The organism is Ruminococcus sp. RTP21198st1_G1_RTP21198_201120 (genome assembly GCF_040924265.1).
Lineage (GTDB): Bacteria > Bacillota > Clostridia > Oscillospirales > Ruminococcaceae > Hominimerdicola > Hominimerdicola aceti.
Window position 1 is genome coordinate 1 of sequence record NZ_JBCOMH010000014.1, and the last position, 57,671, is coordinate 57,671.

Below are 57,671 nucleotides of genomic sequence, written 5' to 3' on the forward strand. Positions count from 1 at the left end.
GCGGATTTAGCTCATCTGGTAGAGCGCCACCTTGCCAAGGTGGAGGTAGCGAGTTCGAGCCTCGTAATCCGCTCCAAAAAAGTCCTTACGATGAGTAAGGACTTCATATTTTTTGCGGGTTTATTTCAATTACCAGAATACTTTTCTTCCTGAAAGGAGATGGAGGTGCGATCCCTCTGACCCGCTCCAACAACGCCTTGCTTTTTAGCAGGGCGATTTTTTATGCCTGCGTGTTGGCGGAAGTGCTGCAAAGTGCGTAAATAGGCGGCTTGACTGACAGTCCAGCTCGATTTTGTTGACTTTTTCAAAGCCGTGGGCTATAATGTTGACCATAGAGAGTGCACTCCGAACAAATTGAAAGGTGATATGCTATGGAAGATAAAATTACTCTTGGAAAATTCATTCAATCAAAAAGAAAAGAACTGGGGCTTTCTCAAAAAGACCTTGCTAAGGAGCTTTATGTTACTGAGTCGGCAGTGAGCAAGTGGGAGAGAGGGGTATCATATCCTGATATAACGATGATATCGGGACTTTGCAGGGTGCTGGGCATTTCTGAGCACGAGCTTTGCACGGCGAGCGAGGACAATCAGCAGAGAGAGGCTGAGTTTATGGCGCGAAGTTATAAAAGCTTTGTTCGGGGGTACACTATCATAACTGGGATAGGCTATCTTGCAGCGATAATACCGAGCTTTATTTATAATGTGGCTCATGGCGGTATAGGTTGGTTCATGGTGCTTATCACGTCGCTGATGCTGACGTTTTCTTTCATCAATGTGCCTGTGCTTGTGAAGAAAAACAGGGCGTTATGGACATTAGGTTCTGCGACGGTTTCGCTTATGCTCCTTTATGCCACAGGGTGCATTTATTCTCACGGGGATTGGTTTGTTATGGCGGTACTTGGAACGCTCCTTGGGGAGGCTATCGTATTTTTGCCTTTTGTGCTGAGAAGTGAACAGCTTGAAAAGTATGTGAGAAACAGCAAGGGTCTTGTGTGCATGGCGGCGGATTCGGTACTGACTTTTGCCTGCGTTGTTTTTGGTACGCTGAAATACGGTGACGTGGTAGACCTTCGTGACGGTATGCTTGCAACGGTGGCTTGTGTGACATTGGTGTGGGCTGTGTTCCTTATTATAAGGTATCTAAAGGCGAACGGCTTTTTCAAGGGTGCACTTTGCTTTGCGGCATCTGTGGTATGGGTAGCGGCAATGACTGTGCTGAGCAATGCGTGGAACGGCATGAAACTGTCTGAGATATTTTCGGTGAAAGGTGCTGACAACAGCCGCTATGATGTTATAGTCTGCCTTTGTCTGGCAGGAGTTGCGGCGGTGCTTGGTATCGCAGGAGTTGTGTATAAGTTTGCGAGAAAGAGGTCGCAGGATAGATAAGTATGATAGAATAAGAGATATACAAAACGGATAAGGATAATTGGAACTATACAAGGACATCGGGGCATCGAGGGCGCCGTCCCCTACATAAATGTGATCGGAAATAGGAAATACCGCACTTAGGTGAAAACTTTGGTGCGGTATTTTTATTTTGCTGTGAATATTTTACCCGTATATGTCAAAAATAATGCCAGAGGACTTATGCCGCCGATAGCATAAGACTGCCGTGGGCGCAACAGTGGCTGCGGAAATCATATCGGAGAAAGGTTTTGTGTGTATGAAAAAATTCAGTATCAGAAATTCACACGCAGGCAAGGCTCTGGGAGCGAAGGGTGTTTACATTACACTTGCGGCGTGTCTGCTGGCTCTTGGCGGTGCGGGTATAGCTGCATATAACAAGGCTATGGAGGATATCACCGACAATCTGACTATTTCGAGCGTTGACAGCACTGCGCCAAAGCAGGCTGATAACAAGAAAACGGACGTTAAAAAGGACGAAAGCTCCAAACCGGATGTGGACATTCAGACGCAGCCAAATGTTATGCCTGTGAACGGTGAGATATTAGAGCCGTTTTCTAATGGCGAGCTGGTGAAGTCGGAAACTCTCGGCTACTGGAAAACCCATGATGGCGTTGATATCAAAGCTGACCTTGGCGAGCCTGTCAAGGCGATGAACAAGGGCACTGTTACAAAGATATGGGACGACCCGCTGTGGGGCAACTGCATGACTATCGACCATGGAAACGGCATTGTAGGGCATTACTACAATCTGTCAAAGGAAATGTCCGTCAAGGAGGGCGACGAGGTGAATGCAGGGGAGGTCATAGGTGCTGTGGGCGACACTGCTCAGGCGGAAGCGGCAGAGCTTTCTCATCTGCACTTTGGCTTGAAAAAGAACGGTCAGTGGATAGATCCTATCGAGTTTATTGACCCTGCTGACAAATAAGCTTTCTTCATTTTGGCGCTTTGTAATACAAAGTGCTGATGTTATAATCCCCCATATAACGCCGCATCTGAAAATTTTCGGGTGCGGCGATACATATGTATTGCAGAATAGAGAGAATTGTGCTATAATTATACTTTAAGGCAATGTTGCTGATGTTTTTACACAGAACATGGAGTGGTGGGACGCCGAGGGCGTCGTCCCCTACGGTCTGTTTTATATTGTGTGGATAATGTATAAATTATTGTGAGGTATAATAATGAAAAGCAAAAGAATCTATCCTGCGTTCACTATATCGAAAAAAGGGGAAATGTCCCTGAAAAACGGTCACCCATGGGTGTATTGTGACGAACTGAGAAACGAGCCTGAGGGCTTGAAAAACGGCGAGCTTTGCGATGTTTTCTCTGAAAAAGGCTCTTATCTTGGAACTGGTTTTCTCAGCCTTAACAGCAAGATAAGGATAAGGATCTTATCTGACAACGCAAATGAAAATTTCTCGGAAAACTTTTTCCGCAGACGTATCCGCTATGCTATAGATTACAGAAAAACTGTTATGGGGGGCGACTTTTCGGCTTGCAGGCTTATTTTTGGTGAGGCTGACGGCATGCCGGGGCTTACTATCGACAAGTATGGAGATATACTTGTTTCGCAGGTGCTTTCCTACGGCATGGATATGATAAAGGATATGATATTCAGGCTTCTTGTTGAAGAGCTTGAAAAGGACGGAGTTAAAGTTTCGGGCATAATGGAGCGTAACGATGTCTCTATCAGAAAGCTGGAGGGCCTGGAGCAGTACAAAGGCTGGTATAGGGCTGAATTTCTCCCTGAGCCACCGTCAAATATCACTGAGATAACGGAGAATGGCATACGCTATGAGGTCGATGTTGAGAACGGTCAGAAAACTGGATTTTTCCTTGACCAGAAATATAACCGCCTTGCGGTGTCGAAGATAGCAAATGGCAAGAAGGTCCTTGACTGCTTTACGCACACTGGTTCGTTTGCTCTTAATGCGGCAATGGGCGGTGCAAGGCACGTTACGGCAGTGGACGTTTCACAGTTCGCTGTTGATACGGCCAGGGAGAATGCTGAGAGAAACGGTCTGACTGACAGAATGGATTTTCTTTGCGCAGACGTTTTCGACCTGCTCCCGAAGCTTCTTGAAGAAAAGGCTGATTATGACATGATAATCCTCGACCCGCCCGCTTTCACAAAGAGCAGAAAGACAGTTGGAAGCGCTGAGAGGGGATACAAGGAGATAAACTACAGGGCAATGAGGCTTCTGCCAAGGGGCGGATATCTTGCCACCTGCTCATGTTCGCATTTTATGGAGAACAGGCTGTTTGTGAAAATGGTAATGAGTGCTGCAAAGGACGCAGGCGTTCAGCTCAAGCTTATTGAAGCAAGACAGCAAGCTCCTGACCACCCGATACTTCTCAATGTGCCTGAAACGGATTATCTGAAATTTTATCTTTTCCAGGTGGTATAGGGTTGACAAATAAGCCGTAATGTGATATAATATAGCTGTCGAAGGACCTGATATATCACAGTTTGTCTGCTGAGTTCGGACATAAGTCACAGGTATCTTGGGTATCTTGGCTTCCAGCCGACGAAATAGACTTTTCAGCCCTGTTGTTTTTCAGCAGGGCTTTTTATTTGTATTTTGCTATTGACAAATGCTTGCGGATATGGTATGATATAGGTGGCTTAGAGATAAGCGTGGCGCACCCCGTTCAGCGCATTATAAATGTACGGCATATCATAAATTGCCGTTTGTCTGCGGTATCGGACATAAGTAGGTATTTTCTGCAGAGGCAGCTGCTTCCACCGACAAAATAGACATTTCAGCCCTGTTGATTTCAGCAGGGCTTTTTTATGTGTTGATATTTAAAAACTGTCATATTGCACATAAAAAGTGAGCAAATATTGTATAAGATTTTATGTATAAAAGTGAGAAAAACCTATGGTAATTTGGCTTTAAATCTGTTATAATATATATGTAACCGTGGGCGACGGGATAATTGTGTCCGCACGCTTCGGAATTCAAAAAATTTTTGGAGGTAAAAAACCAATGGCAAAGAAGTATTGTTATCTTTTCTCTGAGGGTAATGCCAACATGAGAGAGCTTCTCGGCGGTAAGGGTGCTAACCTTGCTGAGATGACAAATATCGGTCTCCCTGTTCCTCAGGGCTTTACGATCACAACGGAAGCTTGTACTCAGTATTATGAGGACAACCGTGAGATCAATCCTGAGATCATGGCAGAGATCAACGAGTACATTGTAAAGATGGAAGAGATCACAGGCAAGAAGTTCGGTGACAAGGAGAACCCACTCCTCGTTTCTGTACGTTCAGGTGCTAGAGCATCAATGCCTGGTATGATGGATACAATCCTTAACCTCGGTCTTAACGAAGAAGTTGTTGAGACTATCGCTGCTCAGTCTGGTAACCCAAGATGGGCTTGGGACTGCTACAGAAGATTCATTCAGATGTATTCTGACGTAGTTATGGAAGTTGGTAAGAAGTATTTTGAAGAGCTTATCGACGAAATGAAGGCTAAGAAGGGCGTTAAGCAGGACGTTGAGCTGAACGCTGAGGATCTTAAGGAACTGGCTAACCAGTTCAAGGCAGAATACAAGTCTAAGATCGGTTCTGACTTCCCAACTGATCCTAAGGAGCAGCTCATGGGCGCTATCAAGGCTGTATTCCGTTCATGGGATAACCCAAGAGCTAACGTATACAGAAGAGATAACGATATCCCTTATTCATGGGGTACAGCAGTAAACGTTCAGTCCATGGCATTCGGTAACATGGGTGACGACTGCGGTACAGGTGTTGCATTCACAAGAGACCCAGCTACAGGTGCTAAGGGTCTGTTCGGTGAGTTCCTTACAAACGCACAGGGCGAGGACGTTGTTGCTGGTGTTCGTACACCAATGCACATCTCTGAAATGGAGCAGAAGTTCCCAGAGGCATTCGCTGAGTTCAACAAGGTTTGTAAGACACTTGAAGATCACTACAGAGATATGCAGGATATGGAGTTCACTGTTGAGCACGGTAAGCTTTATATGCTGCAGACAAGAAATGGTAAGAGAACTGCACAGGCTGCTCTTAAGATCGCTTGTGACCTCGTTGATGAGGGCATGAGAACTGAGGAAGAGGCTGTTGCAATGATCGACCCAAGAAACCTCGATACACTTCTTCACCCACAGTTCGACGCAAAGGCACTCAAGGCTGCTACTCCTATGGGCAAGGGTCTTGGCGCTTCTCCAGGAGCTGCTTGTGGTAAGATCGTATTCACAGCTGATGACGCTGAGGCTTGGAACGAGAGAGGCGAGAAGGTCGTTCTCGTAAGACTTGAGACATCACCTGAGGACATCACAGGTATGAAGGCTTCACAGGGTATCCTTACAGTTAGAGGCGGTATGACATCACACGCTGCCGTTGTTGCTCGTGGTATGGGTACATGCTGCGTATCTGGCTGCTCAGATATCGTTATGGACGAGGCTAACAAGAAGTTCACACTCGCAGGCAAGGAGTTCCACGAGGGTGACTATATTTCAATCGACGGTTCAACAGGTAACATTTATGATGGTATCATTCCAACTGTTGACGCTACAATCGCTGGCGAGTTCGGCAGGATTATGGGCTGGGCTGACAAGTTCAGAACAATGAAGGTTAGAACAAACGCAGATACTCCTGCTGACGCTAAGAAGGCAAGAGAGCTGGGTGCTGAGGGTATCGGTCTTTGCCGTACAGAGCACATGTTCTTTGATCCTGAGAGAATCGCTGCATTCAGAGAGATGATCTGCTCAGACACAGTTGAAGAGAGAGAGGCTGCTCTTGCTAAGATCGAGCCAATGCAGCAGGCTGACTTCGAGGCTCTTTATGAGGCACTTGAGGGTAACCCTGTTACTATCAGATTCCTTGACCCACCACTTCACGAGTTCGTACCAACAGAAGAGGCTGATATTGAGGCTCTTGCTAAGGCACAGAACAAGCCTGTTGAGACTATCAAGGCTATCATCGCTTCACTCCACGAGTTCAACCCAATGATGGGTCACCGTGGCTGCCGTCTTGCAGTAACATATCCTGAGATCGCTAAGATGCAGACAAAGGCTGTTATCAAGGCTGCAATCAACGTTAAGAAGAATCACCCAGACTGGACAGTTAAGCCTGAGATCATGATCCCACTGGTAAATGATATCAAGGAGCTTAAGTATGTTAAGAAGTTCGTTGTTGAGACTGCTGACGCTGAGATCAAGGCTGCTGGTTCTGACCTTGAGTACGAGGTTGGTACAATGATCGAGATCCCAAGAGCTGCTCTTACAGCTGACGAGATCGCTAAGGAAGCTGACTTCTTCTGCTTCGGTACAAACGACCTTACACAGATGACATTCGGTTTCTCAAGAGATGACGCTGGTAAGTTCCTCAATGCTTACTATGATGCAAAGATCTATGAGAACGATCCATTTGCTAAGCTCGACCAGAACGGCGTAGGCAAGCTTATGGAAATGGCCCTTGAACTTGGTAAGCCAGTTAATCCAAAGCTCCACTGCGGTATCTGCGGTGAGCACGGCGGCGACCCAACATCTGTTGAGTTCTGCAACAAGATCGGTCTTGACTATGTATCTTGCTCACCATTCAGAGTTCCAATTGCAAGACTTGCTGCTGCTCAGGCTGCTATTGCACAGAAGAAGTAATTTTTGCAAAGTTTAGGATATCTGAATAGATAACAAAAATTTCACCCCGTGTCTTATGATACGGGGTGTTTTTGTGTGCAAATAAAAAATAATAGAGGTCTGACGTTTGAGCCAGACCTCTATTTTGCTATGGATAATCACTTTTTCTTTATTTTTTTGTAGTCACGCTCTTTGAAACCGACCATGCACCGTAATATTTTGTGCCGTTCACTGCCGTGTAGGAACGGACACGAACGTAATATTTCTTGTTGCCTCTAAGTTTGGAAATTGTGGTCTTGTCGGTCTTGTTGTTTTTTATGGTGACTTTCTTTGCGTTTGTAAACTTGGAGTTAGTTGCATACTGTATCTCATAGCCCGTTGCAGAGCCTTTCTGCGCCCAATCCACGAAAAATGCTTTGGATTTAGACGTAAGCTTTTGTATCTCCTGCTTGGCAGGGTTTATGGTAAAGGTCTTTGTGATAATGCCACCGTATTTGCCTTTGCCTGTTATCTTGACAATTGCCTTGCCGATTTTTTTGTTGTTTGAGTAGGAAATTGTGTAATCAGTTCCGTTTTTCAGGGCAGTGCCGTTGTATTTCACAGTAATGTTCTGCGTGATAGCCTTGCCTGTGTATGCCTTGGTGGAAATGCCAGAAACGGAAGCTTTTGTGATATCATATTTTGCGGTCTTTATGTTTTTTATGTCAGACCATGGACCATAATAAGTCTTGCTTCCAACGTTTGTGTAGGAACGCACACGAACGTAGTAGGTCTTATCGGCTGTCAGACCACTTATTGTCAGGTTATCTGGCTTGTTGGCAGTGAGGTGTTTGGAAGCCGCACCGCTCATGTTTGCACTGGTGGAATACTGAATGTCATAGCCTGTGGCAGAGCCTTTCTGCGCCCAATCCACAAAGAAGCCTTTGTATCTTGTTTCAAGCTTTTGTATGGTCTGCTTGGCAGGGATAATGTCAAAGTCTGCGGTATAACTGCCGTAGTAGTTGCCCATGCCTGAGATAGTGATGTTAGCGTGACCAATTTTAACATTGTTCGTGACTATCACACGATAGTCGATGTTCTGACGGAGAACTTTGCTTCCGTCCTTAACAGTGACTGTCGGAATAATTGCACTGCCTGTGTACTGTGCAGTGCTTGCATAGGAACAGCCTGATGTTGGAAGCTTTTTTGTGGTGACCTTTACAGTGCATACGGCAGACCTTCCGTTAGGCAGGGAGGCTGTTATCTTTGCTGTGCCTTTGCCCGTGGCGGTCACAACACCGTCTTTTACTGTGGCAACGGCTGTGTTGGAGCTTTTCCATGTTACTGTCTGAGGAGTGTCTGAGGTCACGCTGGCTTTTAGGGTAATGCTGTCGCCGTATGTGATTTCTTTTGACGTGGAGTCAAGAGTTATTTGTGTATTGTCACTGCTGATAGGATAGCTTTTCAGGTCGGGCAGACTTGAAAGTGTCACGGCATAGTCGCTGTTATAGACCTTTTGCCACATACTTTTCTCGGTATATTTCTCAGAGCTTGATATGCAAAACTCACCGCTCCATGTGCCGAAATATGACCATGCGGTGTTTGCATCAAAGGCTTTGTCAAGGTCGAAAAGACAGCCGTTTTCTGTAAGGGCAACTATTTTTCCGTTTGGTGAATAGTCTGTGGCTTCAAGATATTTTGAGCTTTGGGCTGAATAATCTCTTGTGCCTGGGTAGATATCCTCTCCGATTATGTCAACATATTCGTCGCCAGGATACCAATTTGCCGCCTGACCATTCCATACCCATATGATATTGTCAAGCTTGTATTCATTCGTGAGCTTGTCATATATTGCCTGCCAAAGCTTTTTGTAGGCTTCCGAGCCATCTGCACCCCACCAGAACCAACCACCGCTTGCCTCGTGGAGCGGTCTGAACAGTACCGGAACGTCTGCGTCAGAAAGACGTTTGAGTTGTTTGGCAATCTCGTCAACGTCGCTCATAAGAGTGTTGTAGCCCTTAGGGTCTGAGCCGTTCATTATTTTGGTAAGCGAGAACTTTGAGCGGTCAACGTTTTTGGTGTAAAAACCACCCCACCAACGTGGATTTCCGCCGTCTGTACCTGAGAGAAGATATTTGTCAGGGACGTTCCAATGCCAGCAGAATGTTACTATTCCACCTGCCCGTGAGAACTCGATAGCCTTTTCGACAGCGTCGGAGGTGTCACCATTCTGGACACGGCATGGAGTATAGCGCATAAAGTCAAGACCCAACATAGCAGGGGTCTGACCAGTGGCGGACTTTATAGCTTTGAACTCAGTGCCGTTAAGACCACCGTCGCAATACTGTCCTGTTATGACCTTTTTGCCGTAAACGTCTTTCATATAGCTGTAAAGGCGCTGTGTGCTTTGTGAAGCGTATGGGTCAACGAGATTTTCAGCGGCAGTGTAGGCATTTGAAGAGCTCATTTTTTCAATGGTTATGTAGTCGAGAGTAAAATATCCCCACGACATTGTTATTTTGACAGTGTTCTGACCCTTTTTGAGATAAATACCATTCACTGTGGACTCTTTATAGGCAGAGCCGTTTGCACTGCTGAAAGTGCCTGCATTTGAGCCGTTTACAGAAAGGTTGTTTATCTTATTCGAGCCTTCCCCGCGGCTGTAAAGCTTTATTTTGTAGTATCCGCTTTCGCTGACTGTAACAGTCTGTGACCATGTGCAGCTTGAGTCTGAAAAACTAACTGACCTAGAGCCTGATGCGGAGCTGTCTGTTTGGATATAGGCAGAACCGCCCAAAGTGCCGTTTTCGGCTTCGTATTTAAGCGTCTGCTGTGCAAAAACAGAAAGCTGAGCCGAGCCTGTGGTGAGCATTGCCACACTTAAAAATGCGGCTGCGACCTTTTTGATATTGAACTTCATAGATGTTTTTTCCTTGTTATATTATTTACTGATAAAGCTAAGAGCTTAAAAGCATACATTTATTTTAGCATAATTTTTGTGAATTGTAAACAATATATCAAGGCTAATTATAAGATGATTTGTAAACTTTAATTTTGCTTATTTCATCAGCCAAATTTCGCAGACGTATTCGGAAGAGGATGAATAATCACCGTTAGGTTTTAGCTGGCTACGACACATATCATATATTGCGCAGCCGAGATATTTGTAATCCAGCCTTTGGGAATAAACTGTAAGGTCGCCTTCATCATCAGTGAAAAGCTCGTTTGAAAAATTTACTTTTTTGGCATACTCAAATACTTCATCATAGCTTTTACAGCAGTTCATTACATAGCTTACCCTTATAAATTCACTGTCTGAGGGAAGTCCAACGTCGCTGAGGTTGCTTTTTAGCTTATCTAATGTTATTTCATTCCAAGTATCGATCTCGCCCTCGCTTTGTACATTAGTCATTGTTTCGAGGCTTAATGCTAACAGGCTGTCAAGCTGTCCGCAGACCCTCAGAGGTGCATAGCCTCTGCCTTCACGTTTTTTATTTATTTTGTCTGCAAATATTCTGCTTAGCTCATTTGCTCCGTCCTCGGAAAAATATGACGGCTCAGGCTCGGCTGGAGCTGTATTTTCCTCCTGCTGTGCTTCATTTGGCTGATAGTCATTTTGCTCTTCGGGCTGTACTTGAATAACTTCTTGTTCTACGGGTAAAGCGGCTGCTGTGGTCGTGGTGCCTGCTGTGCCTGTGGAAGCCTGCCTAAGACCGCCTGAAATTTTGTCTATCTCATCTGCTGTGGGTGCAGGTGCGGTGGTGGTAGTAGGTACAGTTGTTGTGGCGGCAGTCGTTGTCTGCGGTATGGTCGTTACAGTGGCAGAAGTTGTCACAGCTTTTGCAGGCTCAGGTGTTTTAGTTTCTACGGCATTGTTTTTCTTGCTGACAACGGCAAGCACTGACGATGCGGCTATGATAGCGACTGCAACACAAACCATAGGTATGGCTCTTTTGCGTGACGTATTTACCTTTATAAGTATTTCTTTACGCTCGTTGACGATGGACATACAGGCAAAGCAGAAAGTAGAATCATCGTGAAGCTCGCTGCCACAGTGAGGACAAATTCTCATTTTTTACGCTCCCTTGATTTGGTTATTTTAATTCTATCACATTTTTTGTAAATTGTAAATATGTTTGAGACGTTTTGCATGATTTTTAAGAATGCTCACTGTCTATGCAGGCTTTTATTTGACATTTCGTCATTCATGTGATATAATCGTAGTGTGAGCGAGCTATGCGATAGCGTAAACGTTCTAGGTTTATGAGGAAAGTCCGAGCATCATAGAGCAGGATAGCTGATAACGTCAGCCGAGGGTGACCTTAGAGCCAGTGCAACAGAAATATACCGCCAACTTTTGTTGGTAAGGGTGGAAAGGTGGGGTAAAAGCCCACCAGAATGGCGGAGACGTCATTGCTATGTAAACCTTATCCGATGCAACACCAATGGTAGCTTGCAAGTCAATGGCTGCTCGTCAGACTTGGGGCTATAGGTGGCTAGAGCTGTGCGGCGACGTACAGTCCAGATAGATTATCGCACTCGACAAAACTCGGCTTATCGGTTCGGTCACATTTGCTCCGTCAGTTAAACTTTTTTTAAGCTTAACTACGGGGCTTGTTTTTTAATAATATATAAATTTGGTTATTTGTTTTGTGCATTATAAATAAATTTCTATAATTCCCCTTGTGATTTTACGGAAAATATGTTATAATGATGCTAGACGTATTTATATAAGCAGAGGAGGGCTGTTTGTATGGAAATACCGGCTAAGACCTATAACGAAAAGTTCGAGAGCTTTTTGAAAATACTTGAAAGCGATGACAGATTTGATAATGTGTGCAAGAATTTTCTCGAAAGTATTTGCTCTGCACTTTATGTCAATGCGGCTACGGTAACAGTTTCAGGCTATGAAAACTCAGAACCTTTGAGTTATGAATTGATCGCTGATACACATAAATATACTGTATTTGCTTTTGATAAAGAATTTAATAGAAATAGATACAATGCAATGAAAAAAGCACTTATGCAAACTGGTATCCACGTTGCGGATAAGGCTCATCCGAATGGCGATGTGGAGGAAATATCCCTGCGTGGTGTGGTGTATCCTTGTTCACTCACTTGTGCTGTCAAGGACACCAATAAGTATGTTGCATATTTCAATCTTTTGTCCTCTGATCCTGAGAGAGTATGGTCCCCTGAGGAGATACAGCTAGCCTCACGTCTGACATACATACTTTCTGGCATGCTCCATACTAGGAGAGCGGCTGAACATGCTGAAAGCACTACTCGCACGCTTACTGATGTTATGGATAATATGAATTCCTATGTGCTTGCAGTGGCACAGGACAGTGGTGAGATAGTTTTTGCCAGCAAGAGCTTTGAACAGTATTTGGGGAAACTGGTCGGCAAAAAGGAAAGTGACGTTTTCAGCAAGACTTGGTGTGAGCTTCCTGCTCATAAAGAAGGACTGCTTTTTGGAGGAGATTATTATTCCGAGATCATGAACAAATGGTTCAATGTGTCGGAAAAACTCATAAAATGGCATGACGGCAGAACTATCAGACTTTGTACACTTAATGATATCTCAGAAAAGATAAATTATGAGAGGGTCATCGAAAAGCAGGTCTTTTACGATAATCTCACAGGTATTCCTAACAGATTAAGTCTTGATAAGAGTATACAGGGCATTATTGAAAGCGATGAGAACAGCACTGTTATGCTCATTGACCTTGATAATTTCAAAAACATAAATGACAGCTATGGTCACAATAATGGTGACCGACTTCTTAAAGAGATAGGTAAATTCTTTGAGGATTTTGCCCAGAAGAATAAAAAGCTGAGCGTTTTTAGATTTGGCAGCGATGAGTTCGTTGTGCTTCTGAGAGATCAGGATCAGACCGAGATCGACGAGATATGCAAGATCATACATGATAAGTTCAACACAGAGTGGCAGATAGCTAACAGCACTTGCTATTGCACTTGTTCAATGGGCGTTGCGAAGTTCCCAAAGCTTGACGATACTGTAAACACAGTTCTTAAAAGGATCGACCTTGCCATTTCATATGCGAAAAAGCAGGGCAAGAATTGCACTATAAATTATAACGAAACTATCGGCAGGATACTTTCAAGGCAGATCGAACTTGAAAGGCTCATGCACAAGGATATCACAAATGGCTTTGCACATTTCACGGCGTATTATCAGCCTATATTCAGCAGCTCTGAAAAGAAGCTTGTGGGCTGTGAAGCGCTTATGAGGTGGAATCCACCTGAGTTCGGTCAGGTTTCCCCTGCCGAATTTATCCCTATGGCGGAAAGACTTGGCTATATCAATCTCTTGGGCGAGAACATAATAAGGATCGCAGGCAGACAGTGCAAAAAGTGGGCTGACGCAGGGCTTGATTTGAGAATGAACATCAATCTGTCTGTAGGTCAGATAATTGAGCCTGATTTCCTTGACAAGATAGACACACTTTTTGACGAAACAGGCGCACCCCCTGATAAGATATGTTTTGAGGTCACAGAAAGTCTTGCTATCCATGATATGGAAAAGATGAAGGAGCTTTTGAAGCATATAACAGACAAGGGCGTGAAGATAGCACTGGACGATTTCGGAACGGGATATTCTTCGCTTAACTGCATAAAGGAAATGCCGCTGAATACCATTAAAATAGACAAGTCGTTTATTGATGATATTGCAAAAAATCCTGACACTGCGGTGTTTGTTAAAATGATAGTTAATCTTTCTCACGACCTGCATATAGCAGTTTGCGCAGAGGGCGTTGAGGAACAGGTGCAGTTCGATATCCTGAGAGATCTGGAAACTGACGTTATACAAGGCTATTATTTCGGCAGACCTATGCCGTCAGACAAGTTTGAGGAGAAGTTCCTTAGCGAGAAACTCCAGTCAGTAAAATAAGTCGCCAAAAAAAGAAAGTTCGACCGTCGGGCGTAATACTCGGCGGTCTTATAAATATGTAAAAATCAAAAATAAAGGGGAAAGCTTATGAGTGATGAGAAAAAAGACGTAAACAGCCTGCAGGAGAATGTGGGCAAAAAGGGCATAAACAAAAAGCTTATCATCGCTTTTGCAGGCATGGGCGCTGTTATAGTGGGGCTTGTTATTGCACTGATACTGGTGGCAACATCAGGCAAAAAAGACGTGGACAGCTCGGCTTCAAAGGCGGAGAGCGGTTCTGCGGTGGCTTCAGAAACCGATGACACCAGTGAGGAGGACTCTGTGGCTGATGAAAGCGAGGACGAGCCTGATGATGAGGAAGAAAGCTCTCAGGAAAGCAAGGACGATAAAAAGGAAAAGGGCTTTATCATCTCCTATTCAGGGGACAACAGTTGGCAGGACGGCGACAAGGTCATGACGGGCATGGAGATAGGCATTGAGAACAACTCCGATGAAGCCCTCAAGGAGTGGACGCTGGAGCTTGAAATAGACCAGCTCAAAAGCTGTGACGGCTGGAACGGCAACTTTAAGGTCAAGGGCAACAAACTCACGGTCACGAATGTTGATTACAATGGCGAGATCGCAAAGGGCGGTTCGACCTCTATCGGCTGTAATATCGGAACTGGAACAAAGCTCAATGTTAAGTCTGCAAAGCTAAACGGTGTGGAGTGTACTGTTAAAAAGGGCAAGGTATCACAGAATAATAACAATAACAACAATAATCAGAATAATGATAAAAAGGTCACGGAAAAGGACGTTAAAAAGCTTCTAAAGCGTACCTCAAAGGCTAAACAGGGTGATGATTGGCTTCACACAGACGGAAGCAAGATACTTGATAAGGACGGCAAAGAGGTTTGGCTCACGGGCGTGAACTGGTTTGGCTACAACACAGGCACTAACACCTTTGACGGACTTTGGAACAGCGAGCTTGTGACATCGGTGGAGGCTATTGCAGACCACGGTTTCAATCTTATAAGAGTGCCTATGTCAGCGGAGCTTATCAACCAGTGGTCGGAGGGTGAATATCCAAAGGCGAACTACAATAACGCATACAATGAAGAGCTGAACTCTATGAACAGCCTTGAGATATTTGATTATTTTCTCAAGCTTGCGGAGGAAAACGGTCTTAAAGTAATGCCTGATATCCATTCAGCGGAAACCAATGCCAGCGGTCATACTGTAAATCTGTGGTATACCGACAAGGTCACTGTAAAGGACTATTACCATGCTTTGGAGTGGCTTGCCGACAGATATAAGGACAATGACACTATCGTTGCATTTGACCTGAAAAACGAGCCTCATGGCAAGCCTAACGAGGGTGACGCTGCGGCAATATGGAATGATTCAAAGGACGCAAACAACTGGAAGTATGTGGCTGAAACGGCAGCGAGCAAGGTGCTTGCGAAAAATCCTAATGTGCTTATAATGGTCGAGGGTATCGAAATATATCCTAAGAACATCAAGAAAAACGGGGATTATTCCTCCACCAACAGTGATGATTACTATTTCAACTGGTGGGGCGGAAATCTCAGGGGCGTAAAGGACTATCCTATCGACCTTGGCAAATATCAGGATAAGCTTGTTTACTCGCCGCACGATTATGGTCCGACAGTTTATCAGCAGCCTTGGTTCGAGGGGGATTACACATACAAGAGCCTTATGAAAGATTGCTGGAAAGACAACTGGTTCTACATTCAGAAGCAGGATATCGCACCGCTTCTTATAGGCGAGTGGGGTGGCTTTATGACAGAGCCTAACCTAACTTGGATGACCTACATGAGAAAGCTAATAAAGGACAATCATGTAAATCACACTTTCTGGTGCTTCAATGCAAACTCAGGTGACACGGGCGGACTTGTAAAGGACGATTTTGTTACATGGGACGAGGAAAAGTATGATTTTGTCAAGGAAGTTCTTTGGCAGGAGGGAGGCAAGTTCGTTGGACTTGACCACGCTATCCCGCTTGGAGATAATGGTATAACTTTGAAAAAGGCAAAGGGTCTTTGATATCGCATATAAAAATAGCGGACGAAGTTTTCGGGCTTCGTCCGCTTTTGTATTGTATTTTTATCGCTGGTCGCCCATAAAGAACAGAGCGAGAGTTCCAGGTCCTGAGTGTGAGCCTATAACAGCACCTGTGTAGCAGATATGCACAGTGGTCTTCTTGCCAAGCTTTTTTCGCATAAGGTCGGCTGCATATTCTGCGTCTGAAAGGCAGTCGCCATGGCAGACGGCTACTGTGGAATTATCCCAATTTCCCATGCGTTCGCACATCATATCCACAAGCTTTTCAATGGATTGCTTTCTGCCTCGTATCTTTCCAACTGGGATAAGATGTCCCTCGTTGTCAACGTGGAGAAGCGGTTTAATGCCAAGAATAGAGCCTGCTATGGCGGCAGTCTTTGATACTCTGCCTCCTCGGTGGAGATATTTCAGGTCATCAACTGTGAAAACATGGCATAGGTGAAGCCTGTTGTCAGTGATCCACTGGGCAAGCTCGTCAATGGAAAGACCCTGCTTTTTCTTTTCGTCAGCCTTTATGAGCAAAAGACCTTCGCCTGTTGAAGCACAGAGGGAGTCTATGCAGATTACCTTGCCTTCTGGGTATTTTTCCATTACGTTATCTCTTGCAATGCAGGAAGTGTTGAAGCTGCCGCTAAGACCTGACGAAAATCCAAGATAAAGCACGTCATAGCCTGCGGCAAGTTCCTTTTCAAAAGCCTGTTCATAGTCGGAGATACCTATTTGCGATGTTTTCGTTACTGCTCCGTTTCGCATTTGGGAATAAAATTCAGGCAACGTCATGTCATTCTTGCTCTTTACAACACCGTTTACCTCAAAAGATAAGTCCAGAAGCGTCACGTCCATATTTTTTAATATATCCTCCGACAGATCGCAGGTGGAGTCGGAATATAGCTTGTATTTTCTGTCAGACATTTTTATCCTCCTTTTGCCGCTTGGGCAACAATATAAAAATATTATAACATATGGGCGGGCTTTTGTAAAATATCCCTCAACTATACTTTGTAAAATTTCTATGAACACAGTTGTCTGCGGTGCTGTGCGACAGTTAAGGTATTTTCAGATACGCCAACAGAAAAGTCACGGCAGGCGGAGGAGATAAGCATATCGCTTATGCGATTTTCTATGAGGGCGGTAATTATGTGGCGTATCTCTCGTGCAGAGCCGCTTTTTGAAAGTGCCTGCTTTGCGATAAAATGGTAGACCTCTGGCTGACAGGCGAGTGTACAGCCAAGTTCAGAGAGCCTTTTTTCAAGAGCGGATATTTCAAGGCGTGTAATGTTTTCCATATCGGAAAGGGTAAGGTCGTTAAAAACAATCACCTCATCTATCCTGCCTAAAAGCTCGGGAGACATAAAGCTTTTAAGCTCTGAGAGCATGGCTTTTTTCTTGGCTTCGCCATTTGACTTGCTGTTTGAAAAGCCCACGGCCTTGGTTTCGGCAAGCTTTTTCACGCCGATATTCGAGGTCATTATTATAAGGACATTGGAGAAAGAAACTGTCCTGCCAGCGGAGTCGGTAAGACAGCCGTCCTCTAGTATCTGCAAAAGCAGGTTGTAGATGTCAGGGTGAGCCTTTTCTATTTCGTCAAGAAGAAGCACACAGTAGGGCTTGCGGCGAATTTGTTCGGTGAGCCTGCCACCCTCGTCAAAGCCAACATATCCAGGGGGCGAGCCTATGAGCTTTGAAACGCTGTGGCGTTCCATGTATTCTGACATATCAAGCTTTACAATGGCATTATCTCTGCCAAAAAGCGTTTTGGCAAGATCTTTTGCAAGCTGGCTCTTGCCCACTCCCGTTGACCCTAAGAAAATAAAGCTTCCCATGGGGCGGTCGCTGCCCTTTAGTCCTGCACGACAGCGGCGGACGGCAGAGCAGAGTGACTTTATAGCCGTCTGCTGTCCCACAATGCTTTCGCTTAGCTTATCTTCAAGCCCTGTGAGCCTTGCGGCTTCGTCCTGTCCGATATCGGCGCAGTTTATGCCTGTGAGCGATGAAATAACGCTGTCAATGTGCCTTTTTTCAAGTGGTATGCGTTTTGGGCGGCACTCTGTTATGGCGGTGAGATATTCGTCACGGGTGAGCTTGCCTTTCACATAATCGTTGAAAGCGTCTGATATTTTCTCACCAGAATTATTTTCGCTTTGCTCTATGACCGCACAGGCACAGGCTTCGTCAAGGATATCAATTGCTTTGTCAGGAAAAAATCTGTCGGTGACATACCTTGCGGCAAGCTTAACTGCATATGGTATAAGGTCAGGGGAGATGTCAACGCTGTGGTGCTGTTCATATTTGTCTATAAGACCGCTGAGGATACGGCAGGTCTGGCTTTGATCAGGCTCATCTATCTTCACTTTCTGAAAGCGTCGCTCCATAGCTGAGTCTTTTTCAATATTTTTGCGGTATTCCTCAAAAGTCGTTGCGCCTATGAGCTGTAGACCGCCCCTTGCAAGCTGTGGTTTCAGGATATTTGCAGCGTCTATTGCACCCTCTGCCGCTCCTGCACCCATTATGTTGTGAAGCTCATCAATGAAAAGTATCACATTTCCAGCCTTTGCGGCTTCGTCCATACAGCTTTTCAATCGCTCCTCAAAGTCCCCACGATATTTTGCTCCTGCAAGGAGGGCAGTTATATCAAGGGAGAAGATCCGCTTTGAGGACAACGCAGACGGCACTTCTCCAAGCATGATCTTTCTCGCAAGCCCCTCCACAACAGCGGTCTTTCCCACACCTGCCTCACCTACAAGGCAGGGATTGTTCTTTGTGCGGCGGCAGAGTATCTCCATGATACGTTCTGTTTCAGCTTCTCTGCCTATGCAGGGGTCGAATTTTTCGCACTCGCTTTTGCGTGTAAGCTCTCTGCCGTAGCGTTCAAGGGTCTTTAGCTTTGGATAATTTCTGTCTGAAAAAATATTAGGCTCGTTGCCTGACAATGAGCAATCGTTGTACATCTTGTTGCAGTTCACCCCTAACTGCTGCAATATCTCAAAGGCACAGCAATCACTGCGGCGGAGTATCATAGCAAGAATGTATTCCGTTCCTGCGATACCGCCACCCATGCTCTCGCACAGCCTTTTTGCGCCTTTTAAAACAGCGGCAGCGTTAGGAGTGATGTCATTTTTCGTAAGACGGCATGGTGTGCCTCTGCCTATGATGTATTCTATCTGCTCCTCTATCCTTTGAGCCGTGACCTCGTGGCGCAGAAGCACTGCACAGGCTGTGGAGTCCTCCTCATAGGCGGCAGAGAGCAGGATATGCTCAGTGCCGATATAAGTATGCCCCCAGCTTCCTGCCAGAGTGACGGCATTTTTCACAAGCTCTCTTGCCCTTGGTGTAAAGCTGTCGTTATCAAAAAACTGTTCGTTCATAAAATTCACCCCTTAAAATGTTTAAGACAAAGCTTTGTCTTAGCTACATTCTTGACAGTTTTGCGTCTTGTTATTCTAGCATTTTTATCGCTTTTATATTCTTATGCACAGGACAAATTCTCCTTGCAGATTTTTTTTGTAACACATTTTTCTCTGCGTCATAAACTGTAATATAAAGCAACGGAGCAAAGCTTCAGCTTTATAAATCTTAATAAAAAAGGAGATTTCATTTATGAACGGTTGTGGATTTGGCGGTTGTTGGTGGATCATTATCCTTATTCTCATATTCTGCTGTGGCTGCGGCGGTTGCGGAAATGGCTGTGGTGGTTGCGGAAACGGCTGCGGTGGTTGTGGCTGCGACAATGGTTGCGGCGGCTGCGGATGCTGATCTGACGGCAAATAAAAGACGGCGGAGCATTACGCTTCGCCGCTTTTTTTTATTTATCTTCTTTTTCCAAACGCTTTTCAAGGCGTTTCACAATAGTTTTCAGTGCTTTTATTCGGGCGTATTTTTTATCGTTGCCTTCAAGTATCGTCCATGGTGCTATATCTGTGGAGGTAAGTGTTATCATGCGGTCAACATATTTCTCATAGGTGTCCCACTTTTCACGGTTGCGCCAATCCTCATCGGTTATCTTCCAACGCTTTTCAGGCGTGTTCTCACGCTCGTTAAAACGGCGGAGCTGTTCGTCTTTATCTACATTCACCCAGAATTTTATTATCTCTGCGCCCCAATCATGAAGCTGGCTTTCAAATTCGTTTATCTCACGATAAGCCATGTTCACACGTTCCTCGGGGGTGAGCTTTTCGATAGGCTCGACCATTACTCTGCCATACCATGTGCGGTCAAAGATAGTAAAGTGACCATTCTTTTCAAGACGTGTCCAGAAACGCCATAGATAGTGTCTTGCAAGCTCTGACGGTTCGGGTGCAGCGATAGGGTGAACTTCATAGCCCCTTGGATCAAGGGCCGCCGCAATGCGCTTGATATTTCCGCCTTTTCCTGCTGCATCCCAGCCTTCATAGCATATTATAACAGGTATCTTCTTCTGATAGCAGAGATTTTGCAGCTTGAAAAGCTTGTCCTGATATTTTTTCAGCTTTTTCTCATATTCCGCTTCGTCAAGGGACTTGTTCATATCCACTTCTGCAAGAGCAGGCATTTCAATAGTTTTATATTCAGGATAATTGTATCCGCAGGTGTCGAACTGTGGTTCGGGAATATAATGTTCGCCCTTTTCCTTGGCGGAAACTGCAGTGCTTACTGCCTTTGTGACCGCTGTCAGCACTTCAAGCTCAGCAGAGGCACGTTCATTTGCCCCAACGCAAGTCCACGGAGCAAATGCCGTGTTTGTGCTTTCAAGCATTTTGTCATATCTGCGGAAAAACTTATCGTATTTTTCCATGTTCTTTATATCGTGGCTTTCCACACGCCAGCTTGTAACAGAGGAGTTCTCCAGCTTTTCGATACGCTTTTTCTGCTCGTCTTCGGTAATGTGCAGGAAAATTTTCACGATAACATATCCGTCATCTGTAAGCTGCCTTTCAAAGGTGCAGATATCTTCAAGACGTGTGTCCCTTGTTTCCTTGTCTATCTCACCATACATAAAGGCGTTCACAGTGTCACGATACCAGCTTCGGTCAAGGATAAGAAACTCACCTTTTTTCGGCAGCGTCTGCCAGTAACGCCACAGCCATGGCATACGTTTTTCCTGCTCATTCGGTGCACGAAATGACACCACCTTGTAAAAACGTGGGTCAAGAGAGCGTATGAGCTTTGCTATCATTGAGCCTTTTCCTGCGGCAGACCAGCCGTCAAATGTGATTATAACAGGCACTCCTGCGGTCTTTATTTTGTTTTCAAGCAGGGTGAGCTGTTCTCTCAGCCCTTTTAGCTGTTCGGATATCTCTGATTTTTCTGTGTTTTTCTGTATGATCTTTTCAAGCATTGCTATCTCTCCTCTTTCCACTAAATTGTTATTATCACAACTTAATTTATTTGATTTATGTATATTATACACATTTTATCTTTAATTGTATATAGACATTTTTCATGAAAATGCTATCTCTTTTTTGTTAATACGGAGTTAATATTATTGGTTTATACTAATATGATATAAAATATCTCGCAAAGGATGGCAGTGATATGTCAAAAAAAGACGAAAAGGACATTAATATATCAAAGCTCGACAAAAGTCTGGAGGGTCAGGGTCTGTTGGAGGACGCTGATGACGCAGAGTATGAGCGCACGCTGGCTCAGCAAAGGCGTGAGGCTGAGGAGCGTGAAAGGCAGGTTTTAGAGCAGGCGGAAGCTGAAAGACGTGAGCGTGAACGTCAGGAAGAAAAGGAACGTGAACGCAGGCTTGCTCAGGAGCGTATCGAGCTTATGAAGCTCAAAAGCGGAGTTATCGATGAAAGCGAGTCTTCCATAAAGGAAGAGCATGACCAGATAAGAGAGCTTCATGGCTTTGAAAAGGTGCAGAATTTCTTTTATCACAACAAGGTGTGGATAATCTTTACAATATTTATCATAGCGGTGGCGGCATTTATTTTTATTGACGCTGCAAGGCGTGAAAAGGCTGACCTGACAGTGCTTATGATCGCAAACAACGGCTTGGAAACACGTCAGGAGGAACTGGAGGAGTTCTTTGAAAAATACACGGACGATCTTGACGGCAATGGTTATGTCCATGTTGAGGTCATTATGATTCCGCTAAATTCTCACAGCGACGATTATCAGCAGCAGAACGTGAACAGCACTAAGTTCTTGGCACAGCTTCAGGGGGGCGAGTCTATACTTGTTATAACAGACTCAAACACTGACGAGGAGTTCAAGTCAATAATGACTCCTGAGTTGCCAAAGGAATTTCCGAACAACAAGTATGTTGATGATATGGGCATGAGCTGGAACATGGAGGTCATGGCAAAGGAGCTTAACTTCGAGAATATGCCGAATGATATCCACCTTTCAATGAGAACGCCAGTTAAGACTTTGGGCGACTCCAAGGAAACTATGCAGGAGAATTATGATAAGGCGTTCAAAGTTTTCAAACGCATAGTTGACGATATGACTGAGAAAGCCGTAGAGGCAGGAGATAAGGGCCTTACAACTGAGCCTGTCCACTATGATGACAGCAGTTTGGAAAGCTCCGATAGCACAGAAAGCTCAGAAAATAAGTAACAGATATTTGGCTGTAGTGGACGGCGTTCTCGACGTCCCGTATGACAAAGTAAAGAACAGCGGACAACCACTTTCCTGTGGCTGTCCGCTTTGTAATTAGTATTGATAATCGTAATAAGTGTTGTCCTGATAATAGCCGTCTGTATAGCCGTCAGACTGACTTGACTGTGTGTCGGAAGCGTTCAGGCTTGAACAGTTCTGATCTTCGGCATATTTGTAATCAGAGGTGACACCAAGATATTCTTCAAGGCAAAGACCGCTCTTTGTGACAGCTTCGGCTTTTTCCTTGCCGAGATAGCGGATATGCCACGGCTCATACACATAGCCTGTTTTATCCTCCTTGCCGTCAGGGTAGCGGATAATGAAGCCGTACTCTGCACAGTGTTCAGCCAGCCAGTTGGCTTCGGGAGTACCTGCAAAGCTGTTCTCGGTGGTGTTCACATCAAAGGTCAGACCTGTCTGATGTTCCGAATGTCCCGGACGGGAAGATACCTCGTCTGCGGCTTCTGTGCCACGCTCTGCGGCATAGGAGTTGTAAAGATACTCCTGATCCTGATATGAACGATAGCTTGAATTTACAAAGAGTGTTATGCCGTCCTGAGCCGCCGCCGCTGCCATTTCGTCAAAGGCGTTCTGTGCAATTGTGCTTACGCCCGGTGCATAATCTGATGGCAGGGAGTAGGTCTTGTTCACTATAAGAATGCCGTCAACAAAGGTCATGCCGTTTGATTGCTCTATCTTATGCTTTGTTTCTTCTGCTTTGCTGTTGTCGGAGGTTTTCTTTTTGGTGGTGGTCTTAGCCTCAGCCTGCTTTGTGCTTTCGGTCTGTGATGATGAATCAGCCGCAGGCTTGTTGTCTGACTTTCCGCCACAGGCTTTCACTATCACAAAAATTATCACCAAAAGAATTGCTATGGCAATGATACGGTTTTTCATAACACGCCTGTGTTCTCTTGCACGCCTTTCGGCACGGCGCTTTTCCATTTCAATGCGCATTCTTTCGTATTCTTCGTCACGATAAGCGCTGTATTCGTCAGGCTGGCTATTAGTGCTTTGAGATAAATTCTCGTTATTAGTCTGATTATTCATAAATATCCTCTTTTTTGTAATTTATTTTTTACGCTTTGTGCTGCCTTTATTATATCACAGACACATAAAATATTCAAGTCGGATATTGTCGGCTTATTTCATAACATAAACATAGCATTGATATAGCGGCATAGATTCGTATTCATCATTATCTGGGTCATTCCACATATGGTCTTTTCTTTCCTGAACTATATCATCATGGAAAAAGCAAACACCAAGATATGTGTAATCTTCCAAGCCGTTGATCAGATTGTCACCGTAAGAGAGACCGAAGCTTGCATTATTTTTTAACCAAGTAAAAAGCTCTGTGTATGCCTCGTCATAGTCTGAAACACAGCTGTTGTTTGCTGTGAATTGTCGTATTTTGCTGTTGTTAGGCAGACCGACCTCAGAGAGATGTTCGTATACGTTGCCAATGCCTTGGCAGTAGTCATCCATTTGATACAGGCTCTTTTGCAGACATTCATCAAGCTGTCCGCTTGCACGGAGCGGTTTCAGACCATATTTCTCACGGAGAGGATTTACATAATCGAGCAGGTCAAGGGTCATCTGACTTGCACCATCAGGGGAGTAATATTCAGGCTCGACAGGCTCGTCCTGCTGAGTATCTTCTGTGTTTTCCTGGGGTATATCCTGCTGTATCTCAGGCTCTGTCACAGGCTCAGTCACTTTTTCTGTAGTGGAAGTGGTGGTGACTGCGGCGGCTTTTGACTCTGCTAATGCCGCCCCTTCTGCAATATCTGACGCAAGGGCAGCCTTGTCAGGCTCACGCTTTTTTGTGGTAGTAGTCATGACAGTGGTGACGGGAGGCAGAGTAGTTGTCACAGGTGTATTTGTGGTGACTGTGGCAGTAGATCGAGGTGTGCTTTTTTTCACAGCCGTGGTCTTATCACTATTGTTATTATAAGTATACACCCCGAAAACAGTTGCGGATGCTAACGCCACAGCGATTATTGGTGTGGTTATTTTTGCTTTTAAAAACACTTTTTTGGGGGTAGCGAGAACTATTTCTTGCCTCTTGTTTATTTCGCTCATGCAGCCAAAGCAGAAAATGGAATCGTCATGAAGAATTCTTCCGCAATTAGGACATTTTTTCATATTTTAGTTTTCTCCTGATCTTACTAAGCACATTGTACAGCTCTTCCGCAGTGCTATATCTGTCGTCTGGATTGATAGAAAGGCATTTCTTTATAACTTTCAGAATTTTCTTGTTTTCGCACATTTTGACCGACGGGTGTTCACCTGTCAAAAGAACGTTCAGAAGCACTGCCAGAGAATAGAGATCTGTTCTTGCGTCAGATTGCTGCATACCGAATTGTTCAGGTGCGGCAAAGCCTACAGTTCCTAAAGTCTGGGTGTCAGAGCGTTGATTAGATTTATAAATTTTAGAAATATCAAAATCTATAATCTTGACATTATTGTCGTCACATATTATAATATTATCAGGCTTTATATCACGGTGAACGATGCCGCTGCTGTGAAGAGCATACAATCCCTGACATATGGAGCAGGTAATGTTCAGGGCATCGTGTTCTGCTAGTGTTTCGCCGTTTGCATAATCCGTAAGAGTCATGCCGTCGCAGAATTCTTCATAGATAGTATACGCTTCAGTGCTTTCGGAGATCTCGTAGATACGGCAAAGATATGGATTATTTATCAATGCGAGCCTTTGATATACAGAAACGTCAGCAGGCTTATAGATAATGTGCCGCACCATTTTTACACCTGTGTCACTCTCTAAAATGACTTTTTCGTGCTTGCTGTTTTTAAATAGATAGTTTTTGCAGTCGAACATTTTGTCGATCTGTTCTGTTTCAAAATCATATAAGCTTTTTTGTGACATATTTCTCATCTCCAATGTAAAAATGTAAAAAATAAATTATTATAGGAAGGAACTGGTGACATGAAAAAAACAACACAGCTTATGGAGGAGCTAAATGGAAGCGATGATATCAACAGTTTTCTAAGCAACAATAAGGATTCTCTTGACAGACAGGATTTTGCACGTTATCTTTGTGAGCTTGTGAAAAAGAAAAAGATGACAAAGATAGAGGTCATAAGAATATCCCAGCTAAATCAAATATATGGATATCAGATTTTTGCAGGAGCAAGACTTCCAAGCAAGGATAAGATAATCGCTATCGCACTTGCTATGAAGCTTGATGTTGATACCGTTCAGCGACTTCTGACCCTTGCGGGTGAAGCTCAGCTTTATCCTAAAAACACCCGTGATTGCATACTCATTGACGCAATAAACAAAGGCTATGATGTGGCAAAGCTCAACAAAGTGCTTTTTGAAAATGGTTCACAGTGCCTTAAATAACGATCGTTTCATAAAGCAGCTCCGGTTCTTCGGAGCTGCTTTTTTATTATCGTAACAAATATTGTATCACATTTTGACAAGGTTTTCAAGAGTTGTCAGAACATAAAAACACACGCCGCAGAAAATTTCCGCGGCGTGTTTCTCACTATTTAACTCTTATGGAACGAGAGTTGTAGTTGTTGCCTTATCCTTTGCAGATGTAGTTGTTTCTGCTACAGAAGAATCGGTCTTTGCTGTTGTTGTGGTCGTAGTTGTTGCTTCGCTTGCTGCAGCCGATGAAGAATCGTCAGTTGCAGGCTTTGAAGCCGCACCAGCCTTAGTTGTTGTGTAACCCTCGGCTTCAATTACCTTTTTCTTGAAATCTGCTTCTTTGTTGTAGTAAGATGTTGAGAAGTAAGGCTCTTCAGTAAATGTTTCACCTGTTGCAACGATGTTTGAGCAGTAGATCGAAGCATAGAATGAAACTGCCTTTTTCTCCTTATCTGTCTTTACAGTTATCTTGTAAAGATTGTAGAGTGCATTTGTGTTCTCCCAAGAATCATAATTCTTCTTGTTTGTGAATGCAACATAAGTGTCAACGTAATCAAAAGACTCGATAGATGTTACCTTGCCGTCAAAGTCAGCAGGATATGGAGCGTAATGACCCTTTATATCCTTTCTCATGTCTTCAATCTTGTCGTCAAGATATGACTGATAGCTGTCCATAGCAGCCTTACCGTTGTCAGCTGTTACATATGCAGGGAATGTTTCGTCAACTGTTATTTCCTTAACATAAACAGTGTCGCCCCAATCGTTTGTTTCAGTTTTGCCGGAAAGTGTGATACCATTTCTTGCAAGTGAGGAATAAGGGCTGCAAGTTACCTTGAATGTGCCGCCGATGCCAATATAATCATCGCATGATACTGAGTAAGAAACATTGTCCTTAAGAGCAGCAGGGATAGACTCGTCCTTTACTGAGTAAGGCTTAACAAATGGAACACCGCCTGAGCATTCAAATTCAAGTCCCTCGAACGGGTCGATCTCCTGAGTTTTTTCAAGGCCCTCAACAGTGAAATCCTTTGTTACCTTGCCGTCCTTAACGTCGGCTGTTTTGTATGTATAATACTTGTCGTCATATTCAAACCAAGTCATGTCACCGCTTTCTTCTGCGCCATAAACGTCTATGTTAGCTGTAACAGTGTACTTGTCGCCGTTTTTCAGATCTGACTTGTAGTCATAATCATAGTAGATAAATGGATATGCTGAGTCATATGAAACGTCAGCAGAGCCGTTGCCGTCAAAGCCTGAGAACTTGACCTCAACGCCCTTGAAGAAGTCGATCTCCTCACCATTTTTAAGATCCTTTACAGTTACCTCAAACTCAGTGTTCTTTAGCTTTATGTTCTTGTCTTTGAGAGAATCCTCGTTGTACTTTACTGTGCATTTTACCTTGTCACCGTTTTTAAGATTCTTGTTTGCTTTCTTATCAAAAGTGATCTTCAGCTTATACTCACCATCGCTATTTGTTTTGAGAAGGGCATTTCTCATCTTCTTAGCTTCTGTAAAATCATCAGCTTTGTTAAATGCTTTTGTAAGAGTTTTCTTGTCAAGTGCAAAATACTTGCTTACCTTTGATGACTTGTCAGATGAGCTTGCATAGTCGGAAAGATCATCAAGGTCGCCAAGGTCAAGATCGGTCTCGTCAGCAAGGTCGCCGAGAGCGCTTGTAGCGTCTGCCATTGAATAGTAGCTCTTGTCATAGCAGTTAAGCTCTGCCTCAACATAGCCACAGCCGTCAATGCCCTTAAATTCAAACTTGAAAAGATCCTTTGCGTCGATCACCTGATATTTAAGAATGTTGCACAGAATGATGATCGCAACGATAACAATGATAAGAGCTGCAGCGGCGATAAGTGTTATCTTCTTGTGACCCTTTACCCATTCGCCAAGCTTAGCAAAAGGATTTGGCTTTGCAGCCGCAGGAGCTGCTGCCTGAGCGTAGTTGTTTGCTGGTTGTGCATACTGCTGGTCATACTGAGGAGCCTGCTGCTGTACAGGCTGAGCCTGCTGAACGGGTGCCTGAGCAGGTGCTGCCTGCTGTGTGGAAATGCCTGCTTCGGCTTCCATTTCGGCGATAGACGCACCGCAGCCGCCACAGAATTTTTCTTCTGGACCTATTGGCGCTCCGCACTTAGCACAAAACTTGATAGTGTTCATTTCATACCTCCATTGATACTTCTTTTCTAAACAGGATAAAATTTTTTATCCTATTCATACATTCTAAGTATAATATTAGCAGAAAGAAAAGTCAAGAAAAACTCGTTGAAACCGCCTTGTTCTGTATGATTTTTGTAGATTTGTACAATAACGCAAGAAAAAATCATACACTTTGATAACGTTTTAGACACAATTTTTCTACATTAAAAAACCGAATATAAATGGGGATACTGAGTGTGGTATATCTTCTCTGTCCATGAGCGTATGCTCTCGCACTCTGACAAAAATTCCTCAGAGCCCTTTTCCAATAGGGCTGGGAGCTTTGCCACTGCATAGGAGATATCATCGAGTGTGCAGGATTGTGCTATATATGATATTCTTACATAATATTTATTCCAGGCATTTTCGAGTTCTTCGAGCCGTTGGGCTGTGTCGCTGTCATCATTTCTGTAGCTGTTTTCAGCGGCGTTCACAAGGCTTATGAACTTATCGTTTTCTTTTTTTACCGCAAATACGGAGAACACTGACATGGCGGCTATGACAGTGAGGATAATAATGCAGGCGGTCAATCTTTTCATTGTGATTGCTCCTTTATACTTTTTTCTTGCCCTTGTCTTTTCTTATGGCAACTATCTGCCCTGAGGGGTCAGCGGTGCAGATGTAAACATCTTTCAGGGGCATACCCTTTTCTCCTAGCTTTTTCATGAGCCACTTTTCGTCCTTGCCGATAAGACCAAGGGCGGAGTATATTATCCTTCCGTTGTCGACAACGAGCTGTGGAGGGTCGGTCTGAGATCCTTTTATGCCCATTCCGCCATTGTTCACAGGTCTAAACTGTGCTTTCTGATAGACCGATATCTTGCCTGTTGTTTCCACCACCGCAAGCTGTACCTCGTTTATATCGAATATACCCATGCTTCTTAGGGACTCCAAAAGATCGTCTGCAGAAAAACGCAGGTCTTTGAGCTGTTTTTGATCTATGATCCCACGGGTTACGACTATTTTCGGAGAGCCGCATATGAGCTTTCTAAGCCCTCTGAATTTAAGCGAGCAGTGAGAGAGTATAACGTCAAGGCACACCAGCGTGAATATAGGCACTATGCCCATTGACATTGGTATAGTCATATCCTCGATAGGCAGGGTGGCGATGTTTGAAAGCAGAAGCGTTATAACAAGCTCCGAGGGCTGTAATTCGCCTATCTGCCTTTTGCCCATAAGGCGTATGCTTATGACAATGAGTATATAAAGTATTACGGCTCTGAAAAAAACTATCAGCATTTTGTTTTCCTCCAATATGGTCAAAGCTATTTTTTGCAGCTTTAATGCAGAATATTCTGATAACAGCCGCAGATAATAAATACAACAAAATTTCATGTAGGAGAAACAAAATGAATACACCCGATTTCAGAAACTACAAAAACGCTGAGATAGATAAGACCATTGACGCCGCCATGACTTCCCTTCGCACCATAACAGGCAATTCAATGGATCTTAACATAATGAATGTGAAGATATGCTCCGTAAGCTGTGCGTTGGTATCCATAGAGGGAATGATCTCAACGAGCGCAATGTCAGAGCTTATTTTCAGACCTATAATGGAGCTTTCTGCACAAAAGTCAAAGGGCAATGCAGAGCAGGTATTCGACTTCCTGACAAAAGAAAGCCTGCTTGCCGCCGAGAGAAAAACGGTCTTTAATTATGGTGACGTCATACAGTTTTTGTTTTCGGGCTTTGCGGTCATATTTGTGGAGGGGCTTTCAAAGGCTGTTGTTTACGGTATCCAAGGTTACGACAAGCGGTCGGTTTCTGAGCCTGCAAGCGAGCAGACTATAATGTGCGCACAGGATTCTTTTACGGAAACAATAAGAACTAATATTTCTCTTGTGCGCCGACGAATGAAAACACCATCGCTGAGGTTTGAGATGATGCAGATAGGAAAGCGTTCTTCCACCGACGTGTGCATGGTCTACATGAGCGACCGGGCAAGCTCAGACGCTGTGGACAGGCTGAGAAAACAGCTCAAAGGCATAAAGCTTGATACTGTTCTTACAAGCGGATATATCGAACCTTTTATCGACGAAGGCTTCGGTTCGTCAGTGTTTTCACAAATGGCTTATTCCGAAAGGCCTGATATGATATGCACAAGGCTAAATCAGGGCAGGATATGTGTTTTTGTGGACGGCACGCCATTTGTGCTTATTTGTCCTTCGCTTTTTGCGGAAAATTTTCAGACCATGGACGATTTTGCGGAAAAGCCTTTTTACGTCACCTTTATGCGGTGGCTGAAATATATTGCGTTCTTTCTAGCGGTGGCTTTTCCGGGTCTGTATGTTGCACTGGCGAGCTTTCACCCTGAGGTCTTCACATTGAAGCTTCTTCTGAATCTTGCAGTTTCAGAGGAGTCAACGCCTTATCCGTTGACAGTGGAGGTGCTTGTGCTAATGCTTCTATTTGAGATAATGAAAGAAGCAGGCTTGCGGCTTCCAAAGCCTGTGGGAAGCACTGTTTCTATAGTGGGCGGTCTTATCATAGGCGACGCTGCCGTAAAAAGCGGACTTGTGTCCGCCCCTCTGCTTATAGTGGTGGGGATAACCACAACATCATCGTTCGTTATACCGAGCCTTTATCAGCAGACGGCTATATTAAGGCTAGTGTATATCCTGGTGGGCGGTGGCTCGGGACTTTATGGCATTGCACTTTGCACTGTGCTTTTGATGATAAATATAAACTCCATGGACGACCTTGCAGTATCTTACACCGCGCCTGTTACGCCATTTTTCTCAAAGGGTATAAAGGACGTTATTTCAAGGCGGAGCTTTCGGTCATATGAGAAAACTCACAGCACCATTAAAGAATACAAGCTTGACGAAAAGGGGGGAAGCCAATGAAAAAGCTTACGCCAATGCAGTTTTTTGCAATGCTTATCTGTACAAGAGCCTTTTCAATGATGACATTTCTCCCTGAAAGCACCGCAAACGCTTTGGAGCTTATGCTTGGAACAGTGCTGTCTACAGTTTTTCAGATAGTTATGATATGCGGTATGGCGGCTTTCCACAAGCGTTTTCCTAATGATGACCCATGCACTCTTGTGGTGAGCCGTTCAAAGTGGGCAGGCAGGGGAGTTTGTACATTGTATCTTGCATATTTTCTTACAGTGTCATTTTATGTTATCGGCACCTTCACCTATTTTATGGATTATTATTTTTCTGATTATATACCACGGCTCATGATAGTTCTCAGCGTTGTCGCCTGCGGGATATATGTTGCAATGTCAGGCCTTGGGGTCATAGGAAAAACGGGAACAGTGCTTTTTGTACTTTTTCTCTTTGTGACATCTATCCTTGTTATAAGCTCTCTTGAAGATTTCACATTCGTTGATTTTCACCTTGCGGAAAGAAACGTTGGAAAAGGCATTTTTCATTCTGCTGTCAGCGAGCTTGCAAGAAGCTCTTATCTTGCAGTGATAGTTTTTCTTTTACCCTCAACAAAGGGCAATGCAGCAAAAACGTCTGTGTATTTTCTGCTCACAAGGCTTGCCCTTGTTGAAATAGTCTTAGGCTTTATCACAATGATACTTGGAGATTACACTCTTCTTGCAAAACTGCCATTCTTCGCACTTGCGGCATTTTCACGCACTGCCATAATAGAACGCTATGACGCCGCTGTTATGGGCGTGTGGGTAATGCTCTCGGTATATAAGCTGGGAGTATATTTCCATTGTTCAGGGAGATGCCTGAGATATGTTTTTCCTAAGCTCGGTTCTGGCTCGGGCGTGATAATAACAGCGGTGATTCCTGCGGCGGCAACGCTTTTCTGGCTCTTGCCTCACAAGTGGGAGAGCATCGCATACGCAGGGCTCAGCCCTATCCCACTCATATTTCTCGGAGGCGTAATACCGCTTCTATGCCTGATATTTGTGAAAAAGGGGGCGAGATCTGATGAAAAAGCGTAAGATACAGGTAGTTGTTGTGCTTTTTATCGCAGCAGTGACGCTGTTGTCTTCTTCTTTCGGCAGGCAGGTGGATATCGAGGAGCGTGTTCTTTGCCACGCCATGGGCGTTGACTATGAAAACGGGGAATACAATGTGTCATTGCAGGTCTTTAAGACCCAGAGTATGGGTTCTGACACTCCTCTTGATGTGAGCCAGTCCAATATACAGACTGTCAATTGCAAAGGCAGGAGTATCCGAGACGCCATTGAGGGCTGTCAGTATCAGCTAGGCAGGGAGATCTTTTTTGGCCATCTTCAAATAATATGCTTTAATAAAAATATAGATCTTTCCTCTCCGGAGAAGCTGTTCTCTTTTGCTATAAAGGACAAAAATGTTTTTCTTGGAGTGGAGCTTTGCCTGGCGGAAAATACTGCAGAGGAGCTTATGAACGTTCAGCTGACAAGGGGAACGATGTCCTCAGAAAACTTCACACAGGTCATAAAAATGGGTGTGAAAAACGGCATAACGGTGGAGTGCCGCCTTATCGATCTGCTTTCCTGCATAAGATCACCGCAGTATATCGCTATGCCAGTTATCTCTATCAAACAACCGCTGGGAGATTTTGCGGAGAGCCATGAGGAAAAGTCAGCGGAACAGCAGGAGCCGCTTTTGGAAATAAAAAAGACCGCCCTTATACGAAAAGGTACGGTGCTTGAGAGTTATCTTTCCCACGCTGACGCATCAGGCTGTCTGTGGTTCACGGGAAAGGCAGAGCAGTATTATGATATGATCGAATATAATGGAAGCCCCATGGACGTTAGGATAACCTCTGACAGCCACAGCCTGAAGCTTGATAACGAGAATGGCAGGCTCGTATGCAGATTGAAGCTCACTGTTCTTGCACACAGTTCTCTTGATATCCGTGACGAGAAAAGCTCAGACCAGGTGGCGGCACTTGTGAAACAGCGCCTTGAAGAAAATATCACAGGGGTGTGGAACAAAGCCCTGTATGAGAACAGGACGGATATTTTTGATGTGTGGCGGCTTTTCCGTCACAAATATCCGCAAAGCTATCTAAAGTATGCCGACCGCCTTGATGAAGTGCTAGGCTCGGTGGAGCTTGAAACGGATATCACCTGTCGGGTGTCATAAGACAGAGCATATCCTCGGGAAGCGGTGCGGTAACAGTCACTATCCTGCCGTTTTCGGGGCTTTGAAAAGTCATTTTCTCGCAGTGGAGAGCCTGACGGCTTATAAGAGGGCTTGCCTCGCCATAAAGGTCATCACCCAGGAGAGGATAGCCCATAAAAGCCGAGTGTACTCTTATTTGATGCGTTCTGCCGGTTTCAAGAAAGAAGTCCACAAGAGAAAGATCTCCCAGCCTTTTGCGTACAAGATAATCCGTTGCGGAATATTGTCCGTCAGCCCTCACACAGCGTTTTATTATAGTTTCCTGCTCCCTTGCGATAGGCGCACAGATACGCCCACCGCAGTGGGGCAGGTCTTTTATTATTCCAACATAGGTCTTTTCAAAGCTTTTTTGGAGCATTGCGGCGCTTCGCTGACTTTTTGCCACAAGCACACAGCCGCTCGTGTTGCGGTCAAGGCGGTTGACAGGTCTAAAAGCGAGGCTTGGATAAAGTGCGGCAAAAAGATTTCCCAGCGTATCGTCACGATGCTTTATTGACGGGTGGCAGGGCATAAAAGGCGGCTTTGAGAACACCACCACCTCGCTGTCCTCATAGAGGATATCAGCTTTCAGGTCAGGATTAGGGTCAAGAGCTTCACCGTCACCCTCGTTTATCATGATGATGTCATTTTCATATACAAGGTCAACAGTGCGGATAAGGACGCCCTTTCTTGTCATGCCGTTTTCAGTGCGTTTGAGCCTTGTTATGAGCCTTTTTGAAAAGCCCCTTGAACGCAGTACACATTCAAGGGCTTTTTCATTTTCTTCTTTTGTTATTGTCACAGTCATTTGCTGTATTTCCTCCAGCGCTTTATCATTGACGGCATTTTGTCCTGCCAGTAGCTTCCCATTATATCCTGCAAAAACACTATATAGCTTAGTCTGAAATATGGATAGATGATAAAAACAGGATATACTAACAGAAGTGCGGGGATATACATAACAAAGCTCAGCAGGAACGAGATATATCTGCCATGCTGACCGTCCATGAGCCTTACAGAAAGATCGCAGGCGTCAAAAATGTTGGTGCGTGGGTTTAGAGTCATTATATATGGCGCAAGGGCAAGGGATATCCAGTAATGCACCATAAGTCCGAAAAACACAACAGACAGACCGAGTGAGAACATGAAACAAAGAAGACCTGCGGAGGTAAGCTCGCTGAGCTTGCATACCCAGCCCCAATAATACACGCTGTAGGTTGAGATAGCGAAAGGTACTGCGGAAAATAATTTCAGTGAATTAATTATAATGGAAGAAAACATGGTGTGGGAATAATATACATAGGAATGTGAGTTTATATACTGCCTCGATCCCACATAGCTGTCTGCTCTTGCAATATCAACAAAAAATCTGCGGACAGTCCACATTTCAAAAGATGCAAAAGGTATAATGACAATGAGGTCAAGAAACCAGAATAGCCTTACGGAAACATGATCTTTTATTCCCTGCCACGAGAAAAAGTACTCCCAGCCAATGCGTTTGAAAAGCATAAAAAGGGCAAGCTCGCACAGACCAAGAAATACAAATACCGCAAACAAAAATGCCGTGAGCGATACGCAGTTTCCCATGTTCTGGCTTATATTTTTTCTTGCCGATAGTTTTATCTCTTTGTTTGTCAAGCCTTTTCCCCCCTCGTTTCTGTTTTTACTGTTTACTTATCCTCTTAGTCGGTATAATAATCCTCAACAGTGTAATCAGGCATTTCCTCATATTTTGGCGGATATGTTCCTATTACCTCGAAAGCGCTTGAACGCTGCCACATGGAAGCTGTCACCATGACTTCAAAGCCCTCGCCGAAATCGCAGGCATAGTCCATAGGCTTCCTTTTCGGAACGCCGAAGCCTGCCAGCATATTCATTATAAGACCTCCGTGGGTGCATACCGCAACATTTGTAAGACCCTCATACATCATATCGGAAATGATGATGTTCAGAGCTTCATAACAGCGGTTTATGACATCTCTTGTTGATTCACCGTTCGGTGGAGGATTGTCAAGTCCTCCTTTTATGAACTGCTCATAATCAGGGTCGTTCATAAGCTCATCAGCGGTCTTGTTCTCAAACTTGCCGAAGTCCATTTCACGAAGCTCGGGCATCTCAGCCACAAGTCTGTTAGGCTGGAGTATAGATATAGTCTGTTTGCACCTTTTTAAAGGCGAGGTGTAGACCTTCTGCACCGAAGGGTAATCGTACTTTTCTATCTTTTCATAAAGCTGGTCAGCACCCTCTCTGCACAGAGGCAAGTCGGTTGTACCGATATAACGTCCGTCAAGATTTGCCTGCGTCATTCCGTGACGGATAAATGCTATTCTGTAGCCTTTCATATTTAAAATACCTGCTTTCTTTTTCTTTTATGATAAGTGCTTTAAAACCTGCACAAATTTTTTTCACTTAAATACGTCATTTTATAGATTTTATATTTACAAATACATAAATTTATAGTATAATAGAATAATGGTTGAAAAACTAATATGATTTTATACATGGGAGATATTACATGAGCAATGACAGCAAAGATGAGCTGACTCTCAGGATAGGTGAGAAGCTTACCGCCGCGAGGATAGAAAGCGGCTATACACAAAGCCGTGCGGCTAGAGCAGTTGGCACCAGCCAGTCTTGCATATCAGCCGTTGAACACGGCAAAAAGCAGAACGTCAATATCATCATTGCTCTTATAAAGCTTTACGGCGCTTCCTATGAAGATGTGTTCGGTTTAGTCAAGGTCAGAGAAAAAAACTCTGCGTTAGGCTGTTTGGACGAGGGAAGCGAGCTGCTGAGGGAGCTTATAAAAGACAGCGGCATAAAGGGTCTTGAAACTCAGACGGACATGGCGGTGAAAATATGCACCTATATGCTTTTGAGAAAGCTTTACTCTGAAAATCCTCATAACTCCCACAAGCTTTTTGAGCTTGACACTGAGGAAACCATGGAACGCTGTGTAAAATATCTTTCCGCTCAGCCTAAAGACCTTGACAGGATCCTTGGTATGGCAGGAAAAAAGGTGAACAGGCTCGAGGTTTCAGTGGGAAAAAATCCTGAACTGAGGGCGTTTATCAAAGAGTGCGAACACATTTTGCTCGCTTGCACATAAGAATTTTGATACCGATGTTATCATACTTCGGATATTATAACACACTTTTCAACTAATTTCAAGTGAGGTATAAAAATGAAAAAGCCTGAAAGGCGGCTGTTTGTATCGGTAGCGTGTGCGGCGGCTCTTATGGTGTGCGGAGCGGTGATGATGCACTTAGATAAAAAGCCTGACGAGGCGACATTTTTCGCCATGGATTGCCCATGCACAGCCGCTGTATACGGTGGCGACGCTGAGGCGGTGAAGGACAGGATAAAGGCTTTGGAAAAGCTTTATTCGCCTTATGAGGAAGGCTCGGAGTTATCGCGGCTCAATGAGAGCGGCAGGCTTGAGCTTTCTGAGGAAACTGCACAGCTTATAGGAAAGAGCATAGAGCTTACAAAAAAATACGGCGGAGCGGATATTTCCGCAGGGGTGCTGACAGCACTTTGGAACGTTACTGGCGATGAGCCGAGAGTGCCTGAGCAAAGTGAGATACAGACTGCTCTTTCCGCTGTGGGATATGAGAATATAAAGATTTCAGGGAGCGAATGTGTCCTTGAAAACGGCACACAGATAGACGTGGGCTGTGACGGAAAGGGCTTTGCCCTTGACGAAGTGAAAAAGCTTTTGGATAGTGAAAAAGCCGATTGTGCGGTGGTGAGCTTTGGCTCGTCAACGCTTCTTTACGGGCAGAAGCCGGATAAAACAGATTTCAAGGTTGCGGTCACAGACCCTTTTGATAACGATAACACCTGCCTTAGCTTCACAAGCGGCGGTGGATTTGTTTCCACTTCTGGTGGATATGAGCGTTATTTTGAAGCACAGGGCAAAAAGTGGAGCCATATTTTTGACCTGACAACAGGCTATCCATGCGAAACAGACCTTGTTTCAGTCACTGTGATAGGGCAGAGCGGCATTGAAACCGATTTTCTGTCTACCTGCATTTTTATTGGCGGAAGCGGTGAGCTTGACAGGTGGCTCAGTGATGAAGATATAGAAGTTATTGCCATTGATGAAAATGGCGTAGTTTATTGCTCTGACAGTATAAAGAGCAGGATAAGTATAAGTGATGATAAATTCAGGTTTGAATAGTCATAAAGTATGATAAGGGGGAAAATTATGAAACTCAACAGCATTTTTCTTTCCCACAAAAAGGGGACGGAAAACAGCGAAACTATCGCCATGCCGCTGCCTGCAAGAGTGAAGATATCCATGTCACAGCACATGGGAGCACCTTGCGAGCCGACAGTTGCCAAGGGTGACAGAGTGCTTGTGGGACAGGTCATAGGCGAAAGCAACGCTTTTATGTCATGCCCTGTTCACTCGTCTGTGTCAGGCACAGTGGCGGCGATATCCGAACTGCTCACAGCAGGCGGAAAGGTGTGCAAAATGGTGGAGATCGACACCGACGGAGAGCAGGAGGTATCACCTGACGTAAAGCCGCCTGTTATAACAGACAAAGCGAGCCTTTGCGAAGCCGTAAGGCAGTCAGGTTGCTGCGGAATGGGCGGTGCAGGCTTCCCGACGCACATAAAGCTCAACTTTGACGAGAACAAATACAAGGTCGATACCCTTGTTATAAACGCCGCTGAGTGTGAGCCTTACATAACAAGCGACTACCGTGAGATGATGGAGAACGCTGACGATGTTATGTGCGGAATAAAGCTCGTGCGTGATATGCTGGGGCTTAAAAAGGTCGTTATCGGCATCGAGGACAACAAGCCACAGGCTATAAAGCTTATGCGTGAAAAGTCGGCTGATGATGAAAGTATCGAAGTAAAGGTGCTGAAGTCATGCTATCCTCAGGGTGCAGAAAAGGTGATAATATTCAACACCACGGGACGTGCAGTTGGCGAGGGTCAGCTTCCGTCAGATCAGGGCGTTATCGTAATGAACGTTACCACAGCAGGCTTTATCGGCGAGTATTCCAAAACAGGTATGCCACTCATATCAAAGCGTATAACTGTTGACGGTGACGTGGTATCTACTCCATGCAATGTGAAAGTACCTATAGGAACTTCTGCGGAGGATATACTGAAATTCGGTGACTGCGATAAAGAAAAGGTTAGAAAAGCCCTTTTTGGCGGTCCTATGATGGGAATGTGCCTTTATGAGCTTGACACCCCTGTGACAAAGACCACAAACGCCATTCTTGCATTTGGTGAAAAGGCTGATAAGAAAAAGGGCATCGAGGACAGGTGCGCACAGACAAACTGCATAAAGTGCGGAAGATGTATCTCTGCTTGTCCGCTGAATCTTATGCCTACAGAGCTTGAAAAGGCTTATGACAGGCGTGATAAGGAAGCTCTTATGAAGCTCAAGGTGGGTCTTTGCATGAACTGCGGTTCGTGTTCATACGTCTGTCCTGCAAAGAGAGATCTTGCAGAGAAAAATCAGCTTGCAAAAGCTTTCATAAGAACATAAGGAGGTAAGAAAATATGGAAAAAATGCTGGTAAGCCCTTCACCTCAGATAAGGGATAATATTTCTACCTCTAAGGTGATGACCCATGTGCTTGTGGCGCTTTGCCCTGCACTTGCAATGTCTGCCTACGTTTTCGGCGGACGTGCGCTTATGCTCACAGGCTTCTGCATGATAACGGCACTCATATGGGAAAGGCTTTGCAATCTTATAATGAAAAGGCCTGATTCCACAAAGGACGTTTCGGCACTTGTGACCGGTATGCTTTTGGCGTTCAATCTCCCTGTGACAATGCCTTATTGGCAGGCTGCTATCGGCACATTCGTTGCTATCGTTATAGTAAAGCAGCTTTTCGGCGGTCTGGGACAGAATTTTGCCAACCCTGCTATCGTGGGAAGAATAGTTCTTATGCTTGCTTTCACAGGCAACATGACCCATTGGGTAGTGCCTTTCTATGATCCTGACAATATCGTAACAGGTGCAACACCTCTTGCGGCGGCACATTCCGCCCCTGCCGATTATCTCGACCTTTTCCTTGGAAAAGTAGGCGGCTGTCTTGGCGAGGTGTCTGCGGCGGCATTGCTCATTGGCGGCATATACCTTATAATGATGAAGATAATCTCAGTACATACACCTCTTGCATTTATCGGCACAGTTTTCGTGTTCTCATATCTTTGCGGCGAGGACGGCATCTATCAGATACTTGCAGGCGGCGTAATGCTCGGTGCATTCTTCATGGCAACTGACTATGTTACAACTCCTGTTACAAAAACAGGCAAGGTGATATTCGGTATCGGCTGTGGTATCATCACTTGTGTGATTCGTTTCTTCGGCTCTTATCCTGAGGGCGTTTCATTCTCCATACTGCTTATGAATATACTTACACCATATATCGACATGATAACAAAAACAAAGCCTTTAGGGGCTATATCAAAGAAGAAGGAGGCGAAGTCTGAATGAAAGATAAAATAATGCCTCCATTGGTGCTGACTATAATATGTATAGTTGTCAGCGGACTTTTGGTGCTTGCCTATAATGCCACATATGTTGACAATACAGGTGTTCTTACAGACGATATGAAAAAGGGCTGTGAGGAGATATTCGGCAAGGGCGATTATGAGATAATGCTTGACGGCGAGGGTGACAGCAAGACGCCTGTTACGTTCGACACAGAGGGCGTGAACTCCATTATCACAGACAAGGATAACGGCAGATGCGTTATCGAGATAACTGAGGACGGCTATTCAAAGGGTGGACTTCATCTGCTTATTGGTATAAACAGCGAGGGAACTGTCGAGGGGATAGAATTTCTCTCTATAGGCGAAACTCCGGGTCTTGGCACAAAGGTGCAGGACGATAGTTTTCTTTCAAAGCTAAAGGGCTTTGGTGTTGACACTGATGAAAATTCTATCGACAATGTTACCGCTGCCACCTATTCTTCAAAGGGAATGAAATCTGCGTGCAAAAAGGCTGTGAAGCTTTTTGACGAGCATAAGGAGGAGATACTCAATGGCTGAGAAAAATTCTAATCTGTATGAATTTACAAAGGGTATCATAAAGCAAAACCCGACTCTTGTTACGCTTCTTGGTATGTGTCCGACGCTTGCGGTCACAACAATGGCGAAAAACGGTATCGGCATGGGACTTGCCACAACGTTCGTGCTTGTCTGCTCAAACTTTGTTATATCCCTTTTGAAAAACGTTATCCCAAAGGCTGTAAGACTGCCTTGTTTTATCGTAATAATCGCAGGCTTCGTTACTCTTATCGAGTTTCTTATGAAAGGCTATATACCTGAGCTTTACAGTGCATTAGGCGTATTCCTGTCCCTTATCACGGTAAACTGTATTATCCTTGGCAGAGCGGAGGCTTTTGCCAGCAAGAACAAGATATTCCCGTCCATACTTGACGGACTTGGAATGGGTCTTGGATTTACACTTTCACTTTTCACAATGGGTTCTATAAGAGAGATACTTGGCACAGGCTCATGGTTCGGCTTCAAGATACCTTTCCTGTGCGACGATCCTATGACAGTGTTCATCATGCCGGCAGGCGGATTTTTCGTGCTTGGCTGTCTTATCGCACTTGTGAACAAGATAGCGAACAAGAAGCCGCCAAAGGAGATTTCCTGCTCAGGCTGTCCGAATGCGGCTTTGTGCAAGGGTCAGTGCAGAACAGAGAGTGAGGAGGCATAAAAATGAGCTACATACTTATACTTATCGGCTGTGTGTTCGTAAATAACGTTGTGCTTTCTCAGTTCATGGGAATATGTCCTTTCCTTGGCGTATCAAAGCAGATGAAATCATCTGTGGGAATGGGCGCAGCAGTAATATTCGTTATGATATGCGCAACAGCTATCACATATCCTGTATACAGACTGCTTGAGCATTTCGGTATAGAGTATCTAAAAACAGTGGCGTTCATACTTGTTATAGCAATGTTCGTTCAGCTTGTTGAGATAGTCATGAAAAAGATGATGCCGCCTCTCTATAAGGCACTGGGCGTTTATCTGCCTCTTATCACAACCAACTGTGCAGTTCTCGGTGTTACTATCGGAAACATAGACAACGGCTATAATTTTCTTCAGTCCCTCACAAACGCACTTGGAACAGGACTTGCGTTTACTCTTGCCCTCTTGCTTTTCAGCGGAGTAAGAGCAAGGATAGAAAACTGCGATTTTCCTGAAACTTTCAAGGGCGTACCTGCAACGCTCATTGCGGCGTCTATCGTTTCGCTAAGCTTTATGGGCTTTTCGGGAATAATCTGATAATAATTTATCGATATGAAACGATCAAGGGTTGAATTTACAAAGCCGATGAAAAAGACCCACACTATATTGATACCATCAATGCTTGACTTCCACTTTCCGCTGCTTAAATATGCATTTCTTAGCGGTGGATATAAGTGCGACGTTATCGGGGTGAACGAATACAGTCGGTCACAAATGATAAACGCAGGCTGGGAATATTCAAATAATGATGTCTGCTTTCCCTGCAACCTCATAATAGGACAGTTCATATGTGCATTGAAAAGCGGCAAATATGACACCGCAAAAACAGCCCTGCTGCTGCCTCAAACAGGAGGAGGGTGCAGAGCGTGCAATTACATTATGCTGCTGCGAAAAGCTCTTTTGAAAGCCGGTCTGCAAAATGTTCCTGTGGTGTCACTTAATGTCAGCGGCGTTGAGAAACACAGCGGATTTTCCATAACGCCTAAAATGGTGCTGACGGCTTGTGCAGCGATCTATTACAGTGACTTGCTTTTGTATCTTTATAATGAGCTTTCACCCTATGAACTAAAAAAGGGTGAAACGCTTGATAAAGTCCGCCTATGGAACAGCAGGCTGTCACGGCTCTTTGAACATGGCAAAGCAGCCGATCCAATCTCAATGTGCGTCATATTCCGCAAGATATGCGAAAGCTTTGCTACAATAAATTGTGATAAAAGCAGATCGGTCAAAAAGGTCGCCGTAACAGGGGAGCTTTACATAAAATTCTGTGCTCTCGGCAACGGCGAAACGGAGAAATACCTCCGTGATCTCGGTTGTCAGATATATATGAGCGGCTTTGTTCCATACATAATGTACCTTGTCGATTCCTGTACAAATGATGATAACATTTACGGAAGAAAAACCTTGGCAGGTGTGGGAGCAAAAGTCCTTATTGCCTATATGAAAACGCTTTGGTGCAAAATGAATTCTGCACTTGTACAAAACGGTTTCGAGCCTATGGAAGACTATAGATCCTTGAAAAGCTACGGTGAAAACTTTGGCTGCCTTGGCGAAACAATGGGGGACGGCTGGCTTATCGGTGCAGAAATGTGTTCAGCGTTGAAGAACGGCTGCAAAGGTGTTGTGATGCTGTTGCCGTTTGGCTGCCTTGTGAGCCACACCTGTGCAAGAGGCATAATAAAGCGTATAAAAAAGCTCTACCCAGACAGCATCATAACGGCGGTCGATCACGATTCGGGAACAGCGGACGTTAATATCAAAAACCGCATTAAGATGACCCTTGATTTTATGGATAATAATATAATGAAACACAACAAAAACTGAAATTCTGAAAGAGGAGAATGATATGGAATATTTGATCCCTTTGGCTATATTTGCCGCTTTGGGCATATTGGCAGGCGTTCTGCTGACGGTGGCTTCAAAAGTTTTTGCCGTTGAGGTGGATGAGCGTGTCGACGCTATCGCAGAAGCGCTTCCGCAGGCAAACTGTGGCGCTTGTGGCTTTTCGGGCTGTGCAGACTATGCCGACGCTATCGTGAACAAAGGTGCAGAATGTAACCTTTGCCGTCCGGGAGGCGAGGCTGCTGCAAAGAAGATAGCCGAGATAATGGGCGTTGAAGTGACTGCAGCAGAGCCACAGGTGGCTTTCGTGCGCTGTTCGGGAGATTGCTCTCATACACCGCATAAATACGATTTTGACGGCATTCAGAGCTGTGCGGCGTGCAACAGATTTTATGACGGAAGCAAGCTTTGCACAAGCGGCTGTTTAGGCTACGGCGATTGTATCAAGGTCTGCTCTCAGGGGGCAATATCTATCGTTGACGGCATTGCCGTTATCGACAAAGCAAAGTGCATGGGCTGTGGGCTTTGCGCAAAAGCCTGTCCAAATGGTCTTATCGCAGTGAGAAGGATCTCTCAGGCTGTGGATATCTGCTGTTCATCAAGAGATGTGGGCAGAGTGACAAGGTCTGTTTGTCCTAACGGCTGTATAGGCTGTAAGCTGTGCGAGAAAAACTGTCCGTCAGGTGCCGTTACAGTGCAGAACAACCACGCTGTTATCGACTATGAAAAGTGTACAAACTGCGGAAAGTGTGCAGAGGTGTGCCGTGTCCACGCTATCAGATCTATCATGGGCGAAAAAGTGGAAGTGCAGTAAAATATTTTGCTTTAAAGGCTCTCTTGACGTTTATGCGTCAGGGGAGCTTTTTTTTGTGCCAAAAATACACAGCCAAATTTGTGCAGTGTTCACGAAAAGTTTAGCATTTGTTGACAGATACTTATAAATGATTTATAATACTATTTGTACGAATAATTGTCAGCGGCAAGAAAAATATAGCCGAACTTTAAGGAGAACACAGCAGAATGAACATCAAAGACTACAGAATTATCAGTAAAAAAAACGTTTTCAGACGGATAGCGGCACTTTTGACAACGCTCTTGCTCGTTATCACAGTGATCCCCGAGGGCTTCTCTACGGCTATAACATCGGTGGCAGAAGCGGCAGATACGGCTGTGACAGGTGCGTATTTTGATACAGACGGCATGAAAATCGTCACTTATAACGTGGTTAATGACTTCGGTGCAGACAACACAGGAAACGCCATGACCGGAAAGCAGATACAGCAGGCGCTTGACGCTGCACAGGAAAATTCAGGACAGGGCATTTTCACAAAGGTCGTGATACCAAAGGGAACGTATCTTATTTCTTCTGCACTTGTGGTATACAGCGATACTTGGATATACTGTGAAGAGGGCGTTGAGATAAAAAGGTGCATTTCCTATGGACCTATGCTCAGGTGTGATAATAATGGTGTCGGCGGCTATGACGGCGTTAAAAATGTTATCGTCGAGGGCGGGCTTTGGAACGGAAACACAGATCAGTGGCCAAATACCGCAGATTTTTCAAATATCAGATTTGCACATTGCAGAAATATTCTTCTGAAAGATATGCACGTCAAAAATAACGAGAACGGTCATCATATGGAGATAGGCGGTGCGGCTGACGTCACCATAGAGGGCTGTACTTTTACAGGATATACAGGCTACAGGAAAAAAGAAGCCATTCAGCTTGATTGCATGAACAACAGCAGAGTTTTTGCAGGCTATGCGCCTTTTGACGATACATCATGCGAAAATGTGGTCATAAAGAATAATCTTTTCTCAGGCATTTGCAGAGGTCTTGGTTCTCATTCCGCCACTCTGGGTATCTATTATACAGATATCCTTATTGAGGGCAACGTTTTTGAAAACCTCGACGATGTGGCAATGATAATGTACAATTATAAGAATTGTACCATAACAAATAACACTATCACAAACTGCGCAAGCGGTATAGACTTCAAGGCAATGTCCAGCCTGCCTAACAACAATTTCAATCCCCCTGTGGTGAAGTCTATGGAGGAAGCGGTTGACGGCTTTGAGGACGACGCAAACTCTGTTATTTCATCTAACACTATCTCTGTAAGCGGTGATGACGAATATGGCATTACAAGCGGCATACGCCTGACAGGGTATGAGGTCAAGGACAATGGTGTTATCCCTGACTATAATTTCAGAGTGGCAGGAGTAAAGATCCTCGAAAATCGAATCGAGAGCAACGGAACCACTATCGCACTTAATGACGCTGAGAATTGCAGTATCGAATCAAATATTCTCGTTACAAAGCAGGACGGTATTAATTACAAGGATAAAAATGGTCTTACTCTCAACGAGTGTGATAATATAAAGATAATAGATAACTATATTTCAGGCTCAGCCAGAAACGGTGCTTCCGTTACTGACAGCTCAGGGAATACCCTTGAGAACAATACCATAGAGAACGTTGGAATGAACGGAATAAATATCTACAACGGCTCTGAGAACAATATTGCAAGCTCAAACAGCGTAAATTCAGCGAAAAAGCATGGTATAGCAGTGGCTGCAAATTCTTCCGCTGTGATAAAGTCCAACAGCATTTCAAAGGCGGGGGACACGGGCATTCTTATTTATAACGGATCAAAGGGCGAGTGCTCAGGCAACAAAGTTAAAAATGCCGTGGGGCATGGTATCGTGTTCAGCAAGAACGCTTCTGGCAAGGCGGCTTCAAACACTGTTTCTGGCGCAGGCAAGCATGGATTGCTTGTTACAGACCGCTGCGGCAGTGTGGTTCTAAGCTCAAATAAGATATCAAACAGCAAGCAGAACGGCATTTGCGTGTCAAATTACAGCAGTTCTGTGAGTGTAAATTCAAACAGCATAAGTGGCTCAGGAAAAAGCGGCATAAGCGTAAGCTCTCACAGCAAGGCTTCGCTGAAAGACAACGCTGTGAACGGCTCAAAGTCTGCGGCAGTGTCAAAGAGCGCTGATTCTTCTATCAGCCTGCCGAAAGTATCAGGATTGTCTGTGAATTCTGTGAATAACACGGATATACAGATCAGCTTTTCTGGCAGATCAACTAACAAATGCGGCTATGAGATATACAGGAAAACAGGCGCAAAGGGAAAATACTCTGCCGTGGGGACGACTGCAAAAGGAAAGTTTACAGATGGATCTTTCAAGGCGAACACAGATTATTATTACAAAGTACGCTGTTATGAAACTGTGTCAGGCAAAAGGGTATACGGCGGATATTCCGCTGAGATAAAGGTAAGATCAGCAACGAAAAGATCTGTCGGGAAGGCGTCTGTCAAGGTGTCAGATCAGGTGTGGACAGGTAAGGCGCTGAAGCCTGCTGTCACTGTAAAGGACGGAAATGTCACCCTCAAAAAGGACAGGGACTATACTGTAAGCTACTCCGCAAACAAGGACATAGGCACTGCTAAGGTGACTGTCACAGGGAAGGGAAGCTACACAGGTAAGATAACAAAGACTTTCAAGATAAACCCACAGGGACAGAGCATTTCTGCCAAGGGCGACAAGAGCGGAAAGAAGATAGCGGTAACTCTTGCAAAGCACAGCTCAAATTCAGGCTATCAAGTGTCATATGCCGACAACAGCGGCTTTAAGAACAGCAAGTCCTTGTGGCTCAGCGGAAACTCAAAGAACAAAGGCACAATAAAAGGTCTTAAAAGCAAAAAGACATATTACGTCAAGGCAAGGGATTATAAGACAATTGGCAAGACCAAAGTGTACGGCAAGTGGTCGGCTGTGAAGAAGGTAAGTATTTAGGGCAAAAAATTTTCCAAGCCGATTGACAAGGCTCTTATAATGTGGTATAATTCAAGATATGACAAGGAAGGTGAATATAATGACCAATGTTGTAAAGGGCGATCAGGTAAAGGATTCATACGGCAAGATCTATGATGTTATCGAAGTTCATGAGCATAATGTTATGGTGCTTGAGCCGGGTAAACCATACTGGGAGCGTATCTGCATGGGACGTTTTGATTTCGACTCATATTTCAGAAGAGCAGATGAGCCTATGACAGATGATATGCCTCGTCCAATGGGCATCGATGAAGAAGATTTCGATGAGGACGAAGAGGAAGAAGAATAAGATTTATTGCGGTTGGCTTTTGTCAGCCGCATTTTTATTGCACAAAAACGCCACGGAGATATTCTCTCCGTGGCGTTTTCCTTTGGGCGGAATAGCCTATTTTATGCTGTTTCTTCTGCGAAGTTTCCTGTGTAGAGCTGATAATACTTGCCCTTTTTGGCAATAAGCTCGTCATGTGTGCCACGCTCGATTATCCTGCCCTGCTCAAGTACCATTATGCAGTCTGAGTTTCTGACAGTTGAAAGTCTGTGGGCGATAACGAATGTTGTTCTGCCCTGCATGAGAGCGTCCATACCAGCCTGAACAAGACTCTCTGTTCTTGTGTCGATAGAGGAGGTAGCCTCGTCAAGGATAAGAACAGGAGGATCGCCGACTGCCGCTCTTGCAATGGCTATGAGCTGACGCTGACCCTGTGAAAGGTTCGAGCCGTCGCCTGTGAGAACAGTGTTGTAGCCGTCAGGAAGTCTTTCTATAAAGCCATTTGCGTTTGCAAGTCTTGCGGCTGCCATACATTCCTCGTCGGTGGCATCAAGGTTGCCGTAGCGGATATTTTCCATTACTGTGCCTGTGAAAAGGTGTGTGTCCTGCAAAACTATGCCGAGAGTTTTTCTCAGAGCAGGCTTCTTTATCTTTGTAATGTTTATTCCGTCATAGCGTATCTTGCCGTCCTGAATGTCATAAAAGCGGTTGATAAGATTTGTGATAGTTGTCTTTCCTGCACCTGTTGAGCCTACAAAAGCTATCTTCTGACCAGGCTTTGCAAAAAGCTTTACGTCATGAAGAACTATCTTGCTGTCGTCATATCCGAAGTCAACACCGTCAAATACGACCTCGCCCTCCATTTTCTTGTAGTCAACAGTGCCGTCAGCTTGATGACGATGCTTCCAAGCCCATATGCCTGTACGCTCTTTGCACTCTTCAAGCTCACCGTTCAGGTTATATTTTGCATTAACGAACTCAACATAGCCCTCGTCTGTTTCAGGCTTCTGGTCGAGGAGGTCAAACACTCTGCCTGCGCCTGCGGTAGCCTGAACAACGAATGCCATTTGCTGGCTTATCTGTGTGATAGGCTGTGTGAAGTTCTTGTTAAGGGATACAAATGTTACGATAGTGCCGAGGGTAAGACCTGCATAGCCGTTTATGGCAAGGATAGCTCCCACAATGGCACAAAGCACATAGCTGAGGTTTCCGATATTTGCGTTTATCGGCATCATGATGTTAGCGTACTTGTTAGCTTCGTTTGCGCTGACTCTCAGCTTGTCATTTATCTTTACAAAGTCTTCTATTGCTTTATCCTCGTGACAGAACACTTTTACTACTTTCTGTCCGTCAAGCATTTCTTCGATAAAGCCGTCAACTGCGCCAAGGTCACGCTGCTGAGCCGCAAAGTGCGCTCCTGACTTTGAAGCGAGATCGTTGGTCACCTTTACCATTACAAATGCCATTGCGATAGAGAGTATGGTAAGAGGAATGTTGAGGACTATCATGGAAACGAGGGTGGATATAAGTGTTGCAAGAGAGTTTATAAGCTGAGGTATGCTCTGGCTGATAAACTGTCTGAGAGTATCAACGTCATTTGTGTATACTGACATGATGTCACCGTGCGGGTGCGTGTCAAAATACTTGATAGGAAGTGTTTCCATGTTGAGAAACAGATCATCTCTTATGTTTCTCAGCGTACCCTGACCGATGTTTACCATTATCCTGTTGTATGCGTATGAAGCCGCAATGCCCACAACGTATACTACTGCAAGACCGCCGAGAGCCTTTGCAAGTGGTGAAAAATCATGGCTGGAGGTCTTTAGCATCGGTGTGATGTAGTCATCAACAAGTGACTGCATGAACATCATTCCCGCAAGTGTGGTGACAGCCTGAATAAGTATGCACGCCACAACTATTATAAATGAGATTTTATAGTTTTTGAGCATATATTTCATTACTCTGCCGAGGACTTTCATCTGGTCGCCTGACATTTTAGGCTTGCCGCCCATTTCTTTATTCATTGGCTTAGGCATTTAAGCTTCCTCCTTTCCTGCTGACTGAACGTCGAAATCTCCGCCGCCCTTTACCTGAGATTCATATATCTCACGGTATATCTCGTTTGTTTCAACAAGCTTTTCGTGTGTGTCAAAGCCGTTTACTCTGCCACCGTCAAGAACTATTATCCTGTCGGCGTCCTGGACGCTTGAGATCCTCTGTGCGATAATGAATTTTGTTGTGCCTGGGATAGACTTTGCGAATGCCGCTCTTATCTTTGCGTCTGTTGCAGTGTCTACTGCGCTTGTGGAGTCGTCAAGGATAAGAACCTTTGGCTTTTTCAGAAGCGCTCTTGCGATACAAAGTCGCTGCTTCTGTCCGCCTGATACGTTTGTGCCGCCCTGCTCGATATAAGTTTCATACTTTTCAGGGAAGCGTTCAATGAACTCGTCAGCGCAGGCAGCTTCACAGGCTTCGATACACTCGGCGTCTGTGGCATTTTCGTTGCCCCAGCGTAGGTTGTCAAGGATAGTGCCTGAGAAAAGCACGTTTTTCTGCAATACTACAGAAACCTGATCTCTCAGATATTCCATATCGTAATCTCTTACGTCCTTGCCGCCAACGCATACAGAACCTTCGTCAACGTCATAAAGACGGCTGATAAGATTTACAAGGCTTGTTTTTCCGCAGCCTGTTGAGCCTATGATGCCGATAGTTTCGCCGGACTTGATGTGCAGGTCGATATTGTTAAGCACCATTTTTCCGCTTCCATGCTTGTATGAGAAGCTTACATTGTTGAAGTCAACAGAGCCGTCTTTCATATCCTTTGCTGGGTTCTCACCGTTGTGAAGATCAGGTGTTTCCTTGAGTATCTCTGAGATACGTCTGATACTTGCTGTACTCATTGATATCATAACGAATATCATAGAGAGCATCATAAGTGACATCATGGCGGAGATAACATATGTGAAAACAGATGAAAGCTCGCCTGTTGTCATCGTACCTGCAACAACATTCTTTGCGCCAAGCCAGCTTATGAGCATTATGCAGGAGTAGATAACGAACATCATAACAGGGCTGTTCAGTGCGATAAGGCTCTCAGCCTTTACGAACATCTTATAGAGGTTGCCTGAGGCTTTCTTGAATTTCTTCTGCTCGAAGTCCTCTCTTACATATGCCTTTACAACTCTGATAGCCGATACGTTTTCCTGTATGCTTGCGTTAAGGTCGTCATACTTTTTGAAAGCCTCTGTGAAAACTTTCATCGTCTTTTTAACGATAATTCCGAGAACTATGCCAAGAAGAACGATAGCTGCAAGGAATATGGTGCTCATTGAGCCGCTTACTGCAAAGCACATTGCCATTGAGCAGATGAGCATCAGCGGCGCTCTCACTGCAATACGGATTATCATTTGGTATGCGTTCTGAACGTTTGTAACGTCAGTTGTCATTCTTGTTACAAGACCTGCGGTGCTGAACTTGTCGATGTTTGAGAACGAATAGGTCTGCACCTTGCGGTAGATAGCTTCACGAAGATTGCAGGCAAAGCCTGATGAAGCCGAAGCCGCATATTTTCCTGCAAGAAAGCCCGAAAGCAGGCTGACCATTGCCGCCACTACCATTACGCCACCAAAAATATAAACGTTTGTCATGTTGCCCTTTTCAATGCCGTCGTCGATTATCTTCGCCATTATAAAAGGCAGAAGCATTTCCATAAAGATCTCAAGTGCGGTAAAGACAGGGGTCAGAATGGAGTCCTTCTTGTACTGTTTGATCTGTGCTAGTATTTCTTTCAAGCCAGATCCCTCCTCTCGCTTATTTTTATATTGTATTGGCTATCATTTTTTTCTGGAGCCGTTCCATTTCGTCAAGCTCCTGATCTGTAAAATTACGGAAAGCCATTGTTTCTATCTTTTTAAGACAGTCGCAAATGTCCTGCTGGAGGGTATAGGCTTTCTCGGTTGCTATTATCTTCTTGTGACGTTCGTCATCATCACTGCCCTCATAGGAGAGATATCCTCCTGCACGGAGCTTTTTTATAAGCCCTGATACCGTCGCACGGGAAATATTCAGATCGTGGTGTATCGCTGTTGAGAAAACAGGCTCGCCATTATGTTCCATTATGTACATAAGCACATGGCTCTGAGCGGCGGTTATACCCTTGCCTGCGAGCATGGTGTTTATCTCACATTCTATTTTCAGATGAATGTATTTGGAATACCGCAGGATGTTCTTTTTTCTGTTATCCGCCAAATTGTTCGCCTCCTTACATTTTTGCGCCTAACATTTTGCTTTAATTAATAATATCACATTTTTACTTGAAAGTGAAATACAAATATGTTATAATTAATAAAAGAATTTTATAGATTGCTATCAAATTTAATTTTTATTAAGAATTGTTTACCAAACGAAACAATTTGCGGAAATAAACAAACATAAAGGGGCGGTTTTTGTGAATACTGTACAATTGGAGTGCTTTTTGGCTGTGGCGCAGTATCTTAACTTTTCCAAGGCGGCGGAATCTGTGAGCATCACTCAGCCTGCGGTGAGCCACCAGATAGGTTCTTTGGAGGACGAACTAGGGGTGAAGCTTTTCGTGCGAACGAGCAAGAGCGTTTCGCTCACAAGAGAGGGTATAATGTTTATTTCAGACGCAGAGCAGATACTTAAAATAGCAGGCTCAGCAAAATTCAGGCTGTCAGAAAAGCTTGAGGACGAACCTGTGAGGATAAGCATAGGCTGTCACAATCAGGCGGAGCTGAACGTTTTGACTCCTGCCCTAAGAGAAATGTCCAGGCTTTATGATGATCTTTTGCCGTATATAGATCTTACTCCGTTCAAGTCTATAGACAATCAGCTCAAAGATCAGAAGATACAGCTTCTTCTGTCATTTAAAAGTCCTCATAAACAGCCTTTTGACTATGTGGAGCTTTGCCGCTGTCAGTTTATGTGCCTTTGCCAGAAAGATCACCCTCTTGCAAAGGCGGATAGCCTTGATGTGGACGATATCTCAGGCAGACCTATTTTTATAGAGCGCCACACCTGTCCTGACGAGATATTTGCCTTGCAGCACAGGATACTTGCGAACGGCAAGGTGGATAAGATAATATTCTGTGGAGATTATGAAAGCGCAGTTGCAATGGCGGAAGCGGGGCTGGGGTTTATGATTTTCCCCGCCATAGAGGACGCTTACAAAGGTCCGCTAAAAGCGATACCAATAAAAGGCGTGAAAGAGATATCTTTCGGTGTCTATTATCTCAGGTCGCAGCTTGAAAAGCAGGCAAAGGATATGCTTGGGATACTCAAAAATCAGTTTGCAAAATAAAAGCACTGTATCGGTGGGTGATACAGCGCTGTGAATGTTGCAAAGAAAATAATTAGTGGGCGACCTCAGGTCGCCCATACATAAAATCGCATATCAATAAGTGGTAGGGGCGAACAGCGTTCGCCCGCAGTATTACATATCAAACAATGGGTACATAATTTCATTTTTATGACACATTCTGTAAATATTCTTCAAGGCAGAGGTTATTTTCATACATTTCCTTTGCCGCCTTTTCGCCAACATATCTGTAGTGCCATTCTTCTGGAATAATACCGGTAATATCTTGCTTTTCGGCTGTGTAACGCTCTATAAAGCCATATTTGTAGCTGTTTTTGGCGAGCCAATCCCATACTTCCTGATTTGTAACTCTGCTGTCACCGCTTGCGATATCGACACACAGACCAAGCTCGTGTTCGCTTGTGCCGGGCATTGCCACCCATTCTTCCGCATAGGCTTTCGCCTTTTTGTCGCTGTAGCCTATTTTCTGATAGTGTTCATATTTGCTCTTAAGTATGTCCTGCTGATCCTCTGCGGTGCGGAACGATGATGTGATAGTTGGATATATCCCCTGCGAGCGTGCGTCATCAAACATTTTCTGAAGCTGTGGGTAAATGCGGCAGTCCACTGCCTGACCATTGTCAAGGGCGGTGAGTATCACTGAGCAATTCTCGCATATAGGCGTGTCATTGTTCACCAATGTGAGCTGCCAGTCCTGCCGGGCTTTATACTCTGCAAGCTGAGATGAAGTCACGCTGTCGTCATAGGTGTATTCCACTGATGCAGGTGTGGATTGCTTCTTGGGCTTCATATCAGGAATGTAATATCTGTATATAAGCAATGCCACAACCAAAATAATAATTGCAGTGGCAATTACGATATGCTTTTTGTTTTTATTTGTCATAATGACCGCTCCTTTGCTTTTACTGTATCAATGATACCATACTAAAGAAGCTTTCGCACGAGTATTAGCTTAACTGTTTCATAAGATTTTCTTAATGTGTCGGACTAGCATTAACCTATTGTCGGTGATAACAAATTTTGCATGACGATTTGTGCATATCGACGATTTTATAGAAAAGGTCTTGACTTGGAGCTAACTCCAGGTGGTAAAATGTAATCAATAAATAAAACTCTAGGAGGTAATTACCATGGCAGTAAAACAGACAGCAGGCAGAAATAGTCTTGGCGACCTTGCTCCTAAATTTGCAGAGCTTAATGATGACGTTCTTTTCGGCGAGGTATGGTCAAGAGAGGACAAGCTCTCACTGAGAGACCGTTGTATCGTTACGGTAACAGCTCTTATGGCAAAGGGCATTACAGACAATTCTATCAAATATCATATCGAGAATGCTAAAAATCACGGAGTAACAAAGACTGAAATGGTGGAGATCATCACTCACGCTGCATTCTATGTTGGCTGGCCTAACGCTTGGGCTGTCTTTCCAATGGTAAGGGAAGCGTATGCTGAGGAAAAGGACGGCTGCTCAGATTCACTTTTCGGTCTTGGCGAGCCTAATGTGAACTTTGCTCAGTATTTTATAGGTAACAGCTATCTTAAACCGCTGAATGTCAAGGGCGTAGGCGTGTTCAACGTTACCTTTGAGCCAAAGTGCAGAAATAACTGGCATATCCACCACAAGGGCGGACAGATACTTCTTTGTACAGATGGCGAGGGCTGGTATCAGGAATGGGGTCAGCCTGCAAGAAAGCTACACCCTGGTGATGTTGTTTACATTGCTCCGGAGATAAAGCATTGGCACGGTGCAACAAAGGACGAGTGGTTCACGCACGTTGCTCTTGAGATACCTGCCGAGGGCGCATCGAACGAGTGGTGCGAGCCTGTTTCAGACGAGCAGTATAATGCACTTTAATAGAGAGGTAAAGCTATGACTATTTCTGAAGTTAGTGAGAAATATGGGCTTACACCCGATACACTGAGATACTATGAGCGTATAGGACTTATTCCGCCTGTGCCGAGAACGAGAAGCGGTCTTAGGGACTATGATGAAAGTTCATGCAATTGGATAGAGTTCATAAAGTGCATGAGAGGCGCAGGTCTGCAAATAGAGGCCCTTATCGAGTATGTTGCTTTGTATCAGCAGGGCGACAGCACTATCGAGGCAAGAAAAAATCTGCTTATCGAGCAGAGAAAAGATCTCCTTGAAAAGCAGGCTGAGATAGCTGCGACTATCGACAGACTCAACTATAAGATAGACAATTATGAAAAGATATGCGCTAAGGTCATAAAGTGACGGATAAGGTCATGATACAAAGGACGGCAGTAAAATGCCGCCCTTTTTGTGTTGTTTTAACAGCCCCGCCTGCGTTGACAAACAGCGGTTTTAATGGTATAATGGAATAGCTTACAGATTTGTGGGGATAATTTTGACAGAATGAAAAAAGGACGGTGCGCTATGGTAGTGAAAAATGTGGAGTTGCCTGAATACAGCGTGCTTATGTCTGTTTATGCAGGAGAGAAGCCTGAACATCTCAGGGCAAGTATCGAGAGTATGCTGTCACAGACCTATGTGACGAACGATTTTGTGCTTGTGTGCGATGGAAAGCTCACAAAAGAGCTTGACGAGGTAGTAGACTACTATGAGGAGAATTACGAGTGCTTTCACCCCATAAGGCTCAAGGAGAATGTTGGCACAGGAAGATGCGCTAACAGAGGTATAGACGCCTGCAAAAATGAGTATATAGTCAAAATGGACTCTGACGATATCGCTAAGCCTGACCGCTGTGAAAGGTCGCTTTATGCTTTGGCGAAGCACCCTGAGATAGATATGCTTGGGGCTTATATAGACGAGTTCGACAGTCAGACGGGCGAAGTGATAGCCACAAAGAAAACGCCATTGACCAATAAAGAAATACACAAATATGCAAGGCGGAGAAATCCGTTCAATAATCAGACCCTTGTTTATAAGAAATCCCGTGCTTTGAGCGTGGGAGGTTACAGCAATATAAAACGCTGTGAGGACTATGAGTTCGTGGTGAAAATGCTTGCGGACGGCGCAAGGGGAATAAATCTTGACAAAACGCTTGTGATGTACAGAGTTACGGCGAACAATTATGAGAGAAGAAGAAACTGGGCGAACACAAAGTCCTTTGTGAATGTCAGGTGGAAGATATTCCGTATGGGATATTCAAATCTGTGGGACTTTATTGTTCCATGCACTTTTCAGTTTTTCATTTTCATAATGCCGAAATCGCTGACAGGCAAGATATATAAGAGGTTTCTTAGGGGATAATGGAGAGCCGCAAACGTATAATAAGACAGCACATAAAATCAGCACTGCAAAAAACGCTTTTGCCGCTGTGCTACAAGTTGTCAAAGAAAAAGGATATAGACAAAAAGCTCGTTATCCTTGCAGACCTTAACAGCGTTTCTACTCCTGAGAGCATGGAGCTTATAAAAGCGGAGCTTCAAAGCCGTGGCTATAAGGTCAGGGAGATGTACTGCGACCTTTCAAGCTGTGGAATGGTCTCGGGGCTTAAATATATGATGAGCTTTATGAAAGCTTACGCAAATGCAAGGGCTGTGTTCATATGCAACTATTTTGTGCCTGTGACTTCCTGCAAAAAGCGTGAGGAAACGACAGTGATTCAGCTTTGGCATTCCTGCGGAGCATTGAAAAAGTTCGGCTATGACAGCGAGGAGGATATATCTTCCCATTTCAAAGGCTCTGTTACAAGGAATTTTGACCTTATCACTGTGAGCAGTAAAGAGTGCGTAAAGGCTTTTGTGTCTGCGTTCAGGCTGAAAGAAGATATCGTAAAGCCCCTTGGCGTCAGCCGTACGGACGTGTTCTTTGATGAAAGCTACAACGAGCAGTGCAGACGTGAGTTTTTTGAGAGATATCCCGACTATAAGGGCAAGAAGATAGTGCTTTATGCGCCGACGTTCAGGGGGAATGCTTTGGATTGTCATTGCGTGGGCGAGGAGTATGCCGCAGAGCTTGAAAAAAAGCTTGGGGAGGCTTGGAAAGTCATTATAAAAATGCACCCCAGACTTCACAGCGGGCTGACTAACTGCGATATTGCTACAAACAGGCTCATGCCTGTGGCAGATGTGCTTGTGACGGACTATTCGTCGCTTGTGTTCGAGTATGCACTGTATAAAAAGCCGTGGGTGATATTTGCCCCTGATATTGAGAGCTACAGCAAGGGCAGGAGCTTTTATCTTGATTATAAAATAGATATGCCTGCGCCTTTGGTGACGGAGGGAGAGAAGCTTGCACAAGCTGTGCTTGACAGTGAAAAGAGCTTTGACCGTGAGGGCGTGGAGCGTTTCACAGAAAAATATATGTCTGCCTGCGACGGCAGGTCAACGGAAAGAATAATCGACAGCGCTTTGGAAAAAGAGCGTTTTTGACGGAGATGATAAAAATAGAAGGAAAAAAGTTTGATTGGTTCGGGCTTACCCAGATATTGAAAGAGCATAAGGGAAAGCTCAGACAGATAAGAATGTTGTCGGTGAACGAGCTGAAAAAGAAGTATAAGGGCGCGGCGTTAGGTCCGATTTGGGCGCTTATAAAGCCGACCTTTACCCTTTTTATACTGTGGTTCGCCTTTGAGATAGGTTTAAAAAGAAACGGTGGAGTGCATTTCATTAACGGAAAGTATACTCAGTTCGTTTTCATGCTCACCGGCTATGTGCCGTGGTTTTATATTTCAGAATGTATCGTTGGAGGATCGAGGTCAATAAGAAGCAACAAGCAGTTTGTAACAAAGCTGTCCTTCCCTGTTTCAAATATCATGACCTTTACCTCACTTTCGGGACTTTATATCCACATTTTGCTGTGTGCTATAATGTATGTGGTGTTGCTGTGTCTGGGCTTTGGACCGAGTATTTACAATCTTCAGTTTATCTATTATGCGCTGATGATGTATTTTTTCTTCCTTGTGCTTTCGTGGATGACTGCTCCTCTCAGTGCGTTCAGCAAGGATTTTGAAAACCTTATAAACTCTGTTATAACAGGACTTTTCTGGCTTTCAGGTATATTCTGGAACACATATGATATCTCACCTTTGTGGCTGAGAAAGCTCATGTATTTCAACCCTATAAACTATTTTGTAAACGGCTATAGAAAGAGCTTTCTTACAGACACGTTTATTTTTGATTCTAACTATACCACCGAAACTATGGTGTTCTATGCGGAGTTTATCTTTATGATATTCCTCGGAGCGCACACCTATAAGAAGTTCAGGAAGATACTTCCTGACGTTCTGTAACAAAGGCTGAAAGGAACTGACTTTTAAATGGAAAATCAAGCGACTGAGCCAATTATTGAATTTTTGGACGTAAAAAAAGAATACTTTTTATATAAAAACGAAAAGGCACGCTTTAAGGCTATTTTCACAAAAAACAGGGGAGTAAAGAAGCACCCTGCCCTTAAAGGCGTGAGCTTCAAGATATACCCAGGCGAGTCTGT

Annotated in this window: 48 protein-coding genes, 1 tRNA gene and 1 other RNA gene (1 of these 50 running past the window's edge); 32 read left to right on the forward strand and 18 right to left on the reverse strand. The window is 44.4% G+C overall.

From position 1 onward, the window contains the following. From AB5627_RS09865 to ppdK, 5 genes are all read left to right on the forward strand, one after another. Positions 1-76: transfer RNA gene (locus AB5627_RS09865), tRNA-Gly, on the forward strand. 295 nt (positions 77-371) lie between these two features. Then, the gene (locus tag AB5627_RS09870) at positions 372-1,385 is read left to right on the forward strand and encodes a helix-turn-helix domain-containing protein (RefSeq protein ID WP_265290522.1); all 1,014 of its coding nucleotides are present in this window, start codon (positions 372-374) and stop codon (positions 1,383-1,385) included. Positions 1,386-1,662: 277 nt separating this feature from the next. Continuing rightward, positions 1,663-2,331, forward strand: coding sequence for a M23 family metallopeptidase (locus tag AB5627_RS09875; protein WP_022288533.1), 669 nt, complete (start codon positions 1,663-1,665; stop codon positions 2,329-2,331). A 256-nt stretch (positions 2,332-2,587) separates the two neighbouring features. Continuing rightward, a complete protein-coding gene (locus AB5627_RS09880) occupies positions 2,588-3,814 on the forward strand; it encodes a class I SAM-dependent rRNA methyltransferase (protein ID WP_022288532.1) in 1,227 nt (408 codons plus the stop codon). A gap of 582 nt (positions 3,815-4,396) precedes the next feature. Beyond that, entirely contained in the window at positions 4,397-7,027 is a 2,631-nt protein-coding gene (gene ppdK, locus AB5627_RS09885) for a pyruvate, phosphate dikinase (protein ID WP_022288531.1), read from the forward strand. Positions 7,028-7,175: 148 nt separating this feature from the next. Here the strand turns inward: ppdK and AB5627_RS09890 are convergent, their stop codons facing one another. After that, a complete protein-coding gene (locus AB5627_RS09890; RefSeq protein ID WP_302837570.1) occupies positions 7,176-9,905 on the reverse strand; it encodes a glycosyl hydrolase in 2,730 nt (909 codons plus the stop codon). A gap of 138 nt (positions 9,906-10,043) precedes the next feature. Then, on the reverse strand, positions 10,044-11,057 hold the full coding sequence (locus tag AB5627_RS09895; protein WP_265290517.1) for a zinc ribbon domain-containing protein: 1,014 nt from the start codon (positions 11,055-11,057) through the stop codon (positions 10,044-10,046). 154 nt (positions 11,058-11,211) lie between these two features. Between AB5627_RS09895 and rnpB the strand changes: the two genes are divergently transcribed. The 3 genes from rnpB to AB5627_RS09910 all read left to right on the forward strand — a co-directional run bounded on the left by rnpB (position 11,212) and on the right by AB5627_RS09910 (position 15,947). Continuing rightward, positions 11,212-11,558, forward strand: an RNA gene (gene rnpB / locus AB5627_RS09900) — RNase P RNA component class A. A 180-nt stretch (positions 11,559-11,738) separates the two neighbouring features. Then, the gene (locus tag AB5627_RS09905; protein ID WP_265290516.1) at positions 11,739-13,901 is read left to right on the forward strand and encodes a bifunctional diguanylate cyclase/phosphodiesterase; all 2,163 of its coding nucleotides are present in this window, start codon (positions 11,739-11,741) and stop codon (positions 13,899-13,901) included. A gap of 87 nt (positions 13,902-13,988) precedes the next feature. After that, positions 13,989-15,947, forward strand: a complete 1,959-nt coding sequence (locus AB5627_RS09910) for a cellulase family glycosylhydrolase (protein WP_022288527.1) — start codon at positions 13,989-13,991, stop codon at positions 15,945-15,947. 60 nt (positions 15,948-16,007) lie between these two features. Here AB5627_RS09910 and AB5627_RS09915 read toward each other — a convergent pair whose 3' ends face one another. Further along, positions 16,008-16,877: a DegV family protein gene (locus tag AB5627_RS09915; RefSeq protein ID WP_022288526.1), complete on the reverse strand. Its 870-nt coding sequence runs from the start codon at positions 16,875-16,877 to the stop codon at positions 16,008-16,010. Between the two features lie 98 nt (positions 16,878-16,975). Next, positions 16,976-19,330, reverse strand: a complete 2,355-nt coding sequence (locus AB5627_RS09920; RefSeq protein WP_022288525.1) for an ATP-dependent Clp protease ATP-binding subunit — start codon at positions 19,328-19,330, stop codon at positions 16,976-16,978. 232 nt (positions 19,331-19,562) lie between these two features. Here AB5627_RS09920 and AB5627_RS09925 point away from each other — a divergent pair, with 232 nt between their 5' ends. Continuing rightward, positions 19,563-19,718 (forward strand): hypothetical protein, encoded by a 156-nt coding sequence (locus tag AB5627_RS09925; protein ID WP_022288524.1) that lies wholly within the window; start codon positions 19,563-19,565, stop codon positions 19,716-19,718. A gap of 49 nt (positions 19,719-19,767) precedes the next feature. On the opposite strand, the gene pap is transcribed toward AB5627_RS09925, so the two are convergent. After that, entirely contained in the window at positions 19,768-21,279 is a 1,512-nt protein-coding gene (gene pap / locus AB5627_RS09930) for a polyphosphate:AMP phosphotransferase (RefSeq protein WP_022288523.1), read from the reverse strand. A gap of 197 nt (positions 21,280-21,476) precedes the next feature. Here pap and AB5627_RS09935 point away from each other — a divergent pair, with 197 nt between their 5' ends. Then, complete coding sequence (locus AB5627_RS09935; protein ID WP_022288522.1) at positions 21,477-22,511, forward strand: hypothetical protein; 1,035 nt, start codon at positions 21,477-21,479, stop codon at positions 22,509-22,511. Between the two features lie 96 nt (positions 22,512-22,607). On the opposite strand, the gene AB5627_RS09940 is transcribed toward AB5627_RS09935, so the two are convergent. From AB5627_RS09940 to AB5627_RS09950, 3 genes are all read right to left on the reverse strand, one after another. Continuing rightward, positions 22,608-23,600, reverse strand: coding sequence for a D-alanyl-D-alanine carboxypeptidase family protein (locus AB5627_RS09940; protein WP_265290514.1), 993 nt, complete (start codon positions 23,598-23,600; stop codon positions 22,608-22,610). Positions 23,601-23,693: 93 nt separating this feature from the next. Next, positions 23,694-24,698, reverse strand: coding sequence for a zinc ribbon domain-containing protein (locus AB5627_RS09945; protein ID WP_265290513.1), 1,005 nt, complete (start codon positions 24,696-24,698; stop codon positions 23,694-23,696). Continuing rightward, a complete protein-coding gene (locus AB5627_RS09950) occupies positions 24,682-25,443 on the reverse strand; it encodes a serine/threonine-protein kinase (protein ID WP_022288518.1) in 762 nt (253 codons plus the stop codon). The genes AB5627_RS09945 and AB5627_RS09950 overlap by 17 nt, the downstream gene beginning before the upstream one ends. A 60-nt stretch (positions 25,444-25,503) precedes the next feature. On the opposite strand from AB5627_RS09950, the gene AB5627_RS09955 reads away from it, so the two are divergent. Continuing rightward, on the forward strand, positions 25,504-25,923 hold the full coding sequence (locus tag AB5627_RS09955; protein WP_022288517.1) for a hypothetical protein: 420 nt from the start codon (positions 25,504-25,506) through the stop codon (positions 25,921-25,923). Between the two features lie 156 nt (positions 25,924-26,079). Here the strand turns inward: AB5627_RS09955 and AB5627_RS09960 are convergent, their stop codons facing one another. The 3 genes from AB5627_RS09960 to AB5627_RS09970 form a co-directional block, all read right to left on the reverse strand. Continuing rightward, the gene (locus AB5627_RS09960) at positions 26,080-28,119 is read right to left on the reverse strand and encodes a zinc ribbon domain-containing protein (protein ID WP_022288516.1); all 2,040 of its coding nucleotides are present in this window, start codon (positions 28,117-28,119) and stop codon (positions 26,080-26,082) included. A gap of 203 nt (positions 28,120-28,322) precedes the next feature. After that, positions 28,323-28,697 carry a DUF4363 family protein gene (locus AB5627_RS09965; protein WP_022288515.1) on the reverse strand — a complete coding sequence of 125 codons (375 nt, stop codon included), beginning with the start codon at positions 28,695-28,697 and terminating at the stop codon, positions 28,323-28,325. A 13-nt stretch (positions 28,698-28,710) separates the two neighbouring features. Further along, positions 28,711-29,397 (reverse strand): DUF421 domain-containing protein, encoded by a 687-nt coding sequence (locus AB5627_RS09970; protein ID WP_022288514.1) that lies wholly within the window; start codon positions 29,395-29,397, stop codon positions 28,711-28,713. Between the two features lie 110 nt (positions 29,398-29,507). Between AB5627_RS09970 and AB5627_RS09975 the strand changes: the two genes are divergently transcribed. The 3 genes from AB5627_RS09975 to AB5627_RS09985 are packed head-to-tail and all read left to right on the forward strand — an operon-like array spanning position 29,508 to position 33,203. Beyond that, entirely contained in the window at positions 29,508-31,007 is a 1,500-nt protein-coding gene (locus tag AB5627_RS09975) for a spore germination protein (RefSeq protein WP_022288513.1), read from the forward strand. Continuing rightward, on the forward strand, positions 31,004-32,071 hold the full coding sequence (locus tag AB5627_RS09980; RefSeq protein ID WP_022288512.1) for a GerAB/ArcD/ProY family transporter: 1,068 nt from the start codon (positions 31,004-31,006) through the stop codon (positions 32,069-32,071). Before AB5627_RS09975 ends, AB5627_RS09980 begins: the two co-directional genes overlap by 4 nt. After that, complete coding sequence (locus AB5627_RS09985) at positions 32,058-33,203, forward strand: Ger(x)C family spore germination C-terminal domain-containing protein (protein WP_302837572.1); 1,146 nt, start codon at positions 32,058-32,060, stop codon at positions 33,201-33,203. The genes AB5627_RS09980 and AB5627_RS09985 overlap by 14 nt, the downstream gene beginning before the upstream one ends. Here AB5627_RS09985 and AB5627_RS09990 read toward each other — a convergent pair. From AB5627_RS09990 to AB5627_RS10000, 3 genes are read right to left on the reverse strand one after another with little or no spacing between them, the layout of a single operon-like run. Beyond that, a complete protein-coding gene (locus AB5627_RS09990; RefSeq protein ID WP_022288509.1) occupies positions 33,184-34,029 on the reverse strand; it encodes an RluA family pseudouridine synthase in 846 nt (281 codons plus the stop codon). The two genes, AB5627_RS09985 and AB5627_RS09990, sit on opposite strands and share 20 nt — an antisense overlap. Beyond that, on the reverse strand, positions 34,026-34,859 hold the full coding sequence (locus AB5627_RS09995) for a hypothetical protein (RefSeq protein WP_117923377.1): 834 nt from the start codon (positions 34,857-34,859) through the stop codon (positions 34,026-34,028). Before AB5627_RS09995 ends, AB5627_RS09990 begins: the two co-directional genes overlap by 4 nt. A gap of 44 nt (positions 34,860-34,903) precedes the next feature. Continuing rightward, complete coding sequence (locus tag AB5627_RS10000; RefSeq protein ID WP_022288506.1) at positions 34,904-35,563, reverse strand: histidine phosphatase family protein; 660 nt, start codon at positions 35,561-35,563, stop codon at positions 34,904-34,906. 173 nt (positions 35,564-35,736) lie between these two features. Between AB5627_RS10000 and AB5627_RS10005 the strand changes: the two genes are divergently transcribed. The 11 genes from AB5627_RS10005 (at position 35,737) to AB5627_RS10055 (ending at position 46,934) form a co-directional block, all read left to right on the forward strand. Continuing rightward, entirely contained in the window at positions 35,737-36,330 is a 594-nt protein-coding gene (locus tag AB5627_RS10005; protein ID WP_022288505.1) for a helix-turn-helix transcriptional regulator, read from the forward strand. Between the two features lie 75 nt (positions 36,331-36,405). Continuing rightward, a complete protein-coding gene (locus tag AB5627_RS10010; RefSeq protein ID WP_022288504.1) occupies positions 36,406-37,404 on the forward strand; it encodes an FAD:protein FMN transferase in 999 nt (332 codons plus the stop codon). Between the two features lie 27 nt (positions 37,405-37,431). After that, on the forward strand, positions 37,432-38,736 hold the full coding sequence (gene rsxC, locus AB5627_RS10015; protein WP_022288503.1) for an electron transport complex subunit RsxC: 1,305 nt from the start codon (positions 37,432-37,434) through the stop codon (positions 38,734-38,736). A 14-nt stretch (positions 38,737-38,750) separates the two neighbouring features. Next, positions 38,751-39,692 carry an RnfABCDGE type electron transport complex subunit D gene (locus tag AB5627_RS10020; RefSeq protein ID WP_022288502.1) on the forward strand — a complete coding sequence of 314 codons (942 nt, stop codon included), beginning with the start codon at positions 38,751-38,753 and terminating at the stop codon, positions 39,690-39,692. After that, positions 39,689-40,249 (forward strand): FMN-binding protein, encoded by a 561-nt coding sequence (locus AB5627_RS10025; protein ID WP_022288501.1) that lies wholly within the window; start codon positions 39,689-39,691, stop codon positions 40,247-40,249. Before AB5627_RS10020 ends, AB5627_RS10025 begins: the two co-directional genes overlap by 4 nt. Continuing rightward, positions 40,242-40,925 carry an electron transport complex subunit RsxE gene (rsxE, locus tag AB5627_RS10030; RefSeq protein ID WP_022288500.1) on the forward strand — a complete coding sequence of 228 codons (684 nt, stop codon included), beginning with the start codon at positions 40,242-40,244 and terminating at the stop codon, positions 40,923-40,925. Before AB5627_RS10025 ends, rsxE begins: the two co-directional genes overlap by 8 nt. Positions 40,926-40,927: 2 nt before the next feature. Next, on the forward strand, positions 40,928-41,497 hold the full coding sequence (locus AB5627_RS10035; RefSeq protein WP_022288499.1) for an electron transport complex protein RnfA: 570 nt from the start codon (positions 40,928-40,930) through the stop codon (positions 41,495-41,497). 48 nt (positions 41,498-41,545) lie between these two features. After that, entirely contained in the window at positions 41,546-42,784 is a 1,239-nt protein-coding gene (locus AB5627_RS10040; protein WP_368369828.1) for a 2-hydroxyglutaryl-CoA dehydratase, read from the forward strand. A gap of 22 nt (positions 42,785-42,806) precedes the next feature. After that, the gene (locus AB5627_RS10045) at positions 42,807-43,616 is read left to right on the forward strand and encodes an RnfABCDGE type electron transport complex subunit B (RefSeq protein ID WP_117957683.1); all 810 of its coding nucleotides are present in this window, start codon (positions 42,807-42,809) and stop codon (positions 43,614-43,616) included. Positions 43,617-43,822: 206 nt separating this feature from the next. Then, positions 43,823-46,606, forward strand: coding sequence for a right-handed parallel beta-helix repeat-containing protein (locus tag AB5627_RS10050; protein ID WP_368369829.1), 2,784 nt, complete (start codon positions 43,823-43,825; stop codon positions 46,604-46,606). A 79-nt stretch (positions 46,607-46,685) separates the two neighbouring features. Further along, on the forward strand, positions 46,686-46,934 hold the full coding sequence (locus AB5627_RS10055; RefSeq protein WP_022288495.1) for a hypothetical protein: 249 nt from the start codon (positions 46,686-46,688) through the stop codon (positions 46,932-46,934). A gap of 101 nt (positions 46,935-47,035) precedes the next feature. Here AB5627_RS10055 and AB5627_RS10060 read toward each other — a convergent pair whose 3' ends face one another. Genes AB5627_RS10060 through AB5627_RS10070 form a run of 3 tightly spaced genes read right to left on the reverse strand, consistent with a single transcriptional unit; the run spans position 47,036 to position 51,164 of the window. Further along, on the reverse strand, positions 47,036-48,937 hold the full coding sequence (locus AB5627_RS10060) for an ABC transporter ATP-binding protein (protein WP_046441080.1): 1,902 nt from the start codon (positions 48,935-48,937) through the stop codon (positions 47,036-47,038). Between the two features lie 12 nt (positions 48,938-48,949). Continuing rightward, positions 48,950-50,707, reverse strand: coding sequence for an ABC transporter ATP-binding protein (locus AB5627_RS10065; RefSeq protein WP_368369830.1), 1,758 nt, complete (start codon positions 50,705-50,707; stop codon positions 48,950-48,952). A 25-nt stretch (positions 50,708-50,732) separates the two neighbouring features. Beyond that, positions 50,733-51,164 carry a MarR family winged helix-turn-helix transcriptional regulator gene (locus AB5627_RS10070; protein ID WP_242989182.1) on the reverse strand — a complete coding sequence of 144 codons (432 nt, stop codon included), beginning with the start codon at positions 51,162-51,164 and terminating at the stop codon, positions 50,733-50,735. 199 nt (positions 51,165-51,363) lie between these two features. On the opposite strand from AB5627_RS10070, the gene AB5627_RS10075 reads away from it, so the two are divergent. Then, entirely contained in the window at positions 51,364-52,236 is an 873-nt protein-coding gene (locus AB5627_RS10075; RefSeq protein ID WP_147340031.1) for a LysR family transcriptional regulator, read from the forward strand. A gap of 166 nt (positions 52,237-52,402) precedes the next feature. On the opposite strand, the gene AB5627_RS10080 is transcribed toward AB5627_RS10075, so the two are convergent. Next, the gene (locus tag AB5627_RS10080; protein ID WP_022288490.1) at positions 52,403-53,137 is read right to left on the reverse strand and encodes a D-Ala-D-Ala carboxypeptidase VanY; all 735 of its coding nucleotides are present in this window, start codon (positions 53,135-53,137) and stop codon (positions 52,403-52,405) included. A gap of 247 nt (positions 53,138-53,384) precedes the next feature. Here AB5627_RS10080 and AB5627_RS10085 point away from each other — a divergent pair, with 247 nt between their 5' ends. The 6 genes from AB5627_RS10085 to AB5627_RS10110 form a co-directional block, all read left to right on the forward strand. Continuing rightward, positions 53,385-54,107 carry a carboxymuconolactone decarboxylase family protein gene (locus AB5627_RS10085; protein WP_022288489.1) on the forward strand — a complete coding sequence of 241 codons (723 nt, stop codon included), beginning with the start codon at positions 53,385-53,387 and terminating at the stop codon, positions 54,105-54,107. A 15-nt stretch (positions 54,108-54,122) separates the two neighbouring features. After that, complete coding sequence (locus AB5627_RS10090) at positions 54,123-54,488, forward strand: MerR family transcriptional regulator (RefSeq protein ID WP_022288488.1); 366 nt, start codon at positions 54,123-54,125, stop codon at positions 54,486-54,488. A 162-nt stretch (positions 54,489-54,650) separates the two neighbouring features. Next, complete coding sequence (locus AB5627_RS10095; RefSeq protein ID WP_022288487.1) at positions 54,651-55,487, forward strand: glycosyltransferase; 837 nt, start codon at positions 54,651-54,653, stop codon at positions 55,485-55,487. After that, a complete protein-coding gene (locus AB5627_RS10100; RefSeq protein WP_022288486.1) occupies positions 55,487-56,611 on the forward strand; it encodes a CDP-glycerol glycerophosphotransferase family protein in 1,125 nt (374 codons plus the stop codon). The genes AB5627_RS10095 and AB5627_RS10100 overlap by 1 nt, the downstream gene beginning before the upstream one ends. Before the next feature lie 5 nt (positions 56,612-56,616). Continuing rightward, the gene (locus AB5627_RS10105; protein ID WP_022288485.1) at positions 56,617-57,471 is read left to right on the forward strand and encodes an ABC transporter permease; all 855 of its coding nucleotides are present in this window, start codon (positions 56,617-56,619) and stop codon (positions 57,469-57,471) included. 27 nt (positions 57,472-57,498) lie between these two features. Continuing rightward, a protein-coding gene (locus AB5627_RS10110) for an ABC transporter ATP-binding protein (protein WP_022288484.1) crosses the window boundary here: on the forward strand, positions 57,499-57,671 show its 5' end (the start). It continues 562 nt past the right edge of the window; the window shows 173 of its 735 coding nt (coding positions 1-173); its start codon is at positions 57,499-57,501; the stop codon falls past the right edge of the window.

What these genes read in the sequence shown, in the direction of transcription:
- AB5627_RS10090 (WP_022288488.1), top strand. Translation starts at nt 54,123, where the DNA reads ATGACTATTTCTGAAGTTAGTGAGAAATATGGGCTTACACCCGATACA.
- AB5627_RS09905 (WP_265290516.1), top strand. Translation starts at nt 11,739, where the DNA reads ATGGAAATACCGGCTAAGACCTATAACGAAAAGTTCGAGAGCTTTTTG.
- AB5627_RS10045 (WP_117957683.1), top strand. Translation starts at nt 42,807, where the DNA reads ATGGAATATTTGATCCCTTTGGCTATATTTGCCGCTTTGGGCATATTG.
- rsxC (WP_022288503.1), top strand. Translation starts at nt 37,432, where the DNA reads ATGAAACTCAACAGCATTTTTCTTTCCCACAAAAAGGGGACGGAAAAC.
- AB5627_RS09975 (WP_022288513.1), top strand. Translation starts at nt 29,508, where the DNA reads ATGAATACACCCGATTTCAGAAACTACAAAAACGCTGAGATAGATAAG.
- AB5627_RS10080 (WP_022288490.1), bottom strand. Translation starts at nt 53,137, where the DNA reads ATGACAAATAAAAACAAAAAGCATATCGTAATTGCCACTGCAATTATT.
- AB5627_RS09980 (WP_022288512.1), top strand. Translation starts at nt 31,004, where the DNA reads ATGAAAAAGCTTACGCCAATGCAGTTTTTTGCAATGCTTATCTGTACA.
- AB5627_RS10085 (WP_022288489.1), top strand. Translation starts at nt 53,385, where the DNA reads ATGGCAGTAAAACAGACAGCAGGCAGAAATAGTCTTGGCGACCTTGCT.
- AB5627_RS10055 (WP_022288495.1), top strand. Translation starts at nt 46,686, where the DNA reads ATGACCAATGTTGTAAAGGGCGATCAGGTAAAGGATTCATACGGCAAG.
- AB5627_RS09870 (WP_265290522.1), top strand. Translation starts at nt 372, where the DNA reads ATGGAAGATAAAATTACTCTTGGAAAATTCATTCAATCAAAAAGAAAA.
- pap (WP_022288523.1), bottom strand. Translation starts at nt 21,279, where the DNA reads ATGCTTGAAAAGATCATACAGAAAAACACAGAAAAATCAGAGATATCC.
- AB5627_RS09895 (WP_265290517.1), bottom strand. Translation starts at nt 11,057, where the DNA reads ATGAGAATTTGTCCTCACTGTGGCAGCGAGCTTCACGATGATTCTACT.
- AB5627_RS10025 (WP_022288501.1), top strand. Translation starts at nt 39,689, where the DNA reads ATGAAAGATAAAATAATGCCTCCATTGGTGCTGACTATAATATGTATA.
- AB5627_RS10095 (WP_022288487.1), top strand. Translation starts at nt 54,651, where the DNA reads ATGGTAGTGAAAAATGTGGAGTTGCCTGAATACAGCGTGCTTATGTCT.
- ppdK (WP_022288531.1), top strand. Translation starts at nt 4,397, where the DNA reads ATGGCAAAGAAGTATTGTTATCTTTTCTCTGAGGGTAATGCCAACATG.
- AB5627_RS10040 (WP_368369828.1), top strand. Translation starts at nt 41,546, where the DNA reads ATGAAAAAGACCCACACTATATTGATACCATCAATGCTTGACTTCCAC.
- AB5627_RS09970 (WP_022288514.1), bottom strand. Translation starts at nt 29,397, where the DNA reads ATGCTGATAGTTTTTTTCAGAGCCGTAATACTTTATATACTCATTGTC.
- AB5627_RS10100 (WP_022288486.1), top strand. Translation starts at nt 55,487, where the DNA reads ATGGAGAGCCGCAAACGTATAATAAGACAGCACATAAAATCAGCACTG.
- AB5627_RS09960 (WP_022288516.1), bottom strand. Translation starts at nt 28,119, where the DNA reads ATGAACACTATCAAGTTTTGTGCTAAGTGCGGAGCGCCAATAGGTCCA.
- rsxE (WP_022288500.1), top strand. Translation starts at nt 40,242, where the DNA reads ATGGCTGAGAAAAATTCTAATCTGTATGAATTTACAAAGGGTATCATA.
- AB5627_RS09940 (WP_265290514.1), bottom strand. Translation starts at nt 23,600, where the DNA reads ATGAATAATCAGACTAATAACGAGAATTTATCTCAAAGCACTAATAGC.
- AB5627_RS09990 (WP_022288509.1), bottom strand. Translation starts at nt 34,029, where the DNA reads ATGACTGTGACAATAACAAAAGAAGAAAATGAAAAAGCCCTTGAATGT.
- AB5627_RS09935 (WP_022288522.1), top strand. Translation starts at nt 21,477, where the DNA reads ATGTCAAAAAAAGACGAAAAGGACATTAATATATCAAAGCTCGACAAA.
- AB5627_RS09875 (WP_022288533.1), top strand. Translation starts at nt 1,663, where the DNA reads ATGAAAAAATTCAGTATCAGAAATTCACACGCAGGCAAGGCTCTGGGA.
- AB5627_RS10050 (WP_368369829.1), top strand. Translation starts at nt 43,823, where the DNA reads ATGAACATCAAAGACTACAGAATTATCAGTAAAAAAAACGTTTTCAGA.
- AB5627_RS09890 (WP_302837570.1), bottom strand. Translation starts at nt 9,905, where the DNA reads ATGAAGTTCAATATCAAAAAGGTCGCAGCCGCATTTTTAAGTGTGGCA.
- AB5627_RS09880 (WP_022288532.1), top strand. Translation starts at nt 2,588, where the DNA reads ATGAAAAGCAAAAGAATCTATCCTGCGTTCACTATATCGAAAAAAGGG.
- AB5627_RS09945 (WP_265290513.1), bottom strand. Translation starts at nt 24,698, where the DNA reads ATGAAAAAATGTCCTAATTGCGGAAGAATTCTTCATGACGATTCCATT.
- AB5627_RS09915 (WP_022288526.1), bottom strand. Translation starts at nt 16,877, where the DNA reads ATGTCTGACAGAAAATACAAGCTATATTCCGACTCCACCTGCGATCTG.
- AB5627_RS09955 (WP_022288517.1), top strand. Translation starts at nt 25,504, where the DNA reads ATGAAAAAAACAACACAGCTTATGGAGGAGCTAAATGGAAGCGATGAT.
- AB5627_RS09965 (WP_022288515.1), bottom strand. Translation starts at nt 28,697, where the DNA reads ATGAAAAGATTGACCGCCTGCATTATTATCCTCACTGTCATAGCCGCC.
- AB5627_RS10010 (WP_022288504.1), top strand. Translation starts at nt 36,406, where the DNA reads ATGAAAAAGCCTGAAAGGCGGCTGTTTGTATCGGTAGCGTGTGCGGCG.
- AB5627_RS10020 (WP_022288502.1), top strand. Translation starts at nt 38,751, where the DNA reads ATGGAAAAAATGCTGGTAAGCCCTTCACCTCAGATAAGGGATAATATT.
- AB5627_RS09985 (WP_302837572.1), top strand. Translation starts at nt 32,058, where the DNA reads ATGAAAAAGCGTAAGATACAGGTAGTTGTTGTGCTTTTTATCGCAGCA.
- AB5627_RS09925 (WP_022288524.1), top strand. Translation starts at nt 19,563, where the DNA reads ATGAACGGTTGTGGATTTGGCGGTTGTTGGTGGATCATTATCCTTATT.
- AB5627_RS10035 (WP_022288499.1), top strand. Translation starts at nt 40,928, where the DNA reads ATGAGCTACATACTTATACTTATCGGCTGTGTGTTCGTAAATAACGTT.
- AB5627_RS10000 (WP_022288506.1), bottom strand. Translation starts at nt 35,563, where the DNA reads ATGAAAGGCTACAGAATAGCATTTATCCGTCACGGAATGACGCAGGCA.
- AB5627_RS10060 (WP_046441080.1), bottom strand. Translation starts at nt 48,937, where the DNA reads ATGAATAAAGAAATGGGCGGCAAGCCTAAAATGTCAGGCGACCAGATG.
- AB5627_RS10005 (WP_022288505.1), top strand. Translation starts at nt 35,737, where the DNA reads ATGAGCAATGACAGCAAAGATGAGCTGACTCTCAGGATAGGTGAGAAG.
- AB5627_RS09910 (WP_022288527.1), top strand. Translation starts at nt 13,989, where the DNA reads ATGAGTGATGAGAAAAAAGACGTAAACAGCCTGCAGGAGAATGTGGGC.
- AB5627_RS09920 (WP_022288525.1), bottom strand. Translation starts at nt 19,330, where the DNA reads ATGAACGAACAGTTTTTTGATAACGACAGCTTTACACCAAGGGCAAGA.
- AB5627_RS09950 (WP_022288518.1), bottom strand. Translation starts at nt 25,443, where the DNA reads ATGTCACAAAAAAGCTTATATGATTTTGAAACAGAACAGATCGACAAA.
- AB5627_RS10105 (WP_022288485.1), top strand. Translation starts at nt 56,617, where the DNA reads ATGATAAAAATAGAAGGAAAAAAGTTTGATTGGTTCGGGCTTACCCAG.